This is a genomic window from Silvimonas sp., assembly GCF_031291215.1.
Taxonomy (GTDB): Bacteria; Pseudomonadota; Gammaproteobacteria; order Burkholderiales; family Chitinibacteraceae; genus Silvimonas; species Silvimonas soli.
In genome coordinates this window covers 286,841-344,511 of sequence record NZ_JARLJK010000064.1, presented here as the reverse complement: position 1 = coordinate 344,511, position 57,671 = coordinate 286,841, and the positions used below count along the sequence as shown (strand labels likewise).

The 57,671-nt window shown below is 57.8% G+C and carries 53 protein-coding genes and 3 tRNA genes (2 of these 56 running past the window's edge); 27 read left to right on the top strand and 29 right to left on the bottom strand.

What is annotated here, in order from left to right; all coding sequences use genetic code 11:
* From rfaE2 to P4L78_RS07765, 5 genes are all read left to right on the top strand, one after another.
* On the top strand, positions 1–181 hold the 3' portion of the coding sequence (gene rfaE2 / locus P4L78_RS07785) for a D-glycero-beta-D-manno-heptose 1-phosphate adenylyltransferase (protein ID WP_283150740.1). 320 nt of this gene lie to the left of the window's left edge; 181 of the gene's 501 nt are visible here — the last part of the coding sequence; its start codon lies off the left edge, out of view; its stop codon occupies positions 179–181.
* Positions 178–1,539: a mechanosensitive ion channel domain-containing protein gene (locus tag P4L78_RS07780; protein WP_309327484.1), complete on the top strand. Its 1,362-nt coding sequence runs from the start codon at positions 178–180 to the stop codon at positions 1,537–1,539. Before rfaE2 ends, P4L78_RS07780 begins: the two co-directional genes overlap by 4 nt.
* Before the next feature lie 126 nt (positions 1,540–1,665).
* Positions 1,666–2,856, top strand: a complete 1,191-nt coding sequence (locus P4L78_RS07775) for a fatty acid desaturase (protein ID WP_309327483.1) — start codon at positions 1,666–1,668, stop codon at positions 2,854–2,856.
* A 168-nt stretch (positions 2,857–3,024) separates the two neighbouring features.
* Positions 3,025–3,378, top strand: a complete 354-nt coding sequence (locus tag P4L78_RS07770) for a RidA family protein (protein ID WP_283150737.1) — start codon at positions 3,025–3,027, stop codon at positions 3,376–3,378.
* 221 nt (positions 3,379–3,599) lie between these two features.
* Complete coding sequence (locus tag P4L78_RS07765) at positions 3,600–4,670, top strand: glycoside hydrolase family 18 protein (protein WP_309327482.1); 1,071 nt, start codon at positions 3,600–3,602, stop codon at positions 4,668–4,670.
* A gap of 119 nt (positions 4,671–4,789) precedes the next feature.
* Here P4L78_RS07765 and P4L78_RS07760 read toward each other — a convergent pair whose 3' ends face one another.
* From P4L78_RS07760 to P4L78_RS07745, 4 genes are all read right to left on the bottom strand, one after another.
* Positions 4,790–5,740 (bottom strand): bile acid:sodium symporter family protein, encoded by a 951-nt coding sequence (locus tag P4L78_RS07760; protein ID WP_309327481.1) that lies wholly within the window; start codon positions 5,738–5,740, stop codon positions 4,790–4,792.
* A 114-nt stretch (positions 5,741–5,854) separates the two neighbouring features.
* Complete coding sequence (gene sbcB, locus P4L78_RS07755) at positions 5,855–7,276, bottom strand: exodeoxyribonuclease I (protein ID WP_309327480.1); 1,422 nt, start codon at positions 7,274–7,276, stop codon at positions 5,855–5,857.
* A 137-nt stretch (positions 7,277–7,413) separates the two neighbouring features.
* The gene (locus tag P4L78_RS07750; RefSeq protein ID WP_283150733.1) at positions 7,414–8,292 is read right to left on the bottom strand and encodes a pirin family protein; all 879 of its coding nucleotides are present in this window, start codon (positions 8,290–8,292) and stop codon (positions 7,414–7,416) included.
* Positions 8,293–8,373: 81 nt separating this feature from the next.
* The gene (locus P4L78_RS07745) at positions 8,374–9,240 is read right to left on the bottom strand and encodes a pirin family protein (protein WP_309327479.1); all 867 of its coding nucleotides are present in this window, start codon (positions 9,238–9,240) and stop codon (positions 8,374–8,376) included.
* Positions 9,241–9,365: 125 nt separating this feature from the next.
* Between P4L78_RS07745 and P4L78_RS07740 the strand changes: the two genes are divergently transcribed.
* On the top strand, positions 9,366–10,262 hold the full coding sequence (locus P4L78_RS07740; protein ID WP_283150731.1) for a LysR family transcriptional regulator: 897 nt from the start codon (positions 9,366–9,368) through the stop codon (positions 10,260–10,262).
* 15 nt (positions 10,263–10,277) lie between these two features.
* Here P4L78_RS07740 and P4L78_RS07735 read toward each other — a convergent pair whose 3' ends face one another.
* The 5 genes from P4L78_RS07735 to P4L78_RS07715 form a co-directional block, all read right to left on the bottom strand.
* Positions 10,278–10,979 carry a tyrosine-protein phosphatase gene (locus tag P4L78_RS07735; protein ID WP_309327488.1) on the bottom strand — a complete coding sequence of 234 codons (702 nt, stop codon included), beginning with the start codon at positions 10,977–10,979 and terminating at the stop codon, positions 10,278–10,280.
* A gap of 113 nt (positions 10,980–11,092) precedes the next feature.
* Entirely contained in the window at positions 11,093–13,624 is a 2,532-nt protein-coding gene (locus tag P4L78_RS07730; RefSeq protein WP_309327478.1) for an EAL domain-containing protein, read from the bottom strand.
* A 965-nt stretch (positions 13,625–14,589) separates the two neighbouring features.
* A tRNA-His gene (locus tag P4L78_RS07725) sits at positions 14,590–14,665 on the bottom strand.
* 67 nt (positions 14,666–14,732) lie between these two features.
* Positions 14,733–14,809 (bottom strand) — tRNA-Arg (locus P4L78_RS07720).
* A 51-nt stretch (positions 14,810–14,860) separates the two neighbouring features.
* Positions 14,861–14,934 (bottom strand) — tRNA-Pro (locus P4L78_RS07715).
* A gap of 120 nt (positions 14,935–15,054) precedes the next feature.
* Here P4L78_RS07715 and folD point away from each other — a divergent pair.
* The 10 genes from folD to P4L78_RS07665 all read left to right on the top strand — a co-directional run bounded on the left by folD (position 15,055) and on the right by P4L78_RS07665 (position 23,792).
* Positions 15,055–15,909, top strand: coding sequence for a bifunctional methylenetetrahydrofolate dehydrogenase/methenyltetrahydrofolate cyclohydrolase FolD (gene folD, locus P4L78_RS07710; protein WP_283150729.1), 855 nt, complete (start codon positions 15,055–15,057; stop codon positions 15,907–15,909).
* 82 nt (positions 15,910–15,991) lie between these two features.
* Entirely contained in the window at positions 15,992–17,017 is a 1,026-nt protein-coding gene (locus P4L78_RS07705; protein WP_283150728.1) for a quinone-dependent dihydroorotate dehydrogenase, read from the top strand.
* 232 nt (positions 17,018–17,249) lie between these two features.
* Complete coding sequence (gene rsxA, locus P4L78_RS07700) at positions 17,250–17,831, top strand: electron transport complex subunit RsxA (protein ID WP_283150727.1); 582 nt, start codon at positions 17,250–17,252, stop codon at positions 17,829–17,831.
* 9 nt (positions 17,832–17,840) lie between these two features.
* A complete protein-coding gene (gene rsxB, locus P4L78_RS07695) occupies positions 17,841–18,407 on the top strand; it encodes an electron transport complex subunit RsxB (RefSeq protein WP_283150726.1) in 567 nt (188 codons plus the stop codon).
* Positions 18,404–20,263, top strand: a complete 1,860-nt coding sequence (gene rsxC / locus P4L78_RS07690; RefSeq protein WP_309327477.1) for an electron transport complex subunit RsxC — start codon at positions 18,404–18,406, stop codon at positions 20,261–20,263. Before rsxB ends, rsxC begins: the two co-directional genes overlap by 4 nt.
* A 58-nt stretch (positions 20,264–20,321) precedes the next feature.
* Positions 20,322–21,368: an RnfABCDGE type electron transport complex subunit D gene (locus P4L78_RS07685; RefSeq protein ID WP_309327476.1), complete on the top strand. Its 1,047-nt coding sequence runs from the start codon at positions 20,322–20,324 to the stop codon at positions 21,366–21,368.
* Positions 21,365–22,000: an electron transport complex subunit RsxG gene (gene rsxG / locus P4L78_RS07680; protein ID WP_283150723.1), complete on the top strand. Its 636-nt coding sequence runs from the start codon at positions 21,365–21,367 to the stop codon at positions 21,998–22,000. Before P4L78_RS07685 ends, rsxG begins: the two co-directional genes overlap by 4 nt.
* On the top strand, positions 21,997–22,695 hold the full coding sequence (locus tag P4L78_RS07675) for an electron transport complex subunit E (RefSeq protein ID WP_283150722.1): 699 nt from the start codon (positions 21,997–21,999) through the stop codon (positions 22,693–22,695). The genes rsxG and P4L78_RS07675 overlap by 4 nt, the downstream gene beginning before the upstream one ends.
* 12 nt (positions 22,696–22,707) lie before the next feature.
* Positions 22,708–23,088, top strand: a complete 381-nt coding sequence (locus tag P4L78_RS07670) for a CidA/LrgA family protein (protein ID WP_309327475.1) — start codon at positions 22,708–22,710, stop codon at positions 23,086–23,088.
* Positions 23,085–23,792 (top strand): LrgB family protein, encoded by a 708-nt coding sequence (locus P4L78_RS07665; protein WP_309327474.1) that lies wholly within the window; start codon positions 23,085–23,087, stop codon positions 23,790–23,792. The genes P4L78_RS07670 and P4L78_RS07665 overlap by 4 nt, the downstream gene beginning before the upstream one ends.
* Positions 23,793–23,808: 16 nt before the next feature.
* Here the strand turns inward: P4L78_RS07665 and P4L78_RS07660 are convergent, their stop codons facing one another.
* The 5 genes from P4L78_RS07660 to phnD form a co-directional block, all read right to left on the bottom strand.
* Positions 23,809–24,408 carry a hypothetical protein gene (locus tag P4L78_RS07660; protein ID WP_283150719.1) on the bottom strand — a complete coding sequence of 200 codons (600 nt, stop codon included), beginning with the start codon at positions 24,406–24,408 and terminating at the stop codon, positions 23,809–23,811.
* Between the two features lie 106 nt (positions 24,409–24,514).
* Positions 24,515–26,539 (bottom strand): ATP-dependent DNA helicase RecG, encoded by a 2,025-nt coding sequence (gene recG / locus P4L78_RS07655; protein ID WP_283150718.1) that lies wholly within the window; start codon positions 26,537–26,539, stop codon positions 24,515–24,517.
* 186 nt (positions 26,540–26,725) lie between these two features.
* Positions 26,726–27,673, bottom strand: a complete 948-nt coding sequence (locus tag P4L78_RS07650) for a patatin-like phospholipase family protein (RefSeq protein ID WP_309327473.1) — start codon at positions 27,671–27,673, stop codon at positions 26,726–26,728.
* Entirely contained in the window at positions 27,670–28,386 is a 717-nt protein-coding gene (gene tsaA / locus P4L78_RS07645) for a tRNA (N6-threonylcarbamoyladenosine(37)-N6)-methyltransferase TrmO (RefSeq protein ID WP_309327472.1), read from the bottom strand. Before tsaA ends, P4L78_RS07650 begins: the two co-directional genes overlap by 4 nt.
* A gap of 139 nt (positions 28,387–28,525) precedes the next feature.
* Complete coding sequence (gene phnD / locus P4L78_RS07640; RefSeq protein ID WP_309327471.1) at positions 28,526–29,473, bottom strand: phosphate/phosphite/phosphonate ABC transporter substrate-binding protein; 948 nt, start codon at positions 29,471–29,473, stop codon at positions 28,526–28,528.
* Between the two features lie 168 nt (positions 29,474–29,641).
* Here phnD and P4L78_RS07635 point away from each other — a divergent pair, with 168 nt between their 5' ends.
* Entirely contained in the window at positions 29,642–29,830 is a 189-nt protein-coding gene (locus P4L78_RS07635; protein ID WP_309327470.1) for a 4-oxalocrotonate tautomerase family protein, read from the top strand.
* 80 nt (positions 29,831–29,910) lie between these two features.
* Here the strand turns inward: P4L78_RS07635 and P4L78_RS07630 are convergent, their stop codons facing one another.
* On the bottom strand, positions 29,911–30,939 hold the full coding sequence (locus P4L78_RS07630; RefSeq protein WP_309327469.1) for an imelysin family protein: 1,029 nt from the start codon (positions 30,937–30,939) through the stop codon (positions 29,911–29,913).
* Positions 30,940–31,139: 200 nt separating this feature from the next.
* Between P4L78_RS07630 and P4L78_RS07625 the strand changes: the two genes are divergently transcribed.
* The 4 genes from P4L78_RS07625 (at position 31,140) to P4L78_RS07610 (ending at position 35,733) form a co-directional block, all read left to right on the top strand.
* Complete coding sequence (locus tag P4L78_RS07625) at positions 31,140–31,490, top strand: hypothetical protein (RefSeq protein ID WP_309327468.1); 351 nt, start codon at positions 31,140–31,142, stop codon at positions 31,488–31,490.
* Positions 31,483–32,181 (top strand): N-acetylmuramoyl-L-alanine amidase, encoded by a 699-nt coding sequence (locus P4L78_RS07620; RefSeq protein ID WP_309327467.1) that lies wholly within the window; start codon positions 31,483–31,485, stop codon positions 32,179–32,181. The genes P4L78_RS07625 and P4L78_RS07620 overlap by 8 nt, the downstream gene beginning before the upstream one ends.
* Positions 32,182–32,395: 214 nt before the next feature.
* Positions 32,396–34,108 carry a proline--tRNA ligase gene (locus tag P4L78_RS07615; protein ID WP_309327466.1) on the top strand — a complete coding sequence of 571 codons (1,713 nt, stop codon included), beginning with the start codon at positions 32,396–32,398 and terminating at the stop codon, positions 34,106–34,108.
* 206 nt (positions 34,109–34,314) lie between these two features.
* Entirely contained in the window at positions 34,315–35,733 is a 1,419-nt protein-coding gene (locus P4L78_RS07610; protein ID WP_309327465.1) for an exonuclease domain-containing protein, read from the top strand.
* 5 nt (positions 35,734–35,738) lie between these two features.
* Here the strand turns inward: P4L78_RS07610 and P4L78_RS07605 are convergent, their stop codons facing one another.
* Positions 35,739–38,573, bottom strand: a complete 2,835-nt coding sequence (locus P4L78_RS07605) for an EAL domain-containing protein (protein WP_309327464.1) — start codon at positions 38,571–38,573, stop codon at positions 35,739–35,741.
* Positions 38,574–38,819: 246 nt separating this feature from the next.
* Between P4L78_RS07605 and P4L78_RS07600 the strand changes: the two genes are divergently transcribed.
* Both P4L78_RS07600 and P4L78_RS07595 read left to right on the top strand, forming a co-directional pair.
* On the top strand, positions 38,820–38,981 hold the full coding sequence (locus P4L78_RS07600) for a hypothetical protein (protein ID WP_283150707.1): 162 nt from the start codon (positions 38,820–38,822) through the stop codon (positions 38,979–38,981).
* Between the two features lie 27 nt (positions 38,982–39,008).
* Positions 39,009–39,131, top strand: a complete 123-nt coding sequence (locus P4L78_RS07595) for a hypothetical protein (RefSeq protein WP_283150706.1) — start codon at positions 39,009–39,011, stop codon at positions 39,129–39,131.
* An 82-nt stretch (positions 39,132–39,213) separates the two neighbouring features.
* Here P4L78_RS07595 and P4L78_RS07590 read toward each other — a convergent pair whose 3' ends face one another.
* The gene (locus P4L78_RS07590) at positions 39,214–40,071 is read right to left on the bottom strand and encodes a PIG-L family deacetylase (protein WP_309327463.1); all 858 of its coding nucleotides are present in this window, start codon (positions 40,069–40,071) and stop codon (positions 39,214–39,216) included.
* A 196-nt stretch (positions 40,072–40,267) separates the two neighbouring features.
* On the opposite strand from P4L78_RS07590, the gene P4L78_RS07585 reads away from it, so the two are divergent.
* Positions 40,268–41,335, top strand: a complete 1,068-nt coding sequence (locus P4L78_RS07585; RefSeq protein ID WP_309327462.1) for a DUF475 domain-containing protein — start codon at positions 40,268–40,270, stop codon at positions 41,333–41,335.
* Between the two features lie 70 nt (positions 41,336–41,405).
* On the opposite strand, the gene P4L78_RS07580 is transcribed toward P4L78_RS07585, so the two are convergent.
* From P4L78_RS07580 to P4L78_RS07525, 12 genes are all read right to left on the bottom strand, one after another.
* On the bottom strand, positions 41,406–42,242 hold the full coding sequence (locus P4L78_RS07580) for an MBL fold metallo-hydrolase (RefSeq protein ID WP_309327461.1): 837 nt from the start codon (positions 42,240–42,242) through the stop codon (positions 41,406–41,408).
* Positions 42,239–42,886, bottom strand: coding sequence for an isochorismatase family cysteine hydrolase (locus tag P4L78_RS07575; protein ID WP_309327487.1), 648 nt, complete (start codon positions 42,884–42,886; stop codon positions 42,239–42,241). The genes P4L78_RS07580 and P4L78_RS07575 overlap by 4 nt, the downstream gene beginning before the upstream one ends.
* A 76-nt stretch (positions 42,887–42,962) precedes the next feature.
* Entirely contained in the window at positions 42,963–43,961 is a 999-nt protein-coding gene (locus tag P4L78_RS07570) for an aliphatic sulfonate ABC transporter substrate-binding protein (RefSeq protein WP_309327460.1), read from the bottom strand.
* Between the two features lie 79 nt (positions 43,962–44,040).
* Positions 44,041–45,045 carry a LysR family transcriptional regulator gene (locus P4L78_RS07565; RefSeq protein WP_283150700.1) on the bottom strand — a complete coding sequence of 335 codons (1,005 nt, stop codon included), beginning with the start codon at positions 45,043–45,045 and terminating at the stop codon, positions 44,041–44,043.
* Positions 45,046–45,391: 346 nt separating this feature from the next.
* Complete coding sequence (locus P4L78_RS07560; protein WP_309327459.1) at positions 45,392–46,294, bottom strand: carbohydrate kinase; 903 nt, start codon at positions 46,292–46,294, stop codon at positions 45,392–45,394.
* 106 nt (positions 46,295–46,400) lie between these two features.
* A complete protein-coding gene (locus tag P4L78_RS07555; protein ID WP_309327458.1) occupies positions 46,401–49,484 on the bottom strand; it encodes an EAL domain-containing protein in 3,084 nt (1,027 codons plus the stop codon).
* Positions 49,485–49,613: 129 nt separating this feature from the next.
* A complete protein-coding gene (locus P4L78_RS07550) occupies positions 49,614–50,639 on the bottom strand; it encodes a septal ring lytic transglycosylase RlpA family protein (protein ID WP_309327457.1) in 1,026 nt (341 codons plus the stop codon).
* 77 nt (positions 50,640–50,716) lie between these two features.
* Entirely contained in the window at positions 50,717–51,829 is a 1,113-nt protein-coding gene (rodA, locus tag P4L78_RS07545; RefSeq protein ID WP_283150696.1) for a rod shape-determining protein RodA, read from the bottom strand.
* Complete coding sequence (mrdA, locus tag P4L78_RS07540; protein WP_309327456.1) at positions 51,822–53,717, bottom strand: penicillin-binding protein 2; 1,896 nt, start codon at positions 53,715–53,717, stop codon at positions 51,822–51,824. The genes rodA and mrdA overlap by 8 nt, the downstream gene beginning before the upstream one ends.
* Positions 53,714–54,220, bottom strand: coding sequence for a rod shape-determining protein MreD (gene mreD / locus P4L78_RS07535; protein ID WP_283150694.1), 507 nt, complete (start codon positions 54,218–54,220; stop codon positions 53,714–53,716). Before mreD ends, mrdA begins: the two co-directional genes overlap by 4 nt.
* Positions 54,220–55,113: a rod shape-determining protein MreC gene (gene mreC / locus P4L78_RS07530; protein ID WP_309327455.1), complete on the bottom strand. Its 894-nt coding sequence runs from the start codon at positions 55,111–55,113 to the stop codon at positions 54,220–54,222. The genes mreD and mreC overlap by 1 nt, the downstream gene beginning before the upstream one ends.
* A 106-nt stretch (positions 55,114–55,219) precedes the next feature.
* Positions 55,220–56,266, bottom strand: coding sequence for a rod shape-determining protein (locus P4L78_RS07525; RefSeq protein WP_184100051.1), 1,047 nt, complete (start codon positions 56,264–56,266; stop codon positions 55,220–55,222).
* A gap of 261 nt (positions 56,267–56,527) precedes the next feature.
* Here P4L78_RS07525 and gatC point away from each other — a divergent pair, with 261 nt between their 5' ends.
* The 3 genes in view from gatC to gatA are tightly spaced (at most 16 nt apart) and all read left to right on the top strand, a layout consistent with a single transcriptional unit that may run on beyond the window.
* The gene (gatC, locus tag P4L78_RS07520) at positions 56,528–56,815 is read left to right on the top strand and encodes an Asp-tRNA(Asn)/Glu-tRNA(Gln) amidotransferase subunit GatC (RefSeq protein ID WP_283150692.1); all 288 of its coding nucleotides are present in this window, start codon (positions 56,528–56,530) and stop codon (positions 56,813–56,815) included.
* Positions 56,812–57,405, top strand: coding sequence for a D-sedoheptulose 7-phosphate isomerase (lpcA, locus tag P4L78_RS07515; protein ID WP_309327454.1), 594 nt, complete (start codon positions 56,812–56,814; stop codon positions 57,403–57,405). The genes gatC and lpcA overlap by 4 nt, the downstream gene beginning before the upstream one ends.
* Positions 57,406–57,421: 16 nt before the next feature.
* On the top strand, positions 57,422–57,671 hold the start of the coding sequence (gene gatA, locus P4L78_RS07510) for an Asp-tRNA(Asn)/Glu-tRNA(Gln) amidotransferase subunit GatA (protein WP_309327453.1). Its footprint extends 1,202 nt past the window's final position; the window shows 250 of its 1,452 coding nt (coding positions 1–250); the start codon lies at positions 57,422–57,424; its stop codon lies off the right edge, out of view.

The following is a 57,671-nucleotide window of genomic DNA, read 5'->3' as shown; positions in this document are numbered from 1 at the left end:
GCCTTACGATCTGATCATGCAGATCCGGCCGGATATCCTGGTTAAAGGTGGCGATTGGGCCATAGACCGGATTGTCGGTAGCACTGAAGTGTTGGGCTGGGGCGGCCAGGTTCATTCCATTCCCTTCATGTATGCCACATCAACGACCGAAACCCTTAAACGCATTCGCGAGTCGCAATGACCCCGCGTGAGAATCTGGTCGCCGAGCTGATCGGCGATATCAATCAGCATGGCTGGATCCGGCCAGATCTGGTTAGCCAGATGGGCGTGGTGCTGGTCGCCGTGCTAGCTGGGGTGATCCTCTACCACTTTCTCAAGCCGCAGTTATATAGCGAGCAATCGCGTTGGCAGTGGCTGGGGCAGGGCGTTATCCGGCTGATTTTCCCGCTTACAGCACTCACCGTAACCAAACTCGGTACGGTGGTGCTGGCGACGATCTATCCAGGCATTGCATTTCGCTTGATCGGAGTGGCGGACGTACTGCTGTTGGCCATGGTCAACATCAGCGTCATTGCCTATCTGTTGCGCCATGTATTCAACGAGGCGCCATGGGTTGGGCGGTGGGAACGGCGCATCGCCGCGCTAATCTGGCTTGCGTACGCTTTGCACGTGGTTGGCATCCTGCCGGAGATTGCTGATTCGCTGGACGACATCAGCTTTCATCTGGGCCACCAGCGTATTTCTGTGCTCACCATCCTGCAAGGTCTGGCTTCCGTCGCCGGTACCATGCTGGTGGCGATGTGGTTAAGTCGTCTGGCCGAACGCTGGTTGATGCGCGCGGACATGCTCGACACCAGTTTGCGGGTGATGCTGACCAAGATCATCCAGACGCTCTTGGTGGTGATGGCCGTATTGGTTGCGCTGCCACTGGTGGGAATCGACCCTACCGTACTGTCGGTCTTTGGCGGCGCTCTGGGTGTTGGCTTGGGGCTGGGTCTGCAAAAGATTGCCTCCAATTACGTGTCGGGTTTCATCATCTTGCTGGATCGCTCGGTACGTCTGGGTGATCTGGTGCAGATTGGCGATCGCCAGGGTGTGATCTCGCGCCTGACCTCACGCTATATCGTGCTCAAAGGGCTGGATGGTACGGAAGCACTGGTGCCAAACGACACACTGGTGACGTCCACTGTGGTCAACCAGTCTTACACCGACAAGAAAATCTGGACCAAGCTGGCGTTCACCGTCGGTTATGAGTCGGATATGGACCTTGTACTGCAGTTGCTGGTCCAAGCCACAGAAGGGCTTGAGCGGGTGGTGCAAGACCCCAAACCCTTCCCGTATCTGGACAGCTTTGGCGATAGTGCGGTGAATGTATCGGTGGGCTTCTGGATCAAGGATCCGGAGAACGGGCAGGGTAGTTTGAAGTCAGAAATCAACCTGCGGGTCTGGCACCTGTTCAAGCGGCATGGCATCAATATTCCGTTCAACCGGCTGGATGTGGTGCACTTTGAACCATCGAACAAGCTCGCTGGCGATGGTAATTTGCAAGGTTATGCCACGTCGGAGCCCAATAAAACCGTTGTAGCGCCCGACAACTAGCCAAGCTGTGGCTCTAAACATACGAACGGTTGCGCGCTGCAAGCAATTATTCTGTAATATCTCGTTCGCCTTTGATTCATATTAAGAAATATGACAACGGCACCCTTTGTTCTGGAGAGTTTCTTGATGGAATGGCTGAACGGCCTGATCGACCTGCCCTGGTGGGGCTATATCGTGGTTATGCTGGTTTTTACCCATATCACGATCGCAGGGGTAACGATTTATCTGCATCGTAACCAGACCCATCGCGGCCTGGATTTGCATCCAATTCCCAGCCATTTCTTCCGCTTCTGGTTGTGGCTGAGCACCGGTATGGTCACCAAAGAATGGGTGGCGATTCACCGTAAACACCACGCGCGTTGCGAAACCGCTGAAGATCCGCACAGCCCGCAAGTACTGGGCCTGAAAAAGGTCATGTGGGAAGGTGCCGAGCTGTATCGCAAAGAGTCCAAGAATAAAGAGACCATCGAAAAATACGGCGTTGGCGCTCCGGATGACTGGCTTGAGCGCAATGTCTACACGCCGCACAGCGTGATGGGCCCAACGTTGATGGCCATCATCAACCTGAGTCTGTTTGGTGCCAATGGTCTGTGGATCTGGGCGCTGCAAATGATGTGGATCCCGTTCTGGGCCGCAGGCGTGATCAACGGTATCGGTCACTACTTTGGCTACCGCAATTTCGAATGTGAAGATGCATCCCGCAATCTGGTGCCTTGGGGCATCATCATTGGCGGCGAAGAACTGCACAACAACCATCACACCTTCGGGACTTCGGCGAAGTTCTCCAACAAGTGGTGGGAATTCGACTTGGGCTGGGCGTATATCCGCTGTTTGTCTGTTCTGAAAATGGCCAAAGTGCGCAAGGTTGCGCCGCGCATGAAGATGGTTGATGGCCGCATGGAGCTGGACGAACACGCGCTGGCCGCCATTATTGCCAACCGCTATACCATCGCCGCCAACTATGCCAAATCGCTCAAGTTGACCGTGGGCGAAGAACTGGACAAATTGCGTGCCAACGCCGCATTGCCGACTGCCGATTTCAATCCGGCACGGCAGATGAAGGTGTGGCTCAAGCAAGATGCCAAAGACACACCGGCTGACGACAAGCCGCACCTGGACAAACTACTGGCCCAAAGCTCCGTGCTGGATCAGGTTTACCAGATGCGCCAGGAACTGACCCGTCTGTGGGAGCGTTCCAGCCTGAGCCGTGCTGAACTGCTGGTGCATCTGCAAGACTGGTGCGCCCGTGCTGAGGCTAGCGGTATCGCGGCACTGCATGATTTCTCGATGCGTCTGCGCCGGGTTGCTGCAGTCTGATTTGCTGTCATCACTGACTGGCAAAATATAAAAGGCGAACTTTCGGGTTCGCCTTTTTGTTTATTGGCGCGACAATAAGTCTGGTAGCTCGCCCGCCATGCCCGCACTGAGGCATAAACAAGGGGCAGAGCAACGATCCCACCTCTATCTGCATTGGAAGGAAAACCCATGTCCAGTATTCAGCGTTATCACGTCGGGCCGCGCATGTCGGAGATCGTGGTACATAACAACACGGTTTACCTGGCCGGCCAGATCGCCGAGTCGCTCGACAAAGATACCCGAGGCCAGACCGAAGAAGCGCTGGCGGCGGTTGATCGCATGCTGGCCGAAGTGGGTTCTGATAAAACCAAAATTCTGACGGTCACCATCTACCTGCCCGACGTGATCAACGAATACGATGCAATGAACGCCGCATGGTCGGCTTGGGTAGCGCCGGGCCACACGCCAGCCCGCACCACGGTTGAAGCCAAGCTGGCTGATCCACGCTACAAGGTTGAATTTACGGTCATCGCCGCGCTGTAACGTCGTGCCTGCAGGATTGGCTCTGACCAAAACACCTCGTCTAAAACGAGGTGTTTTGCTTTTGGCCATGCCACAACGGCCAGCGCCCTGAATCTACCCGTTATCAGAATTGACCCGGCTTGCCCCATTCTGCCTGACCGCAGATGGCTCATCGCATAATGTCCACAAGAGGATGCACATCATCCCGGCCAATTCGAAACCGATTGAGAGTGGAGTTTCATATGTCGAATATCTTGCTGGCGTATTTTGCTGGATGGCGCGACTGGAGCGCATTGCCGCTGCTGCGCGATGCCCAGCGTCTGACTCATATTTGCTATGCCTTCGCCAATATCCGCGACGGCAAGGTGGTGTTGCTGACCGGTGAGGATGACGCGGGCCACCAACCGCGCTCGGAAGAGCACTTTGCCAAGCTGCATGAGCTGCGTAGCGTTAATCCGCAACTGAAACTGCTGATCTCGATTGGCGGCTGGGGCGCGGATGGTTTTTCCGATGCCGCGTTGACGGACGAATCGCGCGCCATCTTTGCTGATTCTGCCATCGCGTTCATGACTCAACGTGGGCTGGACGGGATCGATCTGGATTGGGAATACCCGTCCAACGACATGGCCAGCATCGTGGCGCGGCCAGAAGATCAACATAACTTCACCTTGATGCTGGCCGCGCTGCGTGAGCGCCTGGATCAACTGTCCGATGCTGAAGGTCGCACAGGCAAAGCGCGCTACCTGCTGACGATTGCCGCCGGTGCTGGCCAGTATTATCTGGATGGCGTCGAAATGGCCGAGGTCGCGCGGCTGTGTGATTTCGTAAACCTGATGACCTACGACTACTACAACGGCTGGGCCACCAAGGCCGGTCATCACACCAATCTGTTCAACACGCCGGGCGATCCGGAAGGCGACAGCTGCCAGCGTTCGGTGGATTTGTTTATCGCCAACGGCCTGCCCGCGGACAAGCTGGTGCTCGGTTGCGCGTTTTACGGGCGAGGTCTGGATGGCGTCGGCAGGGCTGGTCTGGGTGCGCCAGGCACGCCCAAGAGCAATACCTCAATCAACTACGACGATATCGTCGGCAAGTTGCTGCCGGACGGCGCGACCCGCCACTGGGACGACGACGCCAAAGCGCCGTGGCTGTTGTACAACGACACTTTTGTCAGCTATGAAGATGCCGAATCGCTGAGCCACAAACTGGCGTTTCTCAAAGAGCGCAAGCTGGCCGGAGCGTTCTTCTGGGAATACACCGAAGACCACACCGATACGCTACTGGCCACATTGTGGGAAGGTCTGAAGGATTGATGGGCGGGATTGCTCGCCAAGCGTAGGGTGGGTTAGCCCTCCGGCGTAACCCACCGCTCAATGTTGCCGCCGCAGTCAGGTTTGCGCTTTGAAGTACGAACCTGATGTTGCTAGTGGTTTCACTGCTGCTCGGCCAACTCGGCGGCGGCCGCACGAGCAGTCTTTGCCGGTTTGCCTTGCCAATAGCCAGCCAGCAACGCTCCGGAAATATTGTGCCAGACCGAAAACAGCGCGCCGGGCAATGCTGCGAGCGCGCTGAAATAGGTCTTGCCCAATTGCGCGGCCAGCCCGGAATTCTGCATCCCGACTTCAATCGCCAAGGTGCGGCAGACTGATTCCTCAAAACCCAGCAATTTGCCGCCCCAGTAGCCGCCGAGCAAACCGATGGCGTTGTGTAGCATCACCGCGATGATCACCACCACGCCCACCGAGGCGATGTTCTTCTGGCTGCCCGCGACGATGGCTGCAATGATCACCACAATTGCTGTCATCGAGATCAGCGGCAACCACGGTTCGATTTTTCGCACGGCACTGCTGAAAAAGCGGTAGATCACCAGACCCAACGCAATCGGCAAGATCACAATTTGCAAAATGCTGAGCAGCATGCCCAGCATGTCGACAGTGATGGATGCATCTACATACAGCCGTGTCAGTAGTGGCGTCGCCACCACGCTGACCAGCGTAGAGAGCGAAGAAATGGTGACCGACAATGCGACGTCACCGCCCGCCAGATAGATGATCACATTGGATGCCGTGCCACTGGCTACGCTGCCCACCAGGATCATGCCAGTCGCCAGGTCTGCGGGCATATGGAAGGCTTTGGCCAGACACCAGGCGGCCAACGGCATGACAATGTAATGAAGCACAATCCCGGCGATCACCGGTGCCGGCCGGGTCAGCACCCGTTTGAAATCAGCCACCGTGAGCGTCAGGCCCATAGTGAACATGATGATCGCCAGCAGCAGCGCGGTATGCGATTGAATCGGGCTGAAAGTGGCGGGGCTGCGGTAAGCGATGACGGAAAGCAGTATTGCCCACAGCGGAAACAGGCGGGTGATTCTGGCGAGCATGAGTCGGATCCCTTAGTCAGCGGCTATCGCGCTGCTTGTTGTTTTAGGTCCGCTCATCTTACTGGTTTGTTTTGCCACTGCAACCCGCACCCTGCGGCGCGGGTTGCGCACCTGTTACCACTCTGGCGCGATGGATTCGGCGTAGTCATACAGGGCCTCAAGCACTACCGCGCCACGGTCATCGACAGTTTCGGAGAGCGTGTCGATGCTCTCGGCAAAGCTTTCCAATGTGCGATAACCGTCGCGACCCTGAATCAGCCGCTCCACCCGCAATTGCTGCCAGTGGTTTTGTTCTTCTTCGTTCAGCGATTCGGGGAAGTTGCGGGCGCGATAGCGGAACAGCAGTTCTTCCAGCCGACGATCTTCAAACTGCACGCGCTTGCTGGCCAGCGCCGCGCCATCCAGCCCGTGCAACTGGTTGAGCGTGCGTCGATCGTTGTTATTGATAAACCCGCCGTAGAGATCTTCATCCACATCCAGCGGCGGTAGCGGTTCGCGCCGATAAACCGCGGCCCAATCCACCTTGCTCTGGCTGGCGAACGCGTCTGCATATGCCAGAGCCTGCTGCATATCGACGCCCCATTTTCCGGCCATTTGCGGTGTGAGAATCTTGAGGTTGCTGATCACGATAGGCGACTTGTTGATATGGATGGTCTTGATCGGCAAGCGGCTGGTGCCTTCGGGCAGATCGGCCAGCCGCGTGAACATGCGCTCACGGATGGTTTGCGGGCTCAGGCCAGCCAGCTCGGCTGGGTCAAATGCCAGGTCCCACACAATCAGTTCATTCTTGTTGGATGGATGCCAGCCCAGCGGCCATACCAGCGCGATGCAGCCGCGTTCCACGCCGAACATGCCGGATACGTGGAAAAAGGCGCGGGGTTCGCTGCCAATCTCTTTCAGCACCTGGTCTTTCTTGCGCAGATTCAGGCAGAAATCAAACAGGCGTGGTTGTTTCTCACGGATCAACCGGGCCAGCGCGATGGTGGCACGCACGTCAGACAAGGCGTCGTGTGCCGCTTCATGCGCCAAGCCATTTGCCTGAGTCAGGTTTTCCAGCTTGAAACTGACCTTGCCTTCCTCATTGGTCGGCCACTCAATGCCTTCCGGGCGCAAGGCATAGGCGGTACGCACGGTATCGAGCAAATCCCAGCGACCGCATTCGTTTTGCCACTCGCGGGCATACGGGTCGAGCAGATTGCGCCAGAACATGAAGCGGGTGACTTCATCATCAAAGCGGATCGAGTTGTAACCCACGCCCACCGTGCCCGGCTCGCCCAGCGCGCGTTCAACCGCAGCGGCAAACTGGTACTCGGGCACGCCCACTTGCTGGCAATGCTGCGGGGTAATCCCGGTGATCAGGCACGATTGCGGATCGGGCAGAAAGTCCGGCGCGGGCTGGCAAAACAGCTCGATGGGTTCACCGATCTCGTTGAGCTCGGCATCGGTGCGGATACCGGCAAACTGGGCCGGGCGGTCACGCCGCGGCACCACGCCAAAGGTTTCGTAGTCGTGCCAGAAAAAGGTGAGATCGGCCATGAATTACGGTTGCCTGATTCAGATGGATTGAAAAGAAGACATAAAAAATGCTCGTGAATCACGCAGTATCACCCGGAGCACTCCCGGTTAGATACGGTGATTCACGAGCATTGTAGCAAGCTCGCGGCGAGCGTCGGTCAATCTACGCTGGCACGTTTGATCGGCAGTGGCAAACGCTCGGTTTCGTTGGGGATGCTGCCAAAGCGATCTTCCTGCCAGGCGACTTTGGCGGCCTCAATCAATTCACGATCACTGGCGACAAAATTCCACCACAAGGTGCGTGGACCATCCAGCGGTGCGCCACCCAATAACAAGATGCGCGAGGCATCGCTGGCACGCAACGGTGTAGCGGAATCCGCTGCCAGCAGTACCAGTTCGTTGGCGCCCAGAGTTTCGCCTGCGGCGGTAGCTGCACCGCTAATCAACAGCACAGCGCTTTCGGCATAATCGGCGGGAATAACCAACTCGGCACCCTCAGCCAGATCAATCACCGCGTAGAGCGTGGAAGAGGGCACGGCCACTGGTGAGATATGCCCGAACATCTGGCCGATCAACAAATGCACGCTGACGCCATCTTCGCCAAAGCGCGGCAACACCGCCGAATCGTAATGTTCGAAATGCGGCGAGCTTTGTTCCAGTTCGCGTGGCAAAGCCAGCCAGGTTTGCACGCCATGTAGATTGCCGCCATTGCGGGCATCTGCGGGAGTGCGTTCGGAGTGCGCAATGCCGCGCCCGGCGCTCATCAGGTTTACATCGCCCGGCACGATGGTGACTTCATTGCCCAACGTGTCGCGGTGCAACTGAATGCCTTCGAACAGATAAGTCACGGTCGCCAGCCCGATATGCGGGTGCGGCGGCACATCCAGTCCTTGCCCTGGCACCAGTGTGGCGGGGCCGATGTGATCAACAAACACAAACGGACCGACAGCGCGGCGTTGCAATGCGGGCAGCAGGCGTGAAATCGGCAGGCCGCCAACGGTTTCGGCGCGCCCGGTGATATGGATCAATTCAGACATGAAAATCTCCGCAGACAGGAAAACGCCGGGCGTATTCGGTAACGCCCGGCGTTGTGAGTGTATGAGTCAGTTCAATATGGCTCAGAACCGGCCAGCTTGATAGTCGTGAATGGCTTGTTCTACCTGCTCACGTGAATTCATCACGAACGGGCCCCATTGCACAATTGGCTCATTCAATGGCTTGCCCGCAATCAGCAGTAGTTTGGCTTCTTGCCCACCGGCGCTAACAGTTACGCCATCAAAATCGGCACCGTTGCCGAGCAAACCCATCTGTGTGGACTTCACCGCACGCCCACCTACGCTTACCTCGCCGCGATAGACGTAGATAAAGGCGTTATGGCTCGCCGCCACCGGAATGCTCACCGACTCGCCTGCGGGCACCGTGATGTCCAGATACAGCGGTTCAGTGTCATCACGCGTAATGGCACCTGGCGCCGCATGCAGCGAACCCGCAATCAGCTTCACCGCGCCGCCGTTTTCCAGCGGATACACCGGGATGTCGGCTGCCGGAATGTCGCGATACCACGGCGCAATCATCTTGTTCTTGCCGGGCAGGTTCACCCACAATTGAAAGCCTTCCATCATGCCGTCTTGTTGTTCCGGGATTTCGCTATGCACGATGCCGCGACCAGCGGTCATCCATTGCACGCCACCTTCGCTCAGCAAGCCTTCGTTACCGGCATTGTCGCGATGGCGCATGCGGCCATTCAGCATATAAGTCACGGTCTCAAAACCACGGTGCGGATGGCTAGGAAAGCCGGCGATGTAATCGTCCGGGTTATCGGAGCGGAAGGCATCGAGCATCAGAAACGGGTCAAGGCGCCGTTGCAGGTCGTGTGTAAGCACGCGGGTCAGGCGCACCCCGGCTCCGTCGGTGGTTGGTACGCCATTGACCAGCCGCTCGACTTCACGCGAATGGGCAACGGTAGGTAATTGCAGCTTGGTCATGGTGAATCTCCGTGTCGGTTACGGCTCCTTGCTGGAGCGTTAGACGTATCTTAGTCCGGGCGGATGTATGAACAAACTATGCATCTCTTTATTATCTATATCGAAAAATTTGATATAAATAACTCATGAATCTTGAACGCATCTCGTTAGAACAACTGCGCGTATTTGCCGAAGTGGTCCGCGCTGGCAGCTTCCTGGCCGCCGCGCGCAGCATTGGCCGCACCCAGTCGGCGGTCAGTTACACCATCGCCACGCTGGAACAACAGTTGGGTATTTTGTTGTTCGACCGCAGTGGCTATCGCCCCAAGCTCACCAGCACTGGCGAGGCCTTACTGCGTGATGCCCACGCCATTCTGGAACGCGTTGACCGCCTGCAGGCGCGCGCCTCGGCCATCGAGCATGGGCTGGAAGCCGAACTCGCGCTCGCAGTGGATGTGTATTACCCGCTGCAGCAATTGCTGGGGTGTTTGAATGACTTTCGCGCGGCCTTTCCCAGTGTGACCTTCAAACTGTATGTTGAAGCCCTGGGCGCGGTGGCCGAGCGCGTCCTCAGTGGCAGCGCGCAACTGGGCATCTTGGCGACCATGCCTGAGTTGCCCGACGGGCTGGACGGTTTTTCACTGGCGCCAATTCGGGTGATTGCCGTAGCTTCACCCGACCATCCGCTGGTGAAATACGCCGGGGCGCTGGACCGCGCCACGCTGCAAGAACATGTGCAACTGGTGCTGACCGATCGCAGCGCGCTGACTGAAGGCAAGGATTACGGCGTGATCTCTCCGACCACGTGGCGCCTATCTGACTTGGGCGTCAAACACGCCATGCTGCTGGCGGCGATGGGTTGGGGTTATATGCCCACGCATTGGGTGGCTGATGATCTGGCGGCAGGAAGATTGGTAACTTTGCCTTTGCCGATGCATCCGCAGGAGGGCATGCAACTGGCCATGCACGTGGCATCACGCATTGGGCAACCGGTCGGCCCGGCATTGCGTTGGTGGATAGACCGTTTACGCCAGCAAATGTGAGTCACCAAAGGTCTATCAAGCGGGCTCAAACATGCTGCTGCGCAAAGTGGCGACCGCTGCCTGATCCAGCCCGATATGCCGTAGATAACCTGCCGCGCCGCCATGCTGTAGAGAGAGTTCGGACAAGAACAGCGCCATGTGTTCAGGTTCAGAACCCAGCAGGTGCTTGAGTTCAGAGGCATTTTGCTCGGCCAGTTTGTCGAGCAGGCCCGTCAGGTTGGAGGCGCTTTGGGCGTAATCGAGCACAATCTGCGAGTGTGACACGCCAGCCAGATCCAGCAACAAGGCGGCGATCATGCCGGTGCGGTCTTTCCCGGCCGAACAATGGAACAAAATCCCGGCGTCGGGTTGCGCCACCATGGTCTGGAAAATATCGCGAAAACCGTGCTGGCAATGCTGGAGCGCCGCCACATATAACTCGCCCAAGCTGGCGGGCAAGCTGGCCAGATGTTGTTCCAGCCCATCCAGCAGTGGCACCGGTACGTAATCGACTTCAGCGATATTACTCAGCGCGTCACCCCATTGCTGGCGTTCGTGTTTGCTGCGCAGATCAATGTCGATGGTGATGCCGTATTTCAGCAGGCGGATCACATCCATGGCATGCAGGCTTTCCAGGCTATCGGCCCGCACAAAGCGATGCCGGCGCAGCGGCTGGCCAGACTGACCAAGCAGTCCGCCCAGATCGCGCACATTGCGTGCGCCCTCCAGCGAGATCATTCGTTGCACGGGCAGGCTCCAGCAGCAATGGACGGAAAGCACAACATAGCATGCTCCGCCCGGAGCTGGCGTGAATCAACGCGCGCAAGCCAGCGTGGGCTGGAGTGATACGGCTAGCTCCACTTGATTGCCGCCAGCGGCCCGGGGCGACCAAACCAGTAACCTTGCGCGTGGCTGCAACCCAGTTCTTGCAGGCGCTGCGCCTGGGCTGCGGTTTCTACGCCTTCGGCGACCACTGTGACGCCAAAGCCTGCGGCCATTTGCAGCACGGCCGCCACGATGGCGGCATCTTGTGATGAATCACAGAGGTTTTTTACAAAACTCTTGTCGATCTTGAGGCAATCAAACGGCAGGTTGCCGAGGTAGGAAAGCGAGGAATAACCAGTGCCAAAGTCATCAATGGCGATCTTCACACCCAACGCACGAATTTCGCGCAGGCGTTCCACGGTCTGGCCACCTTGTTCCAGCAATACCGATTCAGTGAGTTCCAGGGTCAGATGATGCGGTGGCAAACCGCTTTCATGCAGGGCCTGATGCAGCGTGGTAATGAAGTCGGACTGGATCAACTGCCGCGCCGACACATTCACATGCAGTTCAAATCCAGCTGGCAATTGATCCTGCAGCTGGGCGATATCGCGGGCTGCGGTATGCAAGATCACGCCGCCCAAGGTCAGGATCAGGTCCGACGCTTCGGCAATCGGAATAAACATTGCGGGCGGCACCATGCCGCGCGTCGGGCTCTGCCAGCGGGCCAAGGCTTCGACACCGCAGATTTGACCATCGGCCATACGGATGACGGGTTGGTAATGCACCAGGAACTGTTCGTGTTCCAGCGCGTGGCGCAGATCATTGGTCAGCAAGGCCAGCTCGCGGGACTGTTCCATCATGTCCGGCTCAAAGATCACCCAGGACATGCGTGCCCGCCGTTTGGCTTCGCCTAAGGCCACGCTGGCATTGCGCAGCCACTCCGGCAAGGCTTCAGAAGTGAGCAGTCCTTCGACGATGCCGATCGAAGCGCCCACCATGATCTCGTCGCCGCCAGAGGTAAATGGCGTTGCAAACAGCGCCTGAATCTGCGCGCCGATTTCCGGTGTTGCGGTAGTCGGCTCCAGATGGATCAGTGCAAATTCGTCGCCACCGACGCGGGCCAGCAGCACGGAATCCGGCAGGCTGGCGCGCATGCGCTCGGCAATGGCCTGCAGCAAGCGATTGCTGGTTTCGTAGCCAAGGTTGTCGTTGATGGCTCGAAAGCCATCCAGACCGATCAAACACAGCACCGCCGGACGCGGGCGCGGCCAGTAGACTTCTTCCAGCAGGCCTTGGCGGGTGAGCAGCTGAGTCAGGCCATCCAGCCGTAGCTGGTCGCGCATGGTGTTGAAAGCAATTTTCACCTGCTGCGCCATGGTATTGAATGCTTTGACCAGCGTGGCGGTTTCACGGATCGCACTGCGTTTGTCGATTTTGGTCTGCCAGTCGCCGTCTGCCAGGCGGTTGGCAGCGCGCGCGGCCCGATGGATAGGGCGAGTTACCAGACCGATCGCCCACAGCCCCAGCAACAGACCGGCAAAGGCAAAACCGGCAATCCACTTCGTTGTGCGCCGGGTGCTGGCGCGGATATCGCCCACCAGATCTGAATCCGGCACCAGCGTCACAATGCGCCAGTGCAGACCACGGGTATCTATATATGGCGTAACGCGACCGCTATAGGCCCGACCATCGAAGGTTTCGTGAAAACCGGTGGCCTTGTCCAGCGGCGCCTGGGCCACCAGTGGGGCCGCCGCACGCAGGGCCGGGTCATCACTTTGCGCCAGGCTCAGGCGTTGGCCGCGTGCAATTTTGCCTTTGCCATCGGCCAGTACCGAACCCGTTCCCGAATGGGCCACCAGCAGTCCGGCGGCGTCGGTAATGGCAACCTGGCCTGAGCCGCGCAAGGATTCCTCGCGCAGAAATTTGTTCAAATCGGTCAGTTTTACATCGGCCACGGTAACGCCGATCAGTTTGTCGCCTTGCTTGACCGGGCTGGCGGCGCTGATGGTGACTTCAGCATATTCATCGTAATTGGCATAAATATCCGACCAGCCCGGCTGCCCGGATTTGGCAAACGGCGCATACCACGGGCGCGTGCGAGGGTCGTATTGCGGATAGGCCGCAGCGGTGGCGCCGGGAATTTCTTCTTTGTAGATGCGCAGGTCGCCGTGGGTCGATGCGTCTTTGAGCATCAGGTTGTAATGCTCATCCTTGCGGCGAATGCCGACAAAATCGGTGTTCTCGCCCCCAAACGCCAGCACGCTGATCTGGGTCTGGTCCTGATAGAGATTGTGAAACGTGCCGTAGATATGGCGGTAAATCGGCTGCATATCGCCGGGCGTGTAGAGGTTGTACCGGACGATGCTATCGGCAACGGCACGCTGCGCAGCGAAGGGGACTTCCAGAAAATTGGCCAGGCGATTGCTGGTGGTGACCGTCAGCGCATCCACGATGCGGATGCTGGTGGTGTCGATCAGGCGGGTGGTGTTGTCATGTTGGGTAATGGCCTGCAAACCCACGGACGCCGCCAGGATGAGCGCCACCGGCAAAGCGATGGCAACCCGCAGCGGAATCGAAAGACGACTGAATGCGAATCCAGTGCGGGGTTTGAGCTGCATATAAACTATCTGGTCCCTTGGTGGACGGTCGTCGTGACGCCATGATTTCGTATTTCACATGTCATATCCAGCACTCTTGAATAGTGTTGTATGTTGTAAACAGCGGCCGCTCTGGAATAAACACTATTTATTGTCCGGTTACGACGTCGACCAGTTGTTGCTTGCTATGACTGACAGCAAGCTGAAACGGAATGCCCCGAAACCCAAGGCTCCGGCCGCGCTTTTCTCCTGGTAAGCGGCCAGGCAAATTGGCATCCCGGTGATATGGAATTCGTCGAACGGTCGACGGTGCGACGGGAGTAGCAATTGATGCTTGCTCGTTGCTCGGGGGAACGTATCTTGTCGTACAAATAGGATGCGAATCCGCAACAGCCCTTGGTTCACCGCGCCAATACCTCAGCATGCCGGATGTTGAACCGTAGGCTTGGCGCAAGAAAACATCGGTAGGTACCGGCATTGGGGAGCGGCTTTCCAGACCGTGATAATTGATCCAGCCATATGCAACGCCTGCCCGGATAGTCTGGCTTCTTATGAACATGGCGAGTTATGACAGGAGCACAAGACGTTTAAAAACAAAGGCATTTCTTGCTGCAGCGACTCAGAAACAGGCTGGTGAATTACTGGAAAGCCGTCGCGCGATGGGCTAAAAATCGTTAAAGCCGGCTAACGTTGCAAAGGTGCAGGCGATTCGCAGGCATAACTGGAACGAAAGGAATGTGGGCGCTGGCAGGCAAAACAGTGGACAAGAGAGAGGGGCGAGCCGGGAAGGGCGCGAGGGCAGGGCATCATGCTGGCTTTGCGCGCGGGGGGAGCTTTTAATACAGAAGAGGAACAAAAGGAATTTGATTCGTTGTCGCACATTTACCAGGATGGCAAAGTGCCAACCGGTTTCTGCAAAGCGACTTTGCACGCAGCAGAAAACAAAAAGCCCAACTCGAAGAGCTGGGCTAAATGCTTGAATTGCTTGGGGTGGCTGATGGGGCTCGAACCCACGACAACAGGAATCACAATCCTGGACTCTACCAACTGAGCTACAGCCACCATTGAAACAAGTACTAACTAACTGAACAGATATCTAGTCCGGAATATGCCACCTAATTATATTAGTTGGCGCACCCGACAGGAATCGAACCTGTAACCTACGGCTTAGAAGGCCGTTGCTCTATCCGGTTGAGCTACGGGCGCCAAGATAAGGCTACATTTTCTTTTTATCATGCAGTTAGCATGGAAGTCGGGTCGGGGCGGTGGGATTCGAACTCACGACCACCTGGTCCCAAACCAGGTGCGCTACCAGACTGCGCTACGCCCCGAACAAGAGAGCGAGACTATAACGACCTTGTTTCGAGGCGTCAAGCCGAAGATTGAGAGAATTGCAGGAAAAATGAGAGAATGCGCTCCTTAACTTAAAAAACAGTGCCGGAGCCCGCCCCATGACAGCGCAAATTCTCGACGGAAAAGTTATTTCGCAAGAAATCATTCAGGGAGTCCGGGCTCAGGTTGAAGCACGCAAGGCCGCCGGTCATCGCGCCCCGGCGCTGGCCGTGGTGCTGGTGGGGAGTGATCCAGCCTCGCAAGTGTATGTCGGTAACAAAAAGCGCCAGTCAGAAAACGCCGGTATTACCTCGCTGGCGTTTGATTTGCCGGCAAGCACGACCGAAGCTGAACTGGTGGCGCTGGTAGCCAGACTGAATGCAGACGACGCGGTGGATGGCATCCTGGTGCAATTGCCGCTGCCAGCACATATCAATGCCGAAAAGATTATTGAATTGATCGACCCGATTAAAGACGTCGACGGTTTTCATCCATACAACATTGGTCGCCTGGCGCTGAAGATGCCGTTGCTGCGCCCGTGCACTCCGCGTGGCGTAATGACCTTGCTGGAAAGAACCGGTATTGATCTGATCGGTAAGGACGCCGTGGTGGTTGGCGCATCCAACATTGTCGGTCGCCCGCAAGCGCTCGAACTATTGCTCGCGCGGGCCACGGTGACGGTGTGCCATAGCAAGACCAAAGATCTGGCCGGCAAGGTGCGCGGTGCTGATGTGGTGGTGGCCGGTGTCGGTATTCCCAATTTTGTGAAGGGCGAGTGGATCAAGCCCGGCGCAATTGTGATTGACGTCGGTATCAACCGTCTGCCCGATGGCAAATTGTGCGGCGATGTCGAATTTGATGTCGCAAAACAACACGCGGCGTGGATTACGCCAGTGCCGGGCGGTGTTGGCCTGATGACGGTCGCCACATTGATGCAGAATACCTTTGATGCTGCCGTGAATCGCAAGCCCTGATTGATGACCTGTCGGCCCGAGTCTTATGACTGATGCGGGCTGGCGCTGCTGCAAACCGACTTACTAATAAAATCGAAACCTGATGCCTTATCCTCTCGTTCGTCCCCTGTTATTCATGCTCAAGCCCGAGACGGCGCACCATTTCACTATGGGCGGTCTGAACTTCATGCATGACCTGGGTTTGCTGCGTGCCTTTTTGCCGGGGCAGGTGTCTTGCCCGACCACAGTAATGGGGATCGAGTTTCCCAATCCGGTGGGGCTGGCGGCTGGTCTGGACAAAAACGGTGATTGCATCGACGCCTTGGCCGATCTGGGTTTCGGGTTTATTGAAATCGGCACCGTAACGCCGCGCCCGCAACCAGGTAATCCCAAGCCGCGCATGTTCCGGCTGGCGGATTCAGAAGCCATCATCAACCGCATGGGCTTCAATAACGAAGGTGTCGACAAGCTGGTCGAGAATGTTCGCAAGTCACAATACAAGGGCATTCTCGGGATCAACATCGGCAAAAACTTTGATACGCCGATTGAGCGTGCGGTTGAGGACTACCTGATTTGCCTCGACAAGGTGTACGAGCACGCCAGTTATGTCGCGGTGAATATCTCTTCACCCAATACCAAGAACTTGCGGCAATTGCAGCAGGCCGATGAGTTGTCCAGCTTGCTGGCCGCGCTGAAACAACGTCAGCAAGAACTGGCCGACAAACATGGCCGCTATGTGCCGCTGGCGTTGAAGATCGCACCTGATCTGGATTCACATCAGATTCAGGAAGTGGCCGAACGTTTGATCACCCACAAGATTGATGCCGTGATCGCCACCAACACCACCTTGTCTCGTGTGGGCGTCGAGCATCACAAGAACGGGGCCGAGGCGGGTGGTTTGTCTGGCGCGCCGGTGCGGGCCAAGTCGACCTCGGTGATTCGCGAACTGGCCGAAGCGCTGGATGGCGCGCTGCCGATTATTGGCGTGGGCGGTATTTTGTCGGGTGACGATGCGGTCGAGAAAATTCACGCGGGCGCCGCGCTGGTGCAACTCTATAGCGGGATGGTTTATCGCGGGCCGGTATTGGTTGAAGAGTGCGCTGAGGCTATCGCTTCAATCCGTTATTAAGCGCGGTTTGCCGCGCCTTGGCCAAGGTGCCGCGCCAGATTCGATTTCCGGCCAAAGCAGGCCGGATTCAAGTGCTGGCGCTTTCTCATTGATTCATATGGCTTAATTGGCTTACTCGATAAGCCATATCGGTTATATGAATAGCAGGATATAAAGCTTGCCCGGTATATGCTGAAGTTAGATAATCCGGGCCTCGAATGACTGATTTATCGATATAGCGACCATTCTGACGATGGCATTGAATCATTACCTGTTATTGCTGGTCGGTGCCGTGCTGGTGAACAACGTGGTGCTGGTGCGTATTCTTGGCCTGTGCCCGTTTATGGGGGTTTCCAAAAAGCTGGAAGCCTCTATCGGCATGGGCATTGCCACCGCATTTGTGCTGACACTGGGCTCGGGCTCTTCCTGGCTGATTGACCAACTCCTGGTGAGCTGGCATCTGGAATACCTGCGCACACTGTCTTTCATTGTGGTGATTGCCGCGATCGTGCAGTTCACCGAGATGTTCATCCACAAAACCAGCCCGGTGCTGTACCAAGTGCTGGGCATCTACCTGCCGCTGATTACCACCAACTGCGCAGTGCTAGGCGTGCCGCTGATCAACTCGGCGCAGCGCTACAGCTTTACTGAGTCACTGGTTTTCGGCTTTGGTTCCTCCTTCGGTTTCAGCCTGATCCTGATCTTGTTTGCGGCAATTCGCGAACGACTGGATGGCGCTGACGTGCCTGCGCCGTTCAAGGGCACGCCAATCGCATTTATTACCGCCGGCTTTATGAGCCTGGCGTTCATGGGCTTCGCAGGCCTGGTGAAGTAACGTCTATCTATGCTTACCTTTACTCTTGCTCTCGCCATCATGGCGGCTTTGGCGGTACTGCTTGGCGCAGTGCTGGGCTGGGCTGCCATTCGTTACAAGGTCGACGAAGACCCGCTGGTTGATAAAATCGACGCCGTGCTGCCGCAAACGCAGTGCGGTCAGTGTGGTTTTCCTGGCTGCAAACCGTATGCCACCGCCATTGCCAATGACGAAGCAGACATCAACCGCTGCCCGCCGGGTGGCGAAGACGGTATTCGCAAGCTGGCCGATTTGCTCGGCAAAGAATTCAAACCGCTGAACGCAGAAAACGGCGAAGAAAAACCCCGCGCAGTGGCGATCATTGACGAAGCCACCTGTATTGGCTGCACTTTGTGCATCCAGGCTTGCCCGGTGGACGCAATTGTTGGCGCCGCCAAGCATCTGCATACCATTGTTTCAAGCGAGTGCACTGGTTGCGAGCTGTGTATCGCGCCATGCCCGGTGGATTGCATCTCCATGCAAACCGTTGGCGAAACCGTGACGACCTGGAAATGGCGTTATCCCGTCATTCCATTGACTGTAAAGGCCGCCGCATGAACGCCCGCGCTGAACTGGCCAATAATTTCTTTCCGTTTCACGGTGGCGTACATCCACCGGAACACAAAAACGAATCCACCGGCACGCCAATTATGGCAGGGCCAATCCCCAAGCAACTGGTGGTGCCGCTGCATCAAAGCATTGGCAATATCGCCAAGAGCCTGGTGGCGGTGGGTGATCTGGTGCTGAAAGGGCAGATGATTGCCGCAGCGGATGGCTCTGTCTCCGCCGCCGTGCATGCGCCCACATCCGGCAAAGTAGTAGCGGTTGGTCCGCAACTGGTGCCACATCCGTCCGGCTTGCTCGAGCATTGCATCACCATCGAAAGCGATGGTGAAGACCGCTGGATTGAACGCAACCGCTTTGACTGGCGCAATGCCGATGGCCGGGCGATTCGCGATTATTTGCGCGATATGGGCGTGGTGGGTCTTGGCGGCGCGGTATTTCCGTCGCACCTGAAAATTGGCGGGGCCAAAGAAGGCCTGGATACGCTGGTCATCAACGCGGCCGAATGCGAACCCTTCATTACCTGCGACGACATGCTGATGCGCGAACGCGCTGTGCAGATTGTCGAAGGCATCAAGATTGTTCAGCAACTGCTGCAAGCGCGGCAGGTGCTGATTGGCGTGGAAGACAACAAGCCCGAAGCTGTCGACGCCATGCGCGCGGCCATTGCGGTGTGCGAATTCCCGATTCAAGTGGTTGTGGTGCCGACGCTGTACCCGTCCGGTGGCGCCAAGCAACTGATCAAGTTGCTGACCAACAAAGAAGTCCCGTCCGGTGTGCGCTCTACCGATCTGGGCGTGCAGTGTTTCAACGTGGCGACGATCTACACCATTTATCGCGCCATGGAACACGCCGAACCGGTCATTAGCCGCGTGGTAACGCTGACCGGCAATGTCGAGCGTCCGGGCAATGTCGAGGCGCTGATCGGTACGCCGATTGATGACTTGCTGGCCTTTGCCGGTAACAAAGCTGATTCGGATGCCTATATCTACGGCGGCCCGATGATGGGCTTCGAGATTCCAGGTACGGATGTCGGTCTGTCCAAGGCCGGTAACTGCATCATCGCCAAGAGTGGCGCGCTATTCCCGCCCAAGCCGGTGGAAATGCCATGCATACGCTGCGGTAAATGCGCTGATGCATGCCCGGCAGAATTGCAGCCAATGGATCTTTACTGGTTCGGCAAGAGCAAGAACTTTGGCAAGGCGCAAGAACGCAATTTGTTTGATTGCATCGAGTGCGGTGCTTGCGCGTATGTATGCCCATCCAATATCCAGTTGGTGGATTACTTCCGCTTCTCCAAGTCGGAAATCTGGTCCGCAGAAAAGCTCAAGAAATCCGCCGATCAAGCGCGTGAACGCCACGAATTCCGCATCTTCCGTGAAGAACGCGAGAAGCGTGAAAAGGCCGAACGCCTGGCCGCAAAAGCTGCACAGAAGCATGATGCAGCCGCAGCTTCCAGCGATCCGGCCGATGCCGAACGCGCTGCCAAGATCAAAGCCGCCATGGAACGCGCTGCAGCCAAGAAGGTAGAAGCCGCTGCCGCGCAAGCGGGTGCTGATCCGCTGACGCCGGTTGATCCGGATGCCGTGAGCGTACCGGTGAGCGAAGCCGTTGCCGCACCTGCGCCAGAACCGGTAGTCAGCCAGCTTGATCCGGAAAAAGCCGAACGCATTCGTCTGGCCATGGAAAAACGCGCCGCCGAAAAAGCTGCACTGGACGCCTTGAGCCCGGAAGAAAAAGCGGCGCGTGACGCTGAAAAGAAAGCAAAAATTGAAGCTGCGATGGCGGCTGCTGCCGCCAAGAAAGCGGAAAAAGCCGCAGCGCAAGCACAGCAAGACAAGAGCGAGTAACCGCTTGATGCCTGATGTCCGCACGCAGCCCAAAACATAAAGAAAAGCTCAACCGACGATGAACACATCCCCGTTCTTTATCAAACCCACGCCACTGCAAGTGGTCATGTTCAAGGTCGCCGCCGCGCTGGTCCCGGCGATTGTGGTTTACACATGGTCCTTCGGCATTGGCATTCTGGTGCAAATTGCACTGGCGACGGCCACTGCGCTGGCGACTGAAGCGTTCTGCCTGAAGCTGCGCGGCTATCCGATCAAGCCGTTTGTGACTGATGGCTCGGCCATTGTCACTGCATGGTTGATGGCGTTGTCGTTCCCGCCGCTGGCTCCATGGTGGATGATTGTGGTGGCTGCTGCGTTGTCGATCAGTCTGGCCAAGCACATGTACGGTGGCTTGGGCCAGAACACCTTCAATCCGGCCATGGTTGGTTTTGCCATCATGATCGTGTCTTTCCCGGCGCAGATGTCGCGCTGGGCCGCGCCATTGGGTGTGGCACCGCAGAGCATGGATTGGTCCGCGCAATTGTCGTGGATTTTCTCCGGCCAGTTGCCTGCCGGTTTGACGTTTGATGCCGTGGCCTCGGCCACGCCGCTGGATACCGTCAAGACTCAGCTGATGCAACACGCCAGCATGAGCAATATCTTTCACGAGCCGCTGTTTGGCATGATCGGCGGCGTGGGTACAGAATGGATTACCGCCGCGTACTTGCTGGGTGGTTTGTACCTGTTGTGGCAAAAGCTGATCCCTTGGCAGATTCCGGTGACTTTCCTGGCGGTGCTGGGCGGCATGGCGGGGATTTTCCACCTGGTTGACCCGGCACATTACACCTCGCCGATGTTCCACTGGTTCAGCGGTGCGGCCATGCTCGGCGCCTTCTTCATCGTGACTGATCCGGTAACTGGCCCGACCACGCCGCTGGGCCGCGTTATTTTTGCAGCGCTGATTGGCTTGCTGACATATTTGATCCGCGTGTTTGGTGGTTATCCGGACGGCGTGGCGTTTGCTGTGCTGATCATGAACCTAGCCGCACCGTTTATTGACCAATACACCCAACCTGCTGTGTTTGGTCGCAAAGGCAAACAGAAAAACGCCGGGGCCAAATCATGAAGACGATGGTTGCCAATGGCGTGCGTGGCGCGCTGACTTTGCTGGCGTTTACGAGTGTGTTCACGGCCTTGATGGCGGGAACCTACGCGCTGACCAAAGACATTGTGGACAAGAACCAGGCGGATGCAGAACGCGCCTTGATTGCCCAGGTACTTCCGGCCGGGTCGTACGACAATAATCTGCTAGCCGATAAAACCATGGTGCCCAAGGCTGAAGCGGCCGAATTGGGTAACGCCGACGCGTCCCCGATTTATCTGGCCAAAAAAGCCGGGAAAACAGTAGGTGCCGTAGTTGAAGCCACCGCCCCGGATGGTTATGCCGGCAAGATCAAATTGCTGATCGGCGTGGCACCTGATGGCCAGGTCCTGGGTGTGCGCGTGGTAGATCACAAAGAAACACCCGGTCTGGGCGATTATATTGATTCCAAGATTTCGAACTGGATAGACCAGTTCAATGGCAAAGGCTTGGGTAATCCCCCGCTGGAACGCTGGAAAGTGAAAAAAGATGGTGGTGACTTTGATAGTCACGCCGGTGCAACAATCAGCCCGCGCGCGGTCGTTAAAGCGCTGGGCAAAACCCTGGTTTACGTCACTGCGCACAAAGCGCAGTTGTTTGGAGGCGCTGCATCATGATTACCCGCGACGAAGTCCGTGCGATCACCAACAACGGGGTGTGGAAGCAAAACCCCGGCGTAGTGCAGATTCTGGGTATGTGTCCAACGCTGGCGATGACGACTTCCTTCGTCAATGGCACCAGTCTGGGCATTGCCACTGCGCTGGTCATGGCATGTTCCGGCGGCGCCGTAGCGCTGTTACGCCAGTTTGTGCCGAACGAACTGCGCAACCCGATCTACATCCTGATCATTGCCGCCGTGGTGACCGTGGTGCAGCTGGCCATGAATGCCTATATGCATGCGCTGTACAACGTGCTGGGCATTTTTATTCCGCTGATCGTGACCAACTGCATTGTGCTGGCCCGGGCTGAGGCGTTTGCCTCCAAGAACGGCGTGATCCAGTCCACCATGGATGGTTTCATGATGGGGATAGGCGGCACCGTAGTGCTGGCAATGCTGGGCGGCGCGCGTGAAATTCTCGGCAAAGGCACGCTGTTCTCGGGCATTGATCTGGTGTTTGGTGCCTCGGCCAAAGCCTGGGTGCTGCACATCATTCCGGCAGACTGGAACTATCAATTCCTGTTCATGATCCTGCCACCGGGCGCATTCATTGGCCTCGGTTTGCTGGTGGCTGGCAAGGCCGCGCTGGATCGTCGCGCTGACGCCGCTGCCCGTCGCCGCGAGGCCGCCGCTTCCACCCCGCTGGCCGCCTGATACCGGGCCGCCATGCTATACGGGCTGGCGATCATTCTCGGGTTTCTGGTCGCCGGTGAAGCTGCCAGTAACTTTCTGCACTTGCCGCTGCCGGGCACCGTCTCAGGCATGATTCTGTTGCTGGTCTGGTGCCTGCTACGCAAAGGCGCCGATCAGCGAGTGGCCCAAGCGGCTACCGGTCTGCTGCGTTATCTCGGACTGTTCTTCTTGCCTGCAGGCGCAGGCTTGCTCGAGCTATCTGGTTTGCTGCGCGAGCAGGGCGCTGCCATGGCTGCGGTGCTGGTGTTGTCCACCGCGATCACCTTGCTGGTTACTGCATTGGTGCTGGCGTGGTTGCTGCGCCGACGCAACCCTCAGGGTGATTACCCCTCATCTGGCGAGGGCGAAGCATGATGAATGGCTGGCAAGCGCTGCAGACCTTCCCGGCCACCTGGATCGCGCTGACCTGCGCGGCGTACCTGCTGGCGGAATTTCTCTATCTCAAATCTGGCCGTTTTCCGTTACTGAACCCCGTGTTGGTGGGCATTGTGCTGGTCATGGCGACGTTGCTCGCCTGTGGCGTGCCATATCGGGTGTACTTCGAACAGGCCAGGTTGATTCATTTCTTGCTGGCGCCAGCCACGGTCGCGCTGGCAATTCCGCTCTACGTCAATATCCAGCGCATGAAAGCCATTGCCGGGCCGTTGCTGATTGCCGTTGGCGTGGGCAGTGTGGTGGGGATTCTCTCTGCATTGCTTTTGGGCCAGTGGTTTGGCTTGTCACATCAAGTCTTGATATCGTTTGCCCCCAAGTCTGTAACGACTCCGATTGCAATGGCACTTTCGGCCAAGTCCGGCGGGTTGCCATCACTCACGGCGGGGATCGTAATCGTCACTGGCATTTGTGCTGCAATCTTGTTGGTGCCACTGCTACGAGTGTTGCGCATACACGATGAGGTCGTGTACGGCGTGGCCGTGGGTGTTGCCGGGCATGGCATTGGCACGGCGCGGGCTTTTCAGCTCTCAGAAACAGCCGGGGCGTTTGCCGGGCTGGCGATGGGTTTGAATGGGGTGCTGACTTCTTTACTGCTACCGCTGATTCTTGCTTTGCTGGCATGAGCAGTCGGCAGCAAGATCAGGCCAATTCTTCAAAAGCAGAGCTGGCTGGCAAATCCGGCTGGTAAGCACTGACTTGCCGCTCCGCCAGCGTGTGGCGGGCCGCAATTTTATTCATGGCTTCGTCTTCCATTGCCTGCGCCTCGGCGGCCACGCTCAGTTCTTCGGGTGACGGCGTTGCCGGTCCTAAGGTAGCGGCCATAATGATGCGGGCTTTGCGCAGCGTCTCTTCTGGCGTGCGCCCCCGTAGCAAATCAATTTTTCTGCGGCCAAACACCACCGAGCGCATGCCGTCGGGCTCAACGGTCAGTTGATAGCGCGGTGCCCCAGGCAACACTGCCATGGGTTTTGGTTCTTGCGGGATATCGTCGGCGTGCGGTGATCGCGACGGGTGTTCTTGCTGGCGCCGTTGTGAGTGCCCATCGGCTTCAACGCCAGAGTCGTCGCGGCTGGCGCGTGCCTGTCCTCGTTCGCCCTCGGCTTGGCGGGTATCACCAGCGGTCCCGCTGCCGGTCGGCGCCACATGTTCAGACGCAAGCGGAGCACGCAGGCTGGCCGCCAGGATCGGTGCAGCGACTACGGTCGGGGCGGTTGGTGTCACTGGCGCGGTGTTGGCCACGGCCGGAACTCCTTGAATCCAATCATCTTATTGTAACGATTGGTCTGTTTTAGTCCCGCTTTGTCAGTGGTTTTTGCAAATTCAAGTGATAAGCGGTCGCCGGGTCTCAGACTTTCAGTAGTGCCTCGCGCCCCGGCAGCCAGCGTTCCAGATGAGCCTCAGCGATTCCTTTTTGCCCGGCCAGCAGCGTTTCTGCGGCTTCGCGGGCGGCGTCGAGCAAGTCGGCATCGCGTTCCAGATCGGCAAAGCGCAGCATGGGCACGCCGGACTGACGCACCCCTGCCAATTCACCTGGGCCGCGCAATTCCATATCCTGGCGGGCGATTTCGAAGCCATCGGTGTTTTCGTAGATCACTCGCAGCCGCGCCTTGGCGTTTTCCGATAGCGGGCCGCTGTACAGCAACACGCACAGCGAGGCGTGCGCACCCCGGCCTACACGGCCGCGCAATTGGTGCAGTTGCGACAAGCCCATGCGCTCGGCGTGTTCAATCACCATCAGGCTGGCATTGGGCACGTCCACGCCAACTTCAATCACCGTGGTGGCGACCAGTACCTGGATTTTGTTAGCGAGAAAGTCCTCCATCACCGCTGCTTTTTCCTCGGTCTTCATACGGCCGTGAATCAGGCCGACCGCAATGCCATTGAGTTCTTCGGTGAGCGTCGCGTGGGTATCAACGGCGGTTTGCAGCTGGATGGCTTCGGATTCTTCAATCAGCGGGCACACCCAATACACCTGGCGGCCTTCATCGACCTTGGCGGCGATGCGCTCGATGACTTCATCACGACGCGAGTCGGAGATCAGTTTGGTGACAATTGGCGTGCGGCCAGGCGGCAACTCGTCGATCACGCTCACATCCAGATCAGCGTAAAAGCTCATGGCCAGCGTGCGCGGGATCGGCGTGGCCGACATCATCAGTTGATGTGGGCTATTGCCTTTTTCGCGCAGTGCCAGCCGTTGCGCCACACCAAAGCGATGCTGTTCATCGACAATCGCCAGCCCCAGATTGGCGAATTCCACCTGGTTCTGAAACAGCGCATGCGTACCGACAATCAACGGTGCGGTACCGAGTGCGGCATCTTCCAGTGCGGCGCGTTTGGCTTTGGCTTTAAGGCTGCCGGTCAGCCACGCTACGCGGACATTGAGCGGCTCAAACCAGGCGGCCAGCTTGCGATAATGCTGCTCGGCCAGAATTTCAGTGGGGGCGAGAAACGCCACCTGGTAGCCGCATTCAATGGCTTGGCAGGCGGCCAGCGCGGCCACCACGGTTTTACCGGCGCCGACGTCACCTTGCAGCAAACGCTGCATCGGATGCGACTGGCCCAGATCCGTATAGATTTCGTTGAGTACTTTGCTCTGCGCGCCAGTCAGGCCAAACGGCAAACTGGCCATCAACTGTTTGGCCAGTTTGCCTTTGGGGCGCAGCACAGGCGCGTCTTTCTCACGCCGCGCCGCGCGAGCCATGCGCAGGCTCAGTTGCTGGGCCAGCAACTCATCAAACTTCAGCCGCCGCCACGCCGGATGGATGCGTTCGGTGAGCTGGATATTGGGGATGTCAGGCGTCGGGTTGTGCAGTAACAGCACACTGCTGCGAAAGTCGGGCAGACCCAGCGGATCGTAAATGGCCTCGGGTAGCGTGTCACGCAGAGTGCAGCCCGCCAGCGCCTGATGGATCAGCTTGGTGATCTGGTGCTGCGCCAGCCCGGCCGTGGTGGGATAAACCGGGCTGAGTGCCTCGTTCAACTGGGTGCGGTCCGAAATACTGCGGATTTTCGGGTGGACCATTTCATCCCCCCAAAAACCATGGCGCACCTCGCCATACAGCCGTACTTTTTTGCCAACGGTGAGTTGTTTGGCCTGGCTGGGATAAAAGTGGATCAACCGCACCACCAGCACACCGCTGGCATCGCTGACGCGGGCGACCAGTTGTTTGCGCGGGCGGAACTGGATATCGCAACTTTGTACTTCACCTTCCACCAGCGCGGGCGCGCCAAACGGGGCTTCGGCAATAGCGAATAACTGCGTTTCGTCTTCATAACGCAGCGGCAAATGCAAAACCAGGTCGAAAGCACGCGTCAGGCCCAGCTTGGCCAGCTTTGCTTTCAGGGCAGGGGCGAGTTGCGCAAAATCCATAACGGGTGGGCGTGAACGCTCGTTCTATTGGGCGCTACTGTAGCGGGTTTGCGGGTTGCGCCGCAAACAAAACCGTTCAAACCGCATGACAAAGCGTAGGGTTTGCAGACTTTGTCTGCGAACGCGTCCAGTGCGGTGCGCATTAATGCGCACCCTACGCGTGTTATCGGCTGGGCTGTTTCCCTGTTACTGCACCTTTACTGCCGGGGTTCTGGCGGAAAGTTGTTTGTAGATCAACTGCTGGCGTTTTTCTTCCAGGCGTTTTTTGATTTCCGGCATGGCTGCCAGAGTGGCGCGCTCGCCTTCGAGGATGGCCTGGTTTTTCTGGTCAAAATCGCTCGGGCCAATCTGCCCGACCTTGGGGCGGATGATGACATCGGCGCGCGCCAGTTCTTGTTCGCCCAGCTTCTGGCCCATGATGGCAATCGACTGGGTAACGATACTGACCATGCTGCCCGGGGCTTTGCCATTGGCTTTGGCCGAGATATCCACCGCAATCACAAAGTCCGCGCCCAGTTGTTTGGCGGCATCGACCGGCACCGGGCTGACCACACCGCCATCCACATAATGCTTGCCGGAGATCAGTACGGGTTCGAACACGCCGGGAATGCTGCTGGAAGCGCGCACGGCCTGGCCGGTATTGCCGCGTACAAACACGGCTCGATTACCGGTTTCCAGTTCGGTCGATACGGCGGCAAACGGTTTGTTGAGTTTTTCCAGTGGCCGGTTGTTAACCAGTTGGTTCACAAAGTCCTGCAGCTTCTGGCCTTTGACCAACCCGCCGGATAATAGACTCACATCGCGCACTGACGATTGATCCAGCGAGAAAGCACGTTCCTGCAGGGCGAAAGCATCCATACCGCTGGCGTACAGGCTGCCGACCACGCTACCCGCACTGGTGCCGGAGACGACATCCGGCGAAATGCCATTGGCTTCCAGCATCTTGATGACGCCGATATGGGCAAAGCCCTTGGCCGCACCACCACCCAGCGCCAGACCCACACGAACCTTCACCGGTGGCAATGGCGGCAGCGCGGCAACTACGGCGGGCGGTGGCGTGGTGCCACAGGCGGCCAGCAGCGCGGTGACTGCCAGAATGGCGGTCAGGGATTTGAACGGGTGCTGCAATTTCATAGGTCTTCCAGAGATTCAACAAACGCAGTACGACCATCGCACCGCCATTTCACATCTAGGTGGTACAGCCGGATGCCGTAAACACGTTGCGGATCATCGGCATACGCCGGGCGCGGGTCTTGGGCAAGCACTTCAATAATCAGTTCGCGCAGGTCGGGATATTTAGGCTGCGCAGCCAGGCACTGCTGGTCGGCCTGCTCACTGAAGGCGACGGCCAGGCGTTCGGGTTCGCCACCGACAAAGCCGCTGCGCGCATCGGGTTGGCTTTCGACGTACGGAATATAGGGTTTGATATCGAGGATAGGTGTGCCGTCAACCAGATCCACCCCTCGAAAAGTCAGCTTCACCCCGGCGCCGGTATCGATGGCCGCCAGTTCAACCAGCGACAAGCCAATCGGGTTTGGCCGAAATGGTGAACGGCAGGCAAATACGCCAACGCGCTGATTGCCACCCAGTCGCGGTGGGCGCACGGTGGGGCTCCACTGGCCTGCAGTCTGGTGAAACACAAAGGTCAGCCACACGTGGCTAAAGGCCTCCAGCCCGCGCACGGCCTCGGCGCGATCATAAGGGGCGATCAGTTGCAGTTCACCGGTGGCGTGCGGGGCCAGGCTGGGCTGGCGCGGAATGCCGAACTTGTCGGCGAACGGCGTGCGCAGATAGCCAATTGGGGCGAAAGAATAGGTGTCTTGAGTCACGGGGGGCGATTTTGCCACTGTGGCCGCCATTTGCCCATGACAGCCGTTGAGTGGCGGGGCGCAGGCCTGCTCAAGTAATGGATGGTCTTGTTGTGTGCACAAAACAAAACAAGCCCCAAACGGGGCTTGTCAGCTGACGGAGGCAGATCGCCAATGCCTAGCGCGCGCCGCCCAGCACGCCAACCAGTTGGTTGTAGCGCTTGTAGAGGGCTTTTTCTTTACCGGCCGAGGCGTCGGGGCTGGATTGCTTGTCCAGCGTCAGGCGGAACAGATCGTAGAACAATTGCAGATCGGTGACTTCACGCAACTGGCGGTTGGATGAAGGCAAAAAACCGGACAACTCATCGGCGTAATACAGCTTCTCTTTTTCATGCATGGCATTGGCGCCAGTGCGGCCATAGTTCAAGAAAAAGTTACTGATCTTCTGTTTGAGCCCGGCCGACAAATCTTTGCGCATGATCAGCGGATCGTACGAGAACGGCGGGGATTTCCAGATCACGCGCAGATTCTGGTAATCGCGCGGATATTTGTCGTGCAGCTTTTCCAGATCGTCGCTATTGGTTGCAGCCACATCCGTGCGCTTGTCGACCAGTGCCCGGAAATTATCTTCGCTTGCGCCGTAAGTGACGTCCTTGAAGAAGGGCTCAATCAGCACGTTGTTCTTGGCAAAGGCGTAGTACTGCGGAATCAGATATCCGGCCGTCGAGTCCCGTGTGCCGGTGGCATAACGCCAGCGTTTGGGCGAGCGCAGCACTTCATCCAGCGAGGCCGGGCCGTCTTTGCGGGTCAGCAGTACCGAGCGGAACTCCGACACACCACCAGTGAGCGCCAAACGGGCAAAAATCTCGCCTTGGTTCTGTTCCACAGTACTCAGTGCCGCCTGGGTACCCAGACGCGCAATCTGGATATGGTTTTGCGCAAATTCGCTGAGCAGCTCTTGTTCGGTCTTTACCGCGACCAGCCGGGCGCTTTGCCCGGTGGCTTTGGCCAGATCGTCCACAATGGGCTGCCAGTCGGCCTGGGCTTCTTCGGTGCCGCGTCCCGCCAGAATGCCTACTACAATTTCAGCGTGCGCTGAGACGGTAACAAGCGACAGGGTTAGCATAAGTGCGCGCAATAACATGACCCTTGGCCTTATCGGTTTTTTGTAAGCGGGCAAGCTTATAGCGCCTGTGTGACCCTATTGTGACAAGTTTGAAACGTCTGTTTGAACGCGTCGTAACGGCGCATCGCTGGCTGGTTTGAATTCCCTTTTCATCAAGGAGCAACTGTCATGCCGTTAGTCAATATCAAGATCGCTGGTGAGTTGAGTCGCGATCAAAAGAAGCAAATCGTCGAGGAAATCACCGGCACGATGGAGCGGCTGGCCCACAAGCCTCGCCAGTACGTGGTGGTGAATTTTGATGAGACCAAAGAAGAGAACTGGGGCTGGGGTGGAGTGATGCTGGATGGCAAAGGCTAGCGCGTTGCAACTGCGTCCAGATGCAGCAAAGTCAGGCCCGTTGCCAGGGCGGCATCGGGCCTGAAGATGTGGAAAGTGCCTTAGTGCTTGAACGGCACGCCGAGCGCATCAGTGAGCGGGCCATTGATATAGTCGGCCAGCTCGTTCAGCCGTCGTTGCAGGGCCACGATTTCGCCGCGACTGGCTCCCGGGTTGCGTGCAAAGCTCTCCGGTAACGCAGTCAACGCCAGGCGGGTATTGACCAGTTGATCGTGCAAGGCATCGACCACGGCACTCTGGCCGCGCGAAGCCAGCAGGTCATCAAAGCCGATTCCGGACGGTGAGCCGAACAGCACGTATTCGATACCGTCAATACTGGCCGCAATACCCGCCTTACTGGTGTCCGAGCGCCAACCAGGAAAGTCCGCTGGCGGTGGATCAAGTTCGCCTGCTGCCAGTTGATGGTCGGCAATAACGCGCGCACCGCTGGCGGCGTGGCTGATTGCTTCGGTGAGGTACGGCGTGTGGTAGGCGGGATTCTGTGTCAATCCGTCGTGCAGTGAGTTCCACTCGTAAATCAGCGTCTGGCCACGGCGCGCCAGTCCCAAAGCAATCCAGCGCCCGAACTGGCACGTCTTGCCCCGCTGCAGCGCAGGTAAAGGGGACACTTTGCCGTCGCCAAACAGCAACTGTTCCAGCGCGGGCAAGCCGCTGGCACCGAGCGCAATGCCTGCGGTCTCGAAAATGGCTTTGGGTGTGGCAGGGTCATCCGGCGTGGTGAGGATGGCCTTTTTCAGAATGGCCTCATCTACCGGGCCGCCTTCAAACAATGATTGCACGGCAGTTTGCCGATTCGGGCCCAAGTGCAGCGGTGCGATGCGATTCCACGTATTGCTGGTGTCTTTCCAAGCCACTTGCGCGGCTTGCAGGGTGGTTTGATCCGGACTGGCGCACAGCTCGGTCATGCGCTGACCCAATTGCGCGGTGTTATTAGCCAGCGCGCGCTGGGCCGGCATGGCGACGTCATTGAACAAACTCAGCGTCAACTCAGATAGCGGTACTTTGGGCGTATCTGCCAGCACCGGGCCGGCAAGCAGTACGCTGAACAGAACGATAAAGCGATACCCCATGGTGGATCCATCCGTCTTGTGCCGGAAGCCGTCGCCGTACGCGCGGCGTATCCGTTTGTTTTGATGATTGTTCCTTCACACTGCGGGGCTCATCATAACCTGAGTATGCAAGCCCAGGAATGCCCGCCGGATTCCTTGATTTTTGGCGTTGGGCGGGCGACACTGGCGCGCTCTGATGTGATCGAAATGGATGCAATGCAATGGCTTTTTATTTTCGCCCCGACGACGTACCAGAATTACAAGGCCTGACTCGCTGGGAACAGCGCGTATTGCTGCGCGGTACCTTCGTTAAAGAACGGCTGATTTCCACCGTGGTATTGCTGCTGATCGTGCTGGCTTCGGTCGAATTCCTGGTTAACCCGCTGGTGCATCAGTTTGTGCCAGGTGTTAGCAATAGCTCACTGCCGTATATGGCGATTTTGCTGGTCTGGCTGTTTTTGCTGATCTGGCTGCGCGATACGGTGATGATGAATCTGCTGCGCAACAAGATTGGCGCCCGCCGCGCCCAGCTTGAGGCTGCTGCGCCGGTCAGTGATGCTGCCAATGAATAAGTTGTTTGCAGGTCTTGCGCTGGCCTTTGCCGCCATAGCCCCCGCTCATGCACTCACCGTGGCCATTGATGTCGGCCATTATCTGGATGCGCCCGGCGCAACCAGTGCCTATGGCGTGACCGAATTTACCTACAACAGCAAACTGGCCGATGTACTCACCGAGCGCATGCTGCTGGCTGGTTACGCGGTACGGTTGATCGGTGATGACGGCGCCAGCAAAGACCTGCAAAAACGTGCCAAGGCTGCAGAAGGCACCGATGTGTTTATCTCGCTACATCATGACTCTACCCAGCCCCAGTTTTTGCAGGAGTGGGAAGTCGACGGCGAGAAGCACAAATATTCTGATCGCACGCACGGGTTCTCCGTGTTCGTCAGCAAGCTCAACCCCAAGTACGACCGTAGCGTGGACTGCGCCCGGGCCGTGGGCAAGCAGATGAAAGCGGGCGGGTTTGAGGTAAACACCAGCCACGCCGACAAGCTCGAAGGCGAGAGCCGGGAGTGGGTCGATCAATCGGCGGGTGTATATGCGGCTGATTTTGTGGTGCTGCGTGCCACCACCATGCCGGCGATTCTGCTGGAGTCTGGCGTGATCGTGAATCGCGTCGAGGCCAAAACGCTGGACCAGACCGTGACCCGCAACAAGATTGCCGATGCGGTGATTGCGGCTTTGGGTGAGTGCATGAAAAAGTAAATGGTGGAGGAGGGCGAAGGGGGAGCCTGTAAGTTCTGCCGACTCTCGCCCAACCTTTACATCGTCATTCCCGCCAAGGGGCCGCCCAGGTCGAGAACAACGAAATAAGGGATATGCCCAGTCCGCAGGCACTTACTACCGAAGCCACCTCACACCTCCTCCCTCACTCCGGCTACAATTGGCGGTTTGCTGATTCCAACATACCGACCCAACCATGCGTACCTCCCAGTTTTATCTCAATACCCTGAAAGAAGCGCCTTCCGAGGCGGAACTGACTTCGCACAAACTGATGGTGCGTGCTGGCTTGATCAAGAAGCTGGGCTCGGGCCTGTACACCTGGATGCCGTTGGGCCTGCGCGCGCTGCGCAAGGTGGAAACCATCGTGCGCGACGAGATGAACAAGGCCGGCGCGCAAGAAATGCTGATGCCAACCATCCAGCCTGCCGAACTGTGGCATGAAACCGGCCGCTGGGCCGTGTTTGGCCCGCAAATGCTCAAAATCAAAGATCGCCATGACCGCGATTTTTGTTACGGCCCGACGCATGAAGAAGTCATTACCGACATCGCCCGTTCCGAAGTGCGCTCTTACAAGCAACTGCCGCTGAATCTGTACCAGGTACAGGTGAAGTTCCGCGACGAAATCCGCCCGCGTTTTGGCGTGATGCGTGCGCGTGAATTCGTGATGAAAGATGCGTACTCGTTTGATGCCGATTTTGATGCGCTGCAAGTCAGCTATCAAAAAATGTACACCGCGTACTCCAACGTCTTTAATCGTTTGGGCCTGAAGTTCCGTGCGGTAGCGGCGGATTCTGGCGCGATTGGTGGCGATGGCAGCCATGAATTCCAGGTGCTGGCCGACGCTGGTGAAGACTTGCTGGCCTACAACCCGGATTCGCAATACGCCGCCAACGTTGAACTGGCTGAAGCGCTGGCGCCGACCACACCGCGTGCCGCTGCCGCAGAAACCATGCGTGACGTCGATACGCCCAAGCAAACCACATGCGAAGCCGTGGCCCAACTGCTGGAGATCGGCATTGAGCGCACTGTCAAACTGATCGCGCTGGTCACTACTGAAGGCCAGTTCGTGATCGTGCTGCTGCGTGGCGATCATTCGCTGAACGAAGTCAAACTGGGCAAGGTTGAGGGCATCGGCGAGTTCCGCTTTGCCACCGAAGAAGAAATCCGCGCTCGTTTCAATTGCCCGCCCGGTTTCCTTGGTCCGGTGAATATCGATGCGGATATCAAAGTGATTGCCGACCGTACCGTTGCGGTCATGAGCGACTTTGTTTGCGGCGCCAACAAGCCCAAGTTCCACTTGGCTGGCGTCAACTTTGGGCGTGATCTGCCAGAGCCACACATTGTTGCCGACGTTCGCAACGTGATTTCGGGTGATCCTTCGCCAGATGGCCAAGGCAAGCTGGAACTGTGCCGTGGTATTGAAGTCGGCCATATCTTCCAGTTGCGCACCAAGTATTCCGAAGCCATGAATGCGACCTTTGTTGGTGAAGACGGTCAGGCCAAGTTCTTTGAAATGGGCTGCTACGGCATTGGCGTATCGCGCATTGTGGCGGCGGCCATTGAACAGAACTACGACGATCGCGGCATTATCTTTACCCAAGCCATGGCACCGTTCAGCATTGCCGTGGTGGCGGTTGGTTATCACCGTTCCGAAGCGGTCAAAGCCGCTGCCGACCAACTGTATGCCGATCTGCAAGCCGCTGGCGTAGACGTGCTGCTGGACGATCGCAACGAGCGCCCGGGTTCGATGTTTGCCGATATGGAACTGATCGGCATTCCGCATCGCATCACCATTGGTGACAAGGGTCTGGCTGATGGCATGGTCGAATACGTAGCGCGTGCTGGCGGCGAAATGCAGAAAGTGGCGCTGGCCGATGCGGTTGCCTTTGCCCAAAAGCAACTGGCTTGATCGGGTAACCGGTAGGGCGGGGGTAATCCGTCATAAACAGTTTCGTAGCCCGGATGGAGCCCGCAGGGCGGGAATCCGGGATCGCAATGCATCAACCGGCAATCCTGCATCTGGATTTGCCAATATCGCATCCCGGATTCCCGCGAAGTTTATGCCGAGAATCGGCCTCCATCTGGCTACAAGGCTTGTTGCCATCTGAGTTGTGAATGAACAATCCGTATTTCGACGAACCGCTGGTGCTGGTCGATCTGGAAACCACCGGCGCCAATGCCGCGTTTGATCGCATCACCGAAGTCGGTATCGTGCAGATCGACGAGCGTGGCGCCCGCGTCTGGGCCAGCCTCGTCAATCCGCAGCGTACTATCCCACCATTCATCCAGAGCCTGACCGGCATTAACGACGCCATGGTCGCCAACGCACCGACGTTTGCCGAAATCGCCGAAGAAGTGCTGCTCAAGCTGCATGGTCGGGTGTTTGTGGCACACAACGCGCGCTTCGATTACGGCTTTCTCAAAAACGAATTCAAACGCCTGGGCTTGCCATTTCGCTCGCGCGTGCTGTGCACGGTAAAGCTCTCGCGCAAGTTGTATCCGGCGGAGCACAAGCACAGTCTGGATACGCTGGTGGCGCGGCATGGTCTGGTCATTGAAGGCGATCGTCACCGGGCGCTGACCGATGCCATTCTGTTGCAACAATTTCTGGATGCCGCCCAGCGCGACCACGGCGCGCCCGTAGTGCGCGAGGCGATTGCCGACCTGACGCGGCAACCGGCATTGCCACCTGCCATTGACCCGAGCGTGATCGATGACATCCCCGAAACACCCGGCGTTTACCTGTTTTATGGCGAGAACGACGCGCTGTTGTATGTCGGCAAAAGCACCAGCATTCGCAAACGAGTGTTAAGCCATTTTTCGTCGGATCATCGGGCCAATAAAGAATTGCAGATTGGTCAGCAAATCCGCCGGATTGATTGGCAGGAAACCGCGGGTGAACTCGGTGCGCTGTTACTGGAAATGCAGCTGATCAAAACCCGGCTGCCGATCTTTAACCAGCAATTACGCCGTACCCGTGAGCTATGTGCCTGGCACCTGACTGAGGTTGATGGCTCGCTGCTACCCAAACTGGTGGCGATGGATGAGCTTGATCTGGCCAGCGAAAGTTTGCGTCAGCAGTTTATCTTTGGGCCATTTCGCAGCAAGCGCGAGGCGCAGAACACACTGACCAAGATCGCCGATGCACACGGCTTATGCCGCCAATTGCTGGGGTTGGAAAGCAAACCCAAGTCAGGCTCTGGTCCGTGCTTTGGCAATCAGTTGCGTCAATGCCGTGGTGCCTGCGTGGGCAAAGAGCCGCTGTCGCTACATAACGCCCGCATTCTGGCCGCGCTGGCCAAACACAAGCTGGCGCTGTGGCCTTATGCCGGGCCGGTTGGGCTGGTAGAAGGCAAGGGCGAGAGCGAAGTGATGCAGGTGGTGGACCACTGGTGCTGGCTGGGCACGTTGCAAGATGTCAGTGAACTGGCTGAGCTGGTCGCCAATCCGCGCCCGGCGTTTGATATTGATACCTTCAAGTTGATCCAGACCGAAATCAAGCGTGGGCGCTTTCGGGTGGTACCGCTGGTTTAACGTGGTCAGGCTTGCCAGCTGGGGCTGACATCGCTGCGCAATAACCGGAACGGCTCCGGCGGTGCTACGCCATAGCCTTGCGCATAATCCACGCCCATGTCGCGCAGGGTGTCGGCAATGGCCTGGTTTTCCACAAATTCGGCGACTGTCTTTTTGCCCATCAAATGGCCAATCTCGTTAATGGCACCGACCATGGCGCGGTCGATCGGGTCACTCAGCATGTCTTTGACAAAGCCACCGTCAATTTTCAGGTAATCCACCGGCAGATGCTTGAGATAGCCGAACGACGACATGCCCGCGCCAAAATCATCCAGCGCAAACTTGCAGCCCAACTCAGACAGTTGCTGCATGAAATGGGTGGCGCGCGTCAGGCTGGCGATGGCGCTGGTTTCGGTGAGCTCGAAACACAAGCGTGAGGCGTCCACGCCGCTGCGTTTGATCTGGTCCAGCACGTAACCGAGGAAATGTTCGTCGCCAATGGAAGTGCCCGACAGATTGATGGCACAGATTGCCAGCGGTTCCAGCCCGGCGCGGTCGCGGGCGCTGAGCGTTTCCAGCGTATTGCGCAACACCCAGCGGTCGATCTCCGGCATCAGGTTGTAGCGCTCTGCGGCAGGGATGAACGCCATGGGCGGGATCATCTGGCCTTGGTCATCGCTTAAGCGCAGCAGCACTTCCACATGACGTCTGCCTTGTTCGCCCTTGAGGCTGACGATTTCCTGCGCATACAGCCGAAACTGGTTTTTCTCGAGTGCCCGGCGCAAGCGGTTAACCCATTCCATCTCGCCGTGACGCTGACTGACTTCGCTGTCTTGTGGCGAATACAGCTGCATGCGATTACGGCCTTTTTCCTTGGCCATATAACAGGCGGCGTCGGCGGCGCGCAGTGCTTCTTCCGGTGTCATCGAGGCATCGGCCATTTCGACGAGACCGATACTCACGCCCACCGTGAATGACTGACTACCGAAGGAGAACGGGAAGTCCAGCACCGTTTGCCGTAGCGTTTCAGCGATGCGGGTAGCGGCATCGATGGAGCAGTTTTCCAGCAATACGCCAAATTCATCGCCACCGATGCGAGCCAGCGTGTCGGATTGGCGCAGATGCTGCTGCAACACCCCGCTAAGCTGCCGTAGCAATTCGTCGCCGGCGGCATGTCCACAGGTATCGTTGACGATCTTGAACTGGTCCAGATCCATAAACATCAGCGCGTGCTCGGCGGCACGTTGCACCAGGCGCGCATGCAAGGCCGATAAGCGCCGCTCGAACTCGCGCCGGTTCACCAGCCCGGTGAGGGCATCGTGGCTGGCTTGCCAGGACAGGCTGGCGGCGTATTGCCGCTCACGCGTGACGTCATGCAGCACCAGCACCACGCCGGTTACCCGGCCGTCGCGGTCATGCACCGGCGCGATGGCACGGTTGACCGATATCTCAGAGCCATCGTTGCGTACCAAATTCAGGTCGCGATCCATCGGTGCGGCTTCGTAATGCCGAATCTCGCCCAGTAACGACACCGCGGCATTTTCATGCCCCGGGTCCATGGCTTTGAACAGGCTGTCCAGCGGTTGCTGCATTGCCTGATCCCACTGCGTCAGGATCATCCGCTCCGCTGCCGGATTCATGTATTCCACCCGGCCCACGGTATCGGTAGTAATGACTGCGTCGCCAATGGATGCGAGCGTGACCTGGGCTTTTTCTTTCTCGCGGTGCAATGCCGCTTCGGCCGCCTTGCTGCGGGTGACGTCGGTAAATGATCCGGCCATGCGTACCGGATTGCCCGCCTCGTCAAAGAAGGCGCGGCCACGAACCCGAAACCAGCGATAAGCGCCATCGCCCGCATGACCGGTACGCACGCGATATTCGATATCGTGCGGCTCGCCGTCATTAAAGTGGCGGCGGTGCGCGTTCAGAATGATGGTCTTGTCTTCCGGATGCACCCGCGCCAGCCAGGCGTCGGCGCGGTTAGGTAGCTCTTCTTCGGTGACACCCAGCAAATGCCGGAAACGCGGTGAAAACCACGAATGCCCGGTGAGCAGATCCCAATCCCAGATGCCGTCATTGCTGCCGCCAACCGCCCGCTGAAACCGGGCCTCGCTGGCGCGCAAGGCATCTTCGGACTGGCTGCGCTGATGCATCAGTTTGCCGGTGCGGCGCAATGCCAACGCGATCAGGGCAATGGCGGCGATCAGATAGGTGTAGGCAATCCAGCTGCTGGTCTGGCGCAAACCCTTGGCAACGGTGGTAGAAAAACCGTTTTCGATAGGGGTCAGCCGTTCATTGATTTGCTGGATTTCTGCGCGGATTGCCACAATGCGGGCGGGCTCGACATCTTTCTGGCCAGCGCGGTTGTGCAACTCATCGGCCAGGCGCTGCAAGTGGGCGATGTGCTCGTCTGCTTGCGCCCACAAATCAATGGCTTCGTTGATAAAGCCGATATGCCGGAAATTGCGGTACAGCCGGATCATGCCCGGAACGTCTTCGGGCATATTGCCGCCCGCCAGCAGACCTTCGCGTGCGGTGTACAAGTCGGCTTCGGTCATATCCAGCGCCCGGCGGGCGCGTTGATCGCCCAATGGCACGCTGATGGCATTTTCATAAGCCTGGTATTCGCGCTCGTCCAGGGTCGAGGCGTAACGCTCCAGGTAATAGATGGCGTCTTTTTGCCCTTTGGACCACATGCTTTCGCCGCCGACAAAGGCGCGGCCGGCCGAAAGCATGTCCAGGCATGCCCATTGCAGCAGCACCAGCAAGGTGACGATCAGAATGAATGGCCAGGCAATCGGCAGCATGCGCTTGAGATAGGTCCAGCGCTCGGCCGACGTGACTCGCTTGGTTCCTGGCAATGTGTCCCCTCCGGACGAGATGGCTTGCGTGGCTTGTTGTTTTTCTTACATCTGTTCGCGGCAATAGCAATGAAATACTAGCTGGTTTTTTTAGGCATAACGGGAATACGTGCTGTTTGAAACGGGTTCCGTAACATTTTGTGGACGGTGATACAGATCACGCTTTGGTGCATGCCGTAACAAGGGTTGGTCCGCGCGAAAGAGGGTAGGGCGTTATTCGTATATGTACCGCGTAAGGAGAGGCCGATGAAACCCCTGTTATTGATGCTGTTGGTGGCGAACCTGACGGGTTGCGTGGTGGTGCCTGCCGGACCACCACCGCGGGTTGCGTATATCCGTCCAGCTGTGGTGGTCGCCCCCGCGCCCGTTTATGTCGCGCCTGGTCCGTGTTGCTGGCGCCGTTGGTAACGCGCTGTAGCGCTCAAAGGAGAATTGATGATGCGAATATTGATATGTGCTCTGCTGCTGGCCGCGCTTGGCGGCTGCGTAGTAGTTCCGGTGCCGGTGTTTGGCTATGGCCATCACGGTTATGGTTATGGCGGTGGTGGCTGGCGTTAGCCGATCCAGTCGCCATTATTCGTGAATAAAAAAAGCGACCCTGAGGTCGCTTTTTTTCACTGCAATGGCGGCAAGCCAAAGATCAGGCAAACAGTTTTTTGATGTCGTCACCGGCGGAGACTACATATTTCTTGTCGTTCGGCGCGATGGCTTTACCGTCAAAGTATTCCACGCGGTACAGCGTACCAAACGAGAAGCTAGGCGCCGCTTCACCTTGGCCACCGACCACTTCTGCACCACGGCGCACATTGTCGGCCATCCAGCCCGGCAGACGCAGATGGTACGGATTGCGTTCCACTTCGCCCACATGGCAAGCCAGTGCGGTAATCAGGTCGGCGGTGTCTTGCAGATTGGTTTCGATCAACGCGTTGGGTTTATCCATCTGGCGCCAGAATTCGCTGTTGGCCACATGGCAGGCGTGCCCGGCTTTTGCCAGTGCATCCATCGCCAGGTAATGCGTACCGATATGCGCCGAGTGATAGTCGTTGTCGTTCGGGAACACACAAACTGCAGGTTTGTATTCGCTGATCAGTGCAGCGATCACGGCGACCTTTTCTGCCCATTCTGCTGGCACGCCATCACGGGTTTTGGTTGTGACATTGGGCAAGCCACCCGGGATGGTTTCACGCAACTCAAAACCCAGGTAATGGCAGGCGTTGGAGAGTTCTTCCCAGCGCGGCTGCTTGCGTGCGGCATTGGAGCCTTGCGTGACCGCAATGTTGACCACGCGATAACCGGCTTCGCGCAGCAAGCGCAGTGGCAGGGCGCCGATAATGCATTCGTCATCGGGATGCGGTGCAAAGATCATGACCACCGGCGCGTTGGCCGCTGTTTGCGGTTTGGCCGGATTCAGGCCAGTCAGCGAGCTATACAGAGGTGCATCTTTTTTTTGCAGCAAAGCATCATGCGCTTTGACGAGTTCGAGGTAAGCCTGGCTCATTTATTTTTCCATCCTTTGCCGTTTGGTTTCGTTTTGCCTCGTGCTCCTGAGCTGACCTGTGATGCGCCTGAGGCACCTGCAAATCAGTCATGAGCAGCGTAACAGCCTTGAGTATAGGCGTTCCGCCGGGAGCGCTCAAAGTCAATCTGCCCGAGCGAAATGGGCATAATGCTGGTTTTTGATCGATTATTGATAGATGCAGACACTGCGATATTTCCGCCATGCCTTATGGGTCAGCGTTGCCGGGCTGGCGCTGGCGGCCGTGCTCGGCGGCAGCGCGGGCCTGTGGGCCGCCTTCAATCTGGCCCTGCTGGAGACCAGCCTCAGCTTTGATAACGCCGTGGTCAACGCCAGCATCCTGCGCCATTGGGATAAACGCTGGCAGCAACGCTTTTTGCTGTGGGGCATGCTGGTGGCGGTATTTGGCATGCGGGTGCTGTTTCCGCTGCTGATTGTGGCGGTCATCGCGCATGCCGCGCCGTTACCGGGGCCATTCTCCATCTATGAATGGTTGAGCAGCGGCCACTGGCCCGCCAGCGACGTGCTGACCATGGCCATTGTGGCGCCGCAGCGTTATGCCGCCACTTTGCAATCCGCGCACATCGAAGTGATGGCCTTTGGTGGCACCTTTTTGCTGCAGGTGTTCTGGCACTTCTTTTTGAACCAGAACAAGGAAGGCTACTGGTTGCGCCCCATCGAGCACGCCATGCAGCAACTCGGGCGGCTGGAGATGGCAGGTGTGGTGCTGACCTTGCTGGTGTTGCTGGCCATTGCCGCGTTCTTGCCGCAGCCGGAAGCCTACAAGCTGCTGCTGGCGGGGAGTTGGGGGCTGGTGGCGTATACGATAGTCAACGGCATTAGCGCCTTGATGGGGTCGGATGGCAGTGTGGTGCGCGCCAGTTGGGGCGGCTTTTTGTATCTGGAATTGCTGGACGCCTCGTTCTCATTTGATGGCGTGCTGGGTGCCTTTGCACTGACCCGCAATATTTTCCTGATCGCCATTGGCCTCGGGATCGGCGCCATGTTTGTGCGTAGCTTCACGCTGATGCTGGTGGAAAAAGGCACGCTCTCCGAATTGCGCTATCTGGAGCACGGCGCGTTCTGGGCGATTGGCGCGCTGGCTGTGGTGATGTTGCTGGCGCCGGTGCTTGAGGTGCCAGACGCCGCAACGGGCGGGATAGCCGCCGTGTTGATCGTATTGGCTGGGCTGCATTCTTTGCACGCTAACCGGCGGGACCGGCGGCAGAGCCAGTCGGCTGGGTAGAGTGGATTGCTTCGCGAATCCACCCTACGGTCGTGAAGCGGCAACGGCTTGGCGCGTTTGGTTACGGTGACTAGTCGCCCATGCCCCAGCGCCGCAGATAGGTGTCGATGATTTCGATCAATCTGGCGCGGCCGAAACTGGGGTCGTGCCCCGCATGGACCACCTGGATCGGCATGGCTTTCAAGCGGCGCAGCGACTGGGCGTAAACCTCCAGATCCATGCCCGGCCCTTCGTAAACCAATGGCCCGTCGTAGATGAGATCGCCGGAATACAGCGCCCCTGTCGCCTCTTCCCAGATACAGATACTGCCGGGGGAGTGGCCGGGTAACTGGATGATCTCGAAACGCCGGTCGCCCAGGTCAATGGTGTCTTTGTCATGGACGAGATGCGTCGGCACAGCACCGCGCAAACGGTATTGGCGCGGGTCGTAGCCTTCATACGGCATGGCGTCGATGAGCAATTCGTCGAATGGTGGGTAACCCGCTTCGACAAACAGTTTGCTCAGCTGCGGATGGATATCCGCGCAAACCAGTGTCACCACGCCGGACGGATGCGCCATCTGACGTGCCTCGGCAGCGTGCACCCAGCGATGCTCGAATTCGTGGATCGCGCCGATATGATCGATATGCGTGTGCGTTGCCAATGCGATGACTTCCTTGCCGCCGAACAGGTCCGGAAAGCTCGGACGCAACGGCACGATGCCCATGCCGCTATCGATCAGCAAATCTCTTTCACTGCCCCGGATATGCCAGAAATTGGCCTGCTCCAGCGGATGTACATGCGGCTCCCAGAAGCGAGTGACGCCATTTTCCAGATCAAGACGTTCGTACCAGCGCTGTGCGACCGGATACGGTCTGTTTGTGCCCCAGGGCTGACGCGCGGTGCTGAACTCAGATTGTATATTCATGCCGTTTGCTCGATTGCACGATTGCTGTCATCCGCGGTGTGTTTCTCCAGGGCACAAGTCACGTTTTCACCGTTCGCAATCCAGCCGAATAGATGTGCTTCGCTCGCGATGATTTGCAGCGTTGCGTCGTGTAACGCGGGCTCGAAACTCGCGCAGCAATCGGCTAGCGTCAGGCAGAAAAATCCCCGATCTACCGCCTCACGCAAAGTCGAATTCACGCAGCACTGCGTCGTAACGCCCGTTAGCAGCACATGGGTGATGCCCTTGCGGCGGAGCATGTGCTCCAGATCAGTGGCATAAAACGCGCCATATCCGGGTTTGTCGATAATTGGCTCGCCAGGTATGGGCTGCAACTCATCGATAAAGTCATGCCCGAACTCGCCACGTACCAGAAAACGCCCCAAAGGCCCCGGCGCGCCGATTTGCGCGCCAGCCTGCAGTGAGCGTTGCCGCTTGGTCTCGGGCAAGTCCGCCAGGTCGGTACGATGCCCTTCGCGGGTATGGAAAACGCTCACGCCGTGCTCGCGTGCTGCACTCAGCAGGTTTTGCAGACGGGGAATGATGGCGCGCAGCGGGCTCAGGTCGAACCCGCTAACTCCGCTGGCACCTTCCGGTGCCAGGAAGTCGCGCTGCATATCAATCACAATCAAGGCCGTGTGCTGTGGGTCCAAGTCAAAACGTCGACTGTGTTGGCAGGAGATCGGAATCATCTTCGTTCTCTCAATGAGTCTGAATGAAGGACCCATCGACCATCCCGGCGCCCTTGATGGCTTTCGGAATGGTCTTGCGGCTGGTGTAGAACGCCGAGATATTGTCCAGCGTTTGGGCCGAAACGTTGTCGTGCAGCAGCTTGGCGTTGTCGGCCATGTCATAGAGCTTCACGCCCACAAGCATGTCTTTGACTTCACCGGGTTTTACTTCGAGCTTCTTGGCCACGAACGGCATCGCCTCATCCGGATTGGATCTGACAAACGCCGTACCCTTGTTCACCGCCGCCAGAAAAGCCGCAATGGCTTTCGGTTTGGCCTTGATGGTCGCAGGGGTGACGGTCACGACATCCAGAATGAGGTTGGGGATTTGCGAGCTGGAAAACACCACCTTGCCACCACTAGCTACGGCTTGCGAAATCCACGGCTCCCAAGTCACGGCGGCATCCACCTTGCCAGCAATGAAGGCCGCGCCTGCGCTGTCCGGGTCCATGTTCAGGCTTTTGATGTCGCCGGGCTTCATGCCTGCTTTTTCAAGACCTTTCAGCAACAGCAACTCGTTGACCTCGCCTTGGGTGACGGCGACGGTCTTGCCCTTGAGATCGGCAAAGCTGCCCATGGACTTCTTCGACACAACAGCGTCGGCACCGTTGGAAGTATCCGTCGCAAAAATAATCTTCAGATCAGCGCCGCTTCTGGCATTCGCGAGGACCACGTTGTCAGCAGTCGTTAACGCCAGATCAATATGTCCGGCCACCAGCGGTGGAATGGCATCACTTGGTCCCTTGAACGGCACGAACTCGACATCAAGGCCAGCCTCTTTAAAAAAGCCCTTTTCCTGTGCGACGAAAACGCCGGCAGAGCCGACCCAATTGTTGTAACCGATTTTCAGTTTTTCGGCGGCTTGCGTCAGCGGGCTGGCGAGCCCGACAGCCAGTAACACTGCCACGCCCAACAAAGATTTCCGGCTTGGCACCACTGCTTTGGATAGAGCCTTGCTGACTTTTCGCATGAATAACTCCAACTCGTTTATGTTGCCGCTGGACGACTGTCGCGCGGGGATGAATTTGTAAGCTCATCCTATGCAGCGCTCAACGGACGTTCAATAACGAAGGATCAATGTTGACATCGGCTGGAGCGAAGTGAGTCTGGCGCGGATTATCGTGGGGGTCCGCAGCGGGTGTGTCCAACTTGGCGAGCACACTGTCCACGCATTGCAAAAAACTCGCCAATGAACGGGACGGCGCAGACTGATGTGTCCGGGTCACCAGAGAAAAATCCGAATGGCGAGTGCATTGCCCGGGCAGCAAGGCGACCATGTCGCCGCGATCAATCCAGTGTTGCGCATAGTGCTCCGGCAAAAAGCCGATGTACGCGCCACTCTGGATCAGCAGCGCTGCCGCCTCGATATTCGTGACCGTGGCAAAGATAGTGTCCGCGTCGGTATCCAGCGGGACCAGCTCCTGCGTACCCAGAAAAGTCCGGATGACTTTGCGCGCGCGACTGATCTCGCTGGTCAGGGCCGATCCTTGAGGCAGGGCGGCCAGCGGATGAGTGCGATGGCAGACCAGCACATCACGCTCCTGGTAAAGCGGCTTGTAGGTCAGGCCCGAAAGCGGGCTGCAGAAAATGCCGAATGCCACATCAATGCGGTTGTCGAGCAGCTGCGTTTCCAGCTCTTGCGGCGCCATTACCTGCAATGAGATACGGACCGCGTTGTTTGGTTTGCGTGCGAACTCTGCCAGCACCCGGCTGACCGGGCAGGCCGGATCAGTAATGATGCTGTCGATAATGCCGATACGCAGATGTCCGCAAAGCCCGCCTTTCAACTCTTCTGCCTGTAACTGAAACTGCTGCAGCGACTGGAAGAGCTGGACCACTTGCCGGTACATCTGGTCGCCCTGTTCCGTCAGTCGAAAGCCGCTGCGCCCGCGATGACACAGCGTGAAGCCAAGGCGCGTTTCCAGTTGTGACATCTGCGTGCTGATGGTCGACTGGCTGATATTGAGCAAGGCCTGCGCATTCGAAAAACCACCTGCCTCGACCACCGCACGAAAAACCCGCAGCAAACGAAGATCAATGTCACTGACGACCACGGCATTCTCCTGAGTTCAAGTGCAGCATCGGCAAGACCATTTATCGCAATTCCAGGCGAAGCCTTTGGCTTGGGCGCGGCCTCTGGTGATCAATGACCTTCTCGAAGCTGCGGAATATTTCGCCCCAGCCAGGACGGACTACACGTTGGCGGCACGCTCAAAGCCCTGCGCGCGTGATGACTTTTCAGCCATCACAACGGCTTGGACGAATCGGGCGGTGACGGGACAGATTGGCGGAGAAATTAATCACCATGCGTGCAACGGCAGGGCGGGTTTGGCCCAGATTAAGCATGATGAGAATGCGTGGCGTGGCAACCAGGAAGGCCAAGCCACGCCACGGCCCCGATCAAGCGTTGATCAATGCTTCCACTTCCGCCATCGTCGGCGCATACGCGCCGTGCTGACGGCACACGGTTGCGGCTGCGGCTGCGGCGTAATTCAGATGCGTTTCCAGCGGCGCATCCGGATTGTTCAACAGGCTGGCAATCCAGCCGCCCATGCTGGCATCACCGGCGCCGACAGTATCGGCCACTTCTACTTTGTATACGCCACGACTGACTTCGCCCTGTGGCGTAATCAGCGTCATGCCGTCACCACCGCGAGTCAGCAACACCCAGGCCTTTGGCGCCCATTGCCGCAAGACGCCCAGCGCGCCCGCCAGCGTTTCACCGGGGAACAGATGTTCCAGATCTTCATCGGACACCTTGATGTAATCGGCCAGTTCGCTCATGCGCTGCAAGGTGGCGCGATACGCCGGGTCTTGCATCAGGTTGCGGTAGTTGGGATCAAAGCAGATGCGCTTGCCAGCGGCCTTGATGCGTTCGGCAATCTGCACCAGCTTGGCTGCCAGCGGCTGGCGGACCAGACTGATACAACCAAAGTGGGCGATCTCCAGATCATCCACCCAGCCTTGCGGCAGTTGGTCGACGTCAAAATGCTGGTCGGCGCTGTCATTGCCGATAAAGAAATACTGCGGCGGAGTTTTGGACGGCACCATGGCCAGCAGCGGCGGGCGCGCCACTTGCTGCATAAAGCGCATGTCCAGCCCGGCTTCACGCGCCAGACGCGTCAAGTCGTCGCCAAAATTATCGGTGCTGACCGCGCCCGCGTAAGCGGTGGCCAGACTCAGACGCGCCGAAACGCGTGCCACATTCCAGCATGAGCCACCCGGCACCGCGCGCCAGAGTCCGTCACCTTCAAAGATAAAGTCGGTGAGCGCTTCACCAAATACGACGAATTTCGGATTCATTGCCAGTCTTTCCAGTCAGATCGAGTCGAGGGCTGCCAAGCCAGTCATTGGCCCGCACGCATTATTGCGCATTATCCGCGCCAGACCGGGCGAGTGGTGATCGGGTTTACACCGTAGCGCCAGGGCTAGGGGATTGCTGGCTGAGAGGCAGGGCGGGAGTAACCAGTGCTTCAAACGTTTCGGCGGTGATGGGGCGGCTCAGCAAATAACCCTGCACCGAGTCAATGCCGGCCAGCTTCAAAAACGCCAGTTGCTCGGCGGTTTCCACGCCTTCGGCCAGCACCGCCATACCCAGCGTTTTGCCCAGACCGATAATCGCCAGCACGATGGCCTCATCGTTGGGATCGGTGGTCAGGTCGCGCACAAAGCTTTGGTCAACCTTGAGTTTGTCGAAGGCAAAACGCTTGAGGTAAGACAGACTGGAGTAGCCGGTACCAAAATCATCAATCGACAGTTTTACGCCGAGTTTTTTCAGCCGGTGCAGCACCAGCGTTACTTGTTCGCCTTCTTGCATGATGACGGACTCGGTGATCTCCAGTTCCAGATACTGCGCATCCAGACCAGAATCGGCCAAGGCCTCGGCGACGATCTCGGGCAGATTGGGCTGGTGCAATTGCAGCGGCGACAGATTCACGGCAATGGTCATGGGCGCAAGTCCCGCCGCTTGCCATTTCCCGGCCTGACGGCAGGCGGTCTGCAAGACCCAGGTGCCGATGGCGACAATCATGCGCGAATCTTCGGCAATGGGAATAAACCGCGACGGCGGAATCAAACCTTGTTCGGGGTGCTGCCAGCGGATCAACGCCTCGGCACCAATAATGCGATTGCCCGGCACACTCACCTGCGGCTGGTAATGCAGTACGAATTCCTGATTGGTCAGCGCCAGGCGCATGCTGGTTTCCAGTTGCAGTCGCTCGGACGCGCGCGCGTTCAGGTCGGCGGTAAAAAACTGGAAGTTGTTGCGACCGCTGGCTTTGGCCTGATACATCGCCACGTCGGCGTTGCGAATCAGCGTATCAGGATGCTCATTGTCGTCCGGATAAATACTGATGCCGATTGAAGTCGACGTTGCAAAGCTGCCCACTTCCAGCTCGAACGGCTCGGCAAATACCGCCAGGATATGCGATGCCACATCCGCTGCCTGCACCATGCTCTGGATTTCGGTGAGCACCACCACGAACTCGTCGCCACCCAGGCGCGCCAGAATGTCGGATTTGCGCACTGCTCCACGCAGACGTTGCGCAACCTGTTTGAGCACCTCATCACCTGCCGCGTGACCGAGCGAGTCGTTGACGGTTTTAAAGCGGTCCAGATCCAGAAACAGCACCGCCAAGGCGTGACCACGGCGCTCGGCGCTGGCAATGGATAAACGCAGTTCGTCACGCAGCAAGTTGCGATTGGCCAGCCGGGTAACCGGGTCAAAATTGGCCAGTTCAGTAATGCGGTCTTGTGCCTGTTTGCGTTCGGTAATGTCGGTGACAGTGCCGATCAGGCGCGTCGGGCGGCCATCGTTCTCGACTTCAACCAGCCGGCCACGGCACTGGAACCAGTGAAACTGACCGTGCCGCGTGCGCCGGCGATACTCAATGGTGAATTGCGCGGCGGCACCGGTGTAATAACTGCGCAGCGCGTTGAGCACTTCATCGCGGTCATCCGCGTGGAGTTGGTTTTTCCATTTCTCGAAAGTTTCGGTCATCTCACCGGGTTCATAGCCCAGCAACCGGTCGTACTCGGGACTGGTTACGGCGGGCGTGCGGCTTTCCAGTGGCATGTCAAACAGGCCAGTGCTGGATGCCTCCAGAGCCAGCCGCAATTGCTGCTCGCTGCGCACAATGGCTTCTTGCGCCAGGTGACGTTCCGAGATGTCACGCGCTACCGCGCAGTTGTATTCCTCGCCGTTGTAAACGATGTAATTGGAATACACCTCAACCGGAAACGACTTGCCGTCACGGGTTCTCAGCATGCTTTCATCAACCAGATGCTTGCGCAGCTGCAGCCGGTTCCAGAACCTGGGCCAGGTATCGCTGCGAAAGTTCGGGTTCAGATCGCGCAAACGCATGGCACAGAGTGCTTGCTCGGTATAACCCAGACGCTGGCAGGCAATGGCGTTGGCATAACAGACACGGCCGTCCCGATCCAGCCAGAGCGCCATGTCGGCACCGCGTTCTACCGCTGCTTTGGTGAGATAAAGATCAGATTCGGCTTTCTCGAGCCGTTTGAGCTGGCGCAGCACGTACACCAGCAGCAGGCCGCCGGCCAGGATCATCAACAGCACGATGCCGGCATTTATGACAATTGAGCGTTTCCAGGTGACCAGGACGCTCGTGCGATTCACGCCGACTGCAACGCCCAGCGGCCATCCCTGGATCCGGCGCCAGCCAAAGATGCGGGTTTGTTGGTCGACCTCGCTGGTTTCGGTGGCAACGCCAGCGGTGCCATGGCTGAACACGCTGTCAAAAAAATGCATGAAAGAGATATCGCGACCGATTTCGTCGTCTGCGCGCGGGTAACGCAACAGCAGAATGCCATCGTCGCGAAACAGGCGAATTGTCAGCTGGTTGCTGCGGTCGATAGATTCATAAAACCGGTAGAAGTAGCCTGGGCTTAAGCCTGCAACCAAGACACCCAGGGTGCCGCCGTGTTGGTCACTAATATTGGCAGCAACCGGAATGATGCTTGCATCGCTGGCCGGGTCGCTTTGCTGTTCACCCACGTACCAGGGCAGATTGGGTTGGGCGCTGGCGACGCGGAAATACCGGGTTTGCGCGAGATTCCGATCCGGTAAGGGGCCGTCAGTGGAGGAGGCGAGCAAATCGCCATTGGCGCTGATGACAGAGTAACTGCTGACCTGGGTAAAGCGGCTGGCCGTTTTCTTGAGAATCTCGTGCAGACAGTCGCGATCCGTGCTGGTCAGGCAAGCTCGCAATTTTTCATCATTGCGCAAGGTGTAGAGCGATTCGACCGAGGCGTCGAGAGTGCGCCCCACGTGCTCGTCCAGCGAACGTGCCAGCGTCAGCATCTGCTGTTCGGCGGCGGCAACACGATCCAGGTAGCTGCGATAAATCGACCAGGCAATGACGCCAAGTGCAAATAGCAAAACCAGCAGAAACAGTGAAATCAGGATCTTGCGGATCTGGCTAAAAGAGTGACCCGCATCCTGCTCTTGCGAAGACCGGGGCTGCTGCACCATTGCTACTCTCAAAAATATGGATGCTCATTTTTGAGTAAAGCAGCGGCCTTGGCAACGCGGCGTCGGGCAGAAGAGACACTTCGTACCCGGCAACCGCTTTTCGTCAGCCTGGCTCGACAAATCCTGCTGTCAGCGGGAGATCACCGCTTGCAGGTTATGGTCGCCGGTGAGGCGTTCGGCGGCAGCCAGCGCGGCCTGGCGATCCGGGTATGGCCCCAGACGCACGCGGTGGATATTGCCGCTGGACTGGATGCCCAGTTTGGCGGCATCGCCTTCCAGATCACGCGCCCAATGGTCACGGAAATTCTCGGCGTTTCCCAATGAACTGAATGCGCCGAGCTGCAGATATACTCCGGCGGCTGAAACCGTCACCGGGACGGGTTCCGGTTTTTCTGCAACGACCGGCGCAGCGGGCAGCGGCTGGCTGGTGGTTGTGGCACCTGCATCAGCCAGCGGGGTGGTTACAACTGCGGCGGGGGCTGTAGCCAGTTGCGGCGTATCGGTGGGAATCGGCTGGCCGGGCGCCAGGCTTTCCACCACCACGTCGGTGCTACCGTTCATGGCATAACCCAGACGGCAGGCGGCGAGGAAGGATAAATCCATCACCCGGCCTTTCTTGAACGGACCACGATCATTGACTCGCACAATGACGCTGCGGCCATTTTTGGTGTTGGTGACCCGCGCATAGCTCGGAATCGGCAGAATCGGTGAGGCCGCCGTCATGGTGTACATGTCATAAACCTCGCCGCTGGAGGTTTTCTGCCCATGGAACTTGCGGCCATACCACGATGCCGTGCCTTGTTGTTTCAGGCTGCCAGGGCTCTTGAGCGGAGTAAAACTCTGGCCCAATACCGTGTACGGATTATTGGCGAAGCGATTGAGTGGCTCCCAGCGCGGGACGGGTTCTGGCACCAGGTCGATCCACGGTGGCAAAGTGTCGTGCGGACCGTCATCCAGATAAAACCCGCCGCTGCCTTGGGCTCCGGCGGTATACGCGCAATGATACGGAGAGGGAGTGCCGGAGAGCTGTGCGGGCGGTGCTTCGCCAGACGGGGTGGCAGGTGCGGTGGGAGCGGGTTTGCGCGGAGCGCTACCGCAGGCCACCAGCAAGACGGCGCCGCCGCAAACGGCAGCGCGCTTGAACCATTTCTTCACATTTTCTCCCGTACCCAACGCAGGGTTTGTACGCTCAGCGACGCATGCACAGGTGCGAACGCGGTGAGCTCACGCACCTACACTTTCATCAATTTACGATCTTTGCCCACGCTCATCAGAATACCGAAGGCGGCCATTAGCGACACCATGGAAGTGCCGCCATACGACACCAGCGGCAGCGGCACGCCCACCACCGGCAGAATGCCGGACACCATGCCCATATTGACGAAGGCATAGGTGAAAAAGGTCAGGGTCAGCGAACCGGCCAGCAAGCGGCCAAACAGGGTAGAGGCATTGTTGGCAATGGTCAGACCACGGCCGATCAGCATGAGATACAGCAACACCAATACGATATTGCCGGCCAGACCGAACTCTTCGCCAAACACGGCAAAAATAAAGTCGGTGGTGCGCTCTGGAATGAAATCCAGGTGAGTCTGCGTGCCGTTAAGCCAGCCCTTGCCAAACATGCCACCCGAGCCAATGGCAATGGTGCCCTGAATAATGTGATAACCCGCACCCAGCGGATCCTGCATTGGATCGAGCATGGTGGCGACGCGCTGGCATTGGTATTCGCGCAGGATATGAATACATAACGGCCAGTGAGTGACCACATAGGCCAGACCGCCGCCCGCCATGACCATCACGCCAATCAGCTTCCACGACAAACCGGCAAAGAACAGCACATAAAAACCGGCAGCGGCTATCAGCAAACTGGTGCCCAAGTCGGGCTGTTTCATGATGAGCCCGACGGGCAGCACGATCATCAACGCGGCCGAGATAAAGTGCTTCCAGTTCAGATGCGCTTCAAATTGATGGAAATACCAGGCCAGCATCAGCGGCAGCGCCATCTTCATCAATTCGGACGGCTGGATCTTGGTCACGCCGATGTTCAGCCAGCGTTTGGCGCCGTGGCTGGATGAGCCAAACAGCGCCACGGCAATCAGCAGCAACACGCCAAATACATACATGGGTAAAGCCAGTCGCATCAGTACTTGCAGTGGCATGCTGGCCAGCACCCACATCACACACAGAGCCACACCCAGAAAGGTGAACTTGTCGCTGATCTTGTCCATGTCCTGGTTGGATGCCGAATACAGCACGATGGTGGACAGCAAGAACACCAGAAAGGTAAACAGCAGCAGCCACGGATCAATAGGGCGGATAAAGCGCCGGAAATATTCCTTAATCACTGTCGCTGCTCTCCACTTCCGATGCCGCCTGCGTTGGCTGTTTGCCAGTTAGATAGTAATCGAGTACCTGACGGGCGATAGGTGCCGCTGCAGCCGCGCCCCAACCCCCGTTTTCGACCAGCACGGCCAGCGCAATCTTGGGGTCTTCGGCCGGGGCGTAAGCAATAAACCAGGCATGGTCACGCAAGTGGGCCTTGGTGCCGCTCTCAGAATATTTGCCGCCTTTCAAACTATAAACCTGCGCCGTACCGGTTTTACCGGCCGCGGTGTATTGCGCGCCAGCAAAGGCCTTGGCGCCGGTCCCTTCCTTGATCACGCCTTCCATCGCGTGTTTGACCACATCGACGTTGGCTTGCTTCCACGGCAGGATTTTTTCCGGCTTGGGCTCAACCTGGGTGCGCGCACCGTTGGTGCCATCCACAATAAACTGGACCAGGTGCGGGTGGTACATCACACCCGAGTTGGCAATCGTGGCGGTCGCATGCGCCATTTGCAGCGGCGTATAGGCGTTGTAGCCCTGACCAATACCAATCGAGATCGTTTCACCGGCATACCATTTCTGGGTAGCCGGAGTGCGAAAGCGCTTGCGCTTCCACTCTTGCGACGGCAACACGCCGCCGACTTCACCATTGATATCAATACCGGTCGGGCTGCCGAAATCCATGCTGCCCATGAACTTGGAAATGGCATCAATGCCCATCACGTTGGCCAGCGAGTAGTAATACACGTCGCATGACACCACGATGGAGCGATACATATCCACAATACCGTGGCCGCCGACTTTATCGTCGCGGAACGAGTGACCGCCAAAGCTGAACGCCCCGGTATCGTTGATGGTGGCGTTGGCCGAGCGATAACCGCCTTCCAGCGCGCCTAGCGCCATAAACGGTTTGAATGTGGAGCCTGGAGGATAGGTGCCGCGCAACGCCCGGTTGTTGAGTGGTTTGTCCGGACTGGTATTCAGATCATTCCAGCTTTGCGGGTCAATGCCATCCACAAACAGGTTGGGATCAAATCCCGGCTTGGACACAAACGCCAGCACACCACCGGTTTTGGGGTCGATGGCGACCAGTGCGCCCTTGCGATCACCAAACGCATCTTCAGCAATCTGCTGCAGTTTGATATCGACCGACAGCACCAGGTTCTTGCCCGGCGTTGGCGCGGTACGCTTGAGCGTGCGAATCGCCCGGCCACCGGCATCAATCTCGACTTCTTCAAAGCCGGTGGTGCCGTGTAGTTCTTGTTCGTAACTTTGCTCGATGCCGACCTTGCCGATGTGATCGGTGCCGCGATAGTTGGGCAAGTCGCCCGCGTCATCCAGGTCTTGTACATCGGCATCGTTGATCCGGCCAATGTAACCAATCAGATGCGATGCGACCTCGCCCAGCGGGTACTGGCGGAACAACCGCGCTTTGACTTCAACGCCGGGGAACTGATAACTGTTGGCGGCGAACTTGGCGACTTCTACATCGTTGAGCCGGGTCTTGATCGGCAACGACTCAAAATCCTTGGTATCTTCCATCAGCTTTTTGAAGCGACGGCGATCCTTGGGCGTGATGTCGATGATTTTCGAGAGACGGTTAATGCAGTCATCCAGCGGGCCGACTTTGGATGGGGTGATTTCCAGCGTGTACGCCGAGAAATTGTGCGCAAGTATCACGCCATTGCGGTCATAGATAATGCCGCGCGGCGGCACGATTGGCACCAGCGAAATCCGGTTCTGCTCGGCCAGCGTTTGGTAGCGGGCATGTTGCATCACTTGCAGCCAGGAAAACCGCGCTACCAGAATGCCGAACAGGACCAGGACAAACAGTGCCGCTGCGGCAAGGCGAAGCTGGAACGCATAACGCTCCGCCAGTTGATTCTTAAGCTCGCTACGACGACTCATATCGATTCAGACTTGGGCTTGCGTTGGTACATCATCAGGATGTTGGAGAGCGGAGTCCATAGCAGCGCGGACAACACGCTACCGGCAAAATAGCCCCAGCCAACAAACGGGCTGCCCAAAGCCAGACGGATCAAGATCATCAGCAGTTGCGACAGCCACAAAAAGCCCAGCGCCACAAAAGCCTGCTGCCAGAACGGGAAGATATTCAGCTGACGCTGGCGGGCCAGCGTCAGGTACGAAATCACCACATAGGCAAAGGCGTGTTGACCCAAAACGTTGCCATCGCCCACATCCATTAGAATGCCCAGCACAAAAGCCCAGGCAATGCCGACACGGCGCGGCTGGTTGAGCGACCAGTACACGATAAACAGCGCAACAAAATCAGGCGTGAAGTTGGCCAGACCCACCTGCCACGGCAGCAGATTGATAATCAGTGCGAACAAGAAGGTAAAGGCAATCAGCGTGCCACGCACCGGGCGCAGCAATTGGCGCGAGACTGGCATCAGCGACCCCGTTTCTTTTTAGGTTCCGGCACGACGGGCGCTTCCGGGTAGGGGGGGAGCTTGCGGGTGGTATTGAGCACCAGCAAGAAGCGATGCTGATCAACCTGCGCCAGCGGCGCGCAAGTGATGTGGGCAAAGGCACTGCTGGCAGAACGGTCGACTTTCACCACTTTGGCGACCGGCAAACCGGCTGGATAGATGCCGTCAATGCCGGAGGTCACCAGCGTATCGCCGTTCTGGATATCCACATTCGGGGCCATATTGCGTACTTCCAGCGGCTGGTTGCGGCCCATGCCATAAACCACCGTGCGCAGCTGGTTGCGCTCGACCATCACCGGGATCATCTGGTCGCGATCACTGATCAGGCGTACTTCAGACGTCAGTGGCTGGACGCGAATGATCTGGCCGATGACGCCGACGGTATCAATCACTGCCTGACCGGGCTCGATGCCCGAAGCATCGCCGCGATCCACAATCAGCCGCGCAGTAAACGGGTCACGACCGTTGTAGAGAATCTCGACCAGTTGCGACGGCGAGCCAAACGACGACTGGCGCTCGGTCAGCTGCCGCAAACGGATGTTTTCAGCTTCCAGCGCATGCATCTTCATGGCCTGCGCCTGGGCCACCAGTTGAGCGTCGTTCAGCTTGCGGTTTTCGGCCAGCAATTCGGCCTGACGACTCAAAAAGTTGCTGGCGTTACGCGCTGCTTCAAACGGCGCGGTGGCCGCCCATTGCAGCGGATAAAGCACCACAGAAACTTCTTCGCGCACTCGTCCCAGCATCTGGAAACGAGCATCGGCCACCACGAGGCCGAGCGATAACACTGAAAATATCAAAAGCCGCGTCAGCGGCTTTGGGCCTTGCTTGAAAAAGGCTGGTTGAGTTGCTTGCATCGTGTCGCCGTTGCGACGAGAACCAGCAAACGGGCTGCATTGTTAACTGGCAGCCCGCTGCTTTTCCCGGAAAATCGAACAATAGACCAACGACTATTACCGTCGATCAGTCGTTGGTGAAGATCACCACGCCGCCCTTGTCGAGCTTTTCCAGTGCCTTGCCGGAACCACGCACCACGCAGGTGAGCGGGTCTTCGGCAACGATAACCGGCAGGCCGGTTTCTTCCATCAGCAAACGATCCAGATCGCGCAGCAATGCGCCGCCGCCGGTCAGTACCATGCCCTTTTCGGCAATGTCGGCACCCAGTTCAGGCGGGGTTTGTTCCAGCGCTTGCTTCACGGCAGAAACGATCTGGTTCAGCGGTTCGGTCAGCGCTTCCAGAATTTCGTTGGAAGAGATGGTGAACGAGCGCGGAATACCTTCAGCCAGATTGCGGCCTTTGACTTCCATCTCGCGTACTTCGGCGCCCGGGAAGGCTGAACCGATGCGCTTCTTGATTTCTTCCGCAGTGGTTTCACCAATCAGCATGCCGTAGTTGCGACGGATGTAATTGATGATCGACTCGTCAAACTTGTCGCCGCCGACGCGCACGCTGGATGCATAAACGATGCCGCCCAGCGAGATCACGCCCACTTCGGTCGTACCGCCGCCGATATCCACCACCATCGAACCGGTAGCTTCTTCAACTGGCAGATCAGCACCGATAGCGGCAGCCATCGGTTCTTCAATCAGTTCAACCTTGCGTGCGCCAGCACCCAGCGCCGATTCACGAATGGCGCGGCGTTCTACCTGGGTAGAACCACACGGCACGCAAATCACGATGCGCGGAGGGCTGGAGAACAGACGGCTCGGGTTCACTTTTTTGATGAACTGCTTGAGCATTTGTTCGGTGATGGTGAAGTCGGCAATCACGCCGTCTTTCATCGGGCGGATGGCGGTAATGCTGCCCGGTGTACGGCCCAGCATTTTTTTGGCTTCTGCACCAACGGCGAGAATGGTCTTCTTGCCGGACGGGCCGCCTTCTTGCTGAATGGCAACCACAGAGGGTTCGTCGAGCACAATGCCCTTGCCTTGCATGTAAATCAGGGTGTTGGCAGTGCCCAGGTCAATGGCAATATCGTTGGCAAAATAGCCGGAGAGGAGGCCAAACATCGTGTGCTCTCAATCTAAAATCGGGTTCTATCGGAAAAGGTACCTGTGACACTCACAGGCAGCCGCGAATTTTGTTATGCGAATCCGGCACTTGTCACCGGCAAAAGTTCCGGCTTGGGGTATGCGGAAAAGCAAGATGTATAAGGCTCACTGGCTTGTTCTATGCCACTGTCAAGTGGCGTCTTCTTGTAGCCTGCGCGCTTCGGTGAATCAAGGCCGGTATGATACCCTATTGCGTTGATGTTAATGAAGGCTAATACCATGTCCCTTTCGCTAGACGACGTAAGGCGCATCGCGCGGCTGGCGCGCGTGGCCGTGACCGACGACGAGGCGGTGGCTACGCAGACGCAGCTTAACCGTATCCTCGGACTAATCGAAGAGATGCGCGCCATAGATACCAGCGGCATTGAGCCCATGGCTCATGCCCAGGATGTGCATTTGCGCCTGCGTGAAGATGTGGCGACCGCCGCTAACCGCCGCGAGGCCTTCCAGTCCATAGCTCCTGCAGTTGAAAACGGCTTGTATCTGGTGCCAAAGGTGCTCGAATGAGCATCTCTCGCGTAGCGCAACATTTCAACGAAGCCGCCGAAGTCCTCGCCAAAGTCTGTGCTGACGAGGCCTTGCTGGCGTCTATCGATGCCGCGGGCGACTTGCTGGTGCAAACATTCAAGGCCGGTGGCAAGGCGATTTCTTGCGGCAATGGCGGCTCGCACTGCGACGCCATGCACTTTGCCGAAGAACTGTCTGGCCGCTATCGCGGTGATCGCCCGGCTTTGCCCGCGATGGCCGTGTCTGACCCTTCGCACATTACCTGCGTGGCCAACGATTACGGCTTTAACGAGATTTTTGCCCGCTACGTAGCGGCATTTGGTCAGAAAGGCGATCTGCTGGTTGGCATTACCACCAGCGGTAACTCGGCCAATATCATCCGCGCCGTAGAAGAAGCGAAATCTCGCGGCATGAAAGTGCTGCTGCTGATGGGCAAGGATGGCGGGAAACTCAAAGGCGTGGCCGATGTAGAAATCATCGTGCCGCACTTTGGCTATGCAGACCGCATCCAGGAAATCCATATCAAAGTCATCCACACCCTGATCGACCTTGTTGAATGTGGCATGGGCTACGTTGACGAGAAAGCTTGATTAGAAGGTTTAGACCATGTTTGAAAAAAGTATCAAGCAACTGGCTGCCTCGCTGGTGGCCGGCGAATTTTCTGCCGTTGAATTGGCAGGTGAATACCTCAAGCGCGCCAAGGCTTATAACGGCGAGCTCAATGCCTTCATCACGCTCGATGAAGACAAAACCCTGGCACAGGCCAAAGCGGCTGATGCCACGCGCGCTGCCGGTAATGCCGGTTTGCTGACCGGTATTCCGCTGGCACACAAAGATATCTTCTGCCAGGAAGGCT

Bases quoted from the DNA above. Each gene is read 5' to 3' on its own strand.
- P4L78_RS07780 (WP_309327484.1), top strand. From the start codon at position 178: ATGACCCCGCGTGAGAATCTGGTCGCCGAGCTGATCGGCGATATCAAT.
- P4L78_RS07775 (WP_309327483.1), top strand. From the start codon at position 1,666: ATGGAATGGCTGAACGGCCTGATCGACCTGCCCTGGTGGGGCTATATC.
- P4L78_RS07770 (WP_283150737.1), top strand. From the start codon at position 3,025: ATGTCCAGTATTCAGCGTTATCACGTCGGGCCGCGCATGTCGGAGATC.
- P4L78_RS07765 (WP_309327482.1), top strand. From the start codon at position 3,600: ATGTCGAATATCTTGCTGGCGTATTTTGCTGGATGGCGCGACTGGAGC.
- P4L78_RS07760 (WP_309327481.1), bottom strand. From the start codon at position 5,740: ATGCTCGCCAGAATCACCCGCCTGTTTCCGCTGTGGGCAATACTGCTT.
- sbcB (WP_309327480.1), bottom strand. From the start codon at position 7,276: ATGGCCGATCTCACCTTTTTCTGGCACGACTACGAAACCTTTGGCGTG.
- P4L78_RS07750 (WP_283150733.1), bottom strand. From the start codon at position 8,292: ATGTCTGAATTGATCCATATCACCGGGCGCGCCGAAACCGTTGGCGGC.
- P4L78_RS07745 (WP_309327479.1), bottom strand. From the start codon at position 9,240: ATGACCAAGCTGCAATTACCTACCGTTGCCCATTCGCGTGAAGTCGAG.
- P4L78_RS07740 (WP_283150731.1), top strand. From the start codon at position 9,366: ATGAATCTTGAACGCATCTCGTTAGAACAACTGCGCGTATTTGCCGAA.
- P4L78_RS07735 (WP_309327488.1), bottom strand. From the start codon at position 10,979: ATGATCTCGCTGGAGGGCGCACGCAATGTGCGCGATCTGGGCGGACTG.
- P4L78_RS07730 (WP_309327478.1), bottom strand. From the start codon at position 13,624: ATGCAGCTCAAACCCCGCACTGGATTCGCATTCAGTCGTCTTTCGATT.
- folD (WP_283150729.1), top strand. From the start codon at position 15,055: ATGACAGCGCAAATTCTCGACGGAAAAGTTATTTCGCAAGAAATCATT.
- P4L78_RS07705 (WP_283150728.1), top strand. From the start codon at position 15,992: ATGCCTTATCCTCTCGTTCGTCCCCTGTTATTCATGCTCAAGCCCGAG.
- rsxA (WP_283150727.1), top strand. From the start codon at position 17,250: ATGGCATTGAATCATTACCTGTTATTGCTGGTCGGTGCCGTGCTGGTG.
- rsxB (WP_283150726.1), top strand. From the start codon at position 17,841: ATGCTTACCTTTACTCTTGCTCTCGCCATCATGGCGGCTTTGGCGGTA.
- rsxC (WP_309327477.1), top strand. From the start codon at position 18,404: ATGAACGCCCGCGCTGAACTGGCCAATAATTTCTTTCCGTTTCACGGT.
- P4L78_RS07685 (WP_309327476.1), top strand. From the start codon at position 20,322: ATGAACACATCCCCGTTCTTTATCAAACCCACGCCACTGCAAGTGGTC.
- rsxG (WP_283150723.1), top strand. From the start codon at position 21,365: ATGAAGACGATGGTTGCCAATGGCGTGCGTGGCGCGCTGACTTTGCTG.
- P4L78_RS07675 (WP_283150722.1), top strand. From the start codon at position 21,997: ATGATTACCCGCGACGAAGTCCGTGCGATCACCAACAACGGGGTGTGG.
- P4L78_RS07670 (WP_309327475.1), top strand. From the start codon at position 22,708: ATGCTATACGGGCTGGCGATCATTCTCGGGTTTCTGGTCGCCGGTGAA.
- P4L78_RS07665 (WP_309327474.1), top strand. From the start codon at position 23,085: ATGATGAATGGCTGGCAAGCGCTGCAGACCTTCCCGGCCACCTGGATC.
- recG (WP_283150718.1), bottom strand. From the start codon at position 26,539: ATGGATTTTGCGCAACTCGCCCCTGCCCTGAAAGCAAAGCTGGCCAAG.
- P4L78_RS07650 (WP_309327473.1), bottom strand. From the start codon at position 27,673: ATGAAATTGCAGCACCCGTTCAAATCCCTGACCGCCATTCTGGCAGTC.
- phnD (WP_309327471.1), bottom strand. From the start codon at position 29,473: ATGCTAACCCTGTCGCTTGTTACCGTCTCAGCGCACGCTGAAATTGTA.
- P4L78_RS07635 (WP_309327470.1), top strand. From the start codon at position 29,642: ATGCCGTTAGTCAATATCAAGATCGCTGGTGAGTTGAGTCGCGATCAA.
- P4L78_RS07630 (WP_309327469.1), bottom strand. From the start codon at position 30,939: ATGGGGTATCGCTTTATCGTTCTGTTCAGCGTACTGCTTGCCGGCCCG.
- P4L78_RS07625 (WP_309327468.1), top strand. From the start codon at position 31,140: ATGGCTTTTTATTTTCGCCCCGACGACGTACCAGAATTACAAGGCCTG.
- P4L78_RS07620 (WP_309327467.1), top strand. From the start codon at position 31,483: ATGAATAAGTTGTTTGCAGGTCTTGCGCTGGCCTTTGCCGCCATAGCC.
- P4L78_RS07615 (WP_309327466.1), top strand. From the start codon at position 32,396: ATGCGTACCTCCCAGTTTTATCTCAATACCCTGAAAGAAGCGCCTTCC.
- P4L78_RS07610 (WP_309327465.1), top strand. From the start codon at position 34,315: ATGAACAATCCGTATTTCGACGAACCGCTGGTGCTGGTCGATCTGGAA.
- P4L78_RS07600 (WP_283150707.1), top strand. From the start codon at position 38,820: ATGAAACCCCTGTTATTGATGCTGTTGGTGGCGAACCTGACGGGTTGC.
- P4L78_RS07595 (WP_283150706.1), top strand. From the start codon at position 39,009: ATGATGCGAATATTGATATGTGCTCTGCTGCTGGCCGCGCTTGGCGGC.
- P4L78_RS07590 (WP_309327463.1), bottom strand. From the start codon at position 40,071: ATGAGCCAGGCTTACCTCGAACTCGTCAAAGCGCATGATGCTTTGCTG.
- P4L78_RS07585 (WP_309327462.1), top strand. From the start codon at position 40,268: ATGCAGACACTGCGATATTTCCGCCATGCCTTATGGGTCAGCGTTGCC.
- P4L78_RS07580 (WP_309327461.1), bottom strand. From the start codon at position 42,242: ATGAATATACAATCTGAGTTCAGCACCGCGCGTCAGCCCTGGGGCACA.
- P4L78_RS07570 (WP_309327460.1), bottom strand. From the start codon at position 43,961: ATGCGAAAAGTCAGCAAGGCTCTATCCAAAGCAGTGGTGCCAAGCCGG.
- P4L78_RS07560 (WP_309327459.1), bottom strand. From the start codon at position 46,294: ATGAATCCGAAATTCGTCGTATTTGGTGAAGCGCTCACCGACTTTATC.
- P4L78_RS07555 (WP_309327458.1), bottom strand. From the start codon at position 49,484: ATGGTGCAGCAGCCCCGGTCTTCGCAAGAGCAGGATGCGGGTCACTCT.
- mrdA (WP_309327456.1), bottom strand. From the start codon at position 53,717: ATGAGTCGTCGTAGCGAGCTTAAGAATCAACTGGCGGAGCGTTATGCG.
- mreD (WP_283150694.1), bottom strand. From the start codon at position 54,220: ATGCCAGTCTCGCGCCAATTGCTGCGCCCGGTGCGTGGCACGCTGATT.
- mreC (WP_309327455.1), bottom strand. From the start codon at position 55,113: ATGCAAGCAACTCAACCAGCCTTTTTCAAGCAAGGCCCAAAGCCGCTG.
- P4L78_RS07525 (WP_184100051.1), bottom strand. From the start codon at position 56,266: ATGTTTGGCCTCCTCTCCGGCTATTTTGCCAACGATATTGCCATTGAC.
- gatC (WP_283150692.1), top strand. From the start codon at position 56,528: ATGTCCCTTTCGCTAGACGACGTAAGGCGCATCGCGCGGCTGGCGCGC.
- lpcA (WP_309327454.1), top strand. From the start codon at position 56,812: ATGAGCATCTCTCGCGTAGCGCAACATTTCAACGAAGCCGCCGAAGTC.